Origin of the sequence: Pseudomonas sp. GL-R-19, from assembly GCF_019956375.1 — a bacterium.
Lineage (GTDB): Bacteria > Pseudomonadota > Gammaproteobacteria > Pseudomonadales > Pseudomonadaceae > Aquipseudomonas.
In genome coordinates this window covers 54,937-112,063 of record NZ_JAHBDJ010000009.1, presented here as the reverse complement: position 1 = coordinate 112,063, position 57,127 = coordinate 54,937, and the positions used below count along the sequence as shown (strand labels likewise).

The 57,127-nt window shown below is 59.4% G+C and carries 52 protein-coding genes and 1 pseudogene (2 of these 53 running past the window's edge); 12 read left to right on the top strand and 41 right to left on the bottom strand.

Features of this window, described 5'->3' with window-relative positions:
- A protein-coding gene (locus tag KGA83_RS05730; protein ID WP_108219063.1) for an ABC transporter substrate-binding protein crosses the window boundary here: on the top strand, positions 1-784 show its 3' portion. 959 nt of this gene lie to the left of the window's left edge; 784 of the gene's 1,743 nt are visible here — the last part of the coding sequence; the start codon falls outside the window, past its left edge; the stop codon is at positions 782-784.
- A gap of 389 nt (positions 785-1,173) precedes the next feature.
- On the opposite strand, the gene KGA83_RS05725 is transcribed toward KGA83_RS05730, so the two are convergent.
- The 4 genes from KGA83_RS05725 to KGA83_RS05710 form a co-directional block, all read right to left on the bottom strand.
- On the bottom strand, positions 1,174-2,376 hold the full coding sequence (locus KGA83_RS05725) for an RHS repeat-associated core domain-containing protein (RefSeq protein WP_223529010.1): 1,203 nt from the start codon (positions 2,374-2,376) through the stop codon (positions 1,174-1,176).
- 81 nt (positions 2,377-2,457) lie between these two features.
- Entirely contained in the window at positions 2,458-6,165 is a 3,708-nt protein-coding gene (locus tag KGA83_RS05720) for an RHS repeat domain-containing protein (protein WP_223528996.1), read from the bottom strand.
- A gap of 45 nt (positions 6,166-6,210) precedes the next feature.
- The gene (locus KGA83_RS05715) at positions 6,211-7,188 is read right to left on the bottom strand and encodes a hypothetical protein (protein ID WP_223528993.1); all 978 of its coding nucleotides are present in this window, start codon (positions 7,186-7,188) and stop codon (positions 6,211-6,213) included.
- A 51-nt stretch (positions 7,189-7,239) separates the two neighbouring features.
- Positions 7,240-8,439, bottom strand: coding sequence for a hypothetical protein (locus tag KGA83_RS05710; protein ID WP_223528991.1), 1,200 nt, complete (start codon positions 8,437-8,439; stop codon positions 7,240-7,242).
- Between the two features lie 338 nt (positions 8,440-8,777).
- On the opposite strand from KGA83_RS05710, the pseudogene KGA83_RS05705 reads away from it, so the two are divergent.
- Positions 8,778-9,172: pseudogene (locus KGA83_RS05705) on the top strand (group II intron maturase-specific domain-containing protein); the annotation flags it as partial.
- A 441-nt stretch (positions 9,173-9,613) separates the two neighbouring features.
- Here KGA83_RS05705 and nuoN read toward each other — a convergent pair.
- The 23 genes from nuoN to KGA83_RS05590 form a co-directional block, all read right to left on the bottom strand.
- The gene (nuoN, locus tag KGA83_RS05700; protein WP_108217843.1) at positions 9,614-11,077 is read right to left on the bottom strand and encodes an NADH-quinone oxidoreductase subunit NuoN; all 1,464 of its coding nucleotides are present in this window, start codon (positions 11,075-11,077) and stop codon (positions 9,614-9,616) included.
- Positions 11,078-11,084: 7 nt separating this feature from the next.
- Positions 11,085-12,617, bottom strand: coding sequence for an NADH-quinone oxidoreductase subunit M (gene nuoM / locus KGA83_RS05695; RefSeq protein WP_108217844.1), 1,533 nt, complete (start codon positions 12,615-12,617; stop codon positions 11,085-11,087).
- A 39-nt stretch (positions 12,618-12,656) separates the two neighbouring features.
- Entirely contained in the window at positions 12,657-14,510 is a 1,854-nt protein-coding gene (gene nuoL / locus KGA83_RS05690) for an NADH-quinone oxidoreductase subunit L (RefSeq protein ID WP_108217845.1), read from the bottom strand.
- The gene (gene nuoK, locus KGA83_RS05685; protein WP_007946416.1) at positions 14,507-14,815 is read right to left on the bottom strand and encodes an NADH-quinone oxidoreductase subunit NuoK; all 309 of its coding nucleotides are present in this window, start codon (positions 14,813-14,815) and stop codon (positions 14,507-14,509) included. The genes nuoL and nuoK overlap by 4 nt, the downstream gene beginning before the upstream one ends.
- A 2-nt stretch (positions 14,816-14,817) precedes the next feature.
- Positions 14,818-15,321: an NADH-quinone oxidoreductase subunit J gene (gene nuoJ, locus KGA83_RS05680; protein WP_108217846.1), complete on the bottom strand. Its 504-nt coding sequence runs from the start codon at positions 15,319-15,321 to the stop codon at positions 14,818-14,820.
- A gap of 9 nt (positions 15,322-15,330) precedes the next feature.
- Positions 15,331-15,876: an NADH-quinone oxidoreductase subunit NuoI gene (gene nuoI / locus KGA83_RS05675; RefSeq protein ID WP_015094374.1), complete on the bottom strand. Its 546-nt coding sequence runs from the start codon at positions 15,874-15,876 to the stop codon at positions 15,331-15,333.
- A gap of 10 nt (positions 15,877-15,886) precedes the next feature.
- Complete coding sequence (gene nuoH / locus KGA83_RS05670; RefSeq protein ID WP_046037838.1) at positions 15,887-16,894, bottom strand: NADH-quinone oxidoreductase subunit NuoH; 1,008 nt, start codon at positions 16,892-16,894, stop codon at positions 15,887-15,889.
- Positions 16,891-19,605, bottom strand: coding sequence for an NADH-quinone oxidoreductase subunit NuoG (gene nuoG, locus KGA83_RS05665; protein WP_108217847.1), 2,715 nt, complete (start codon positions 19,603-19,605; stop codon positions 16,891-16,893). Before nuoG ends, nuoH begins: the two co-directional genes overlap by 4 nt.
- Before the next feature lie 137 nt (positions 19,606-19,742).
- Positions 19,743-21,098 (bottom strand): NADH-quinone oxidoreductase subunit NuoF, encoded by a 1,356-nt coding sequence (gene nuoF, locus KGA83_RS05660; RefSeq protein WP_108217848.1) that lies wholly within the window; start codon positions 21,096-21,098, stop codon positions 19,743-19,745.
- Positions 21,095-21,592, bottom strand: a complete 498-nt coding sequence (gene nuoE, locus KGA83_RS05655; RefSeq protein ID WP_108217849.1) for an NADH-quinone oxidoreductase subunit NuoE — start codon at positions 21,590-21,592, stop codon at positions 21,095-21,097. Before nuoE ends, nuoF begins: the two co-directional genes overlap by 4 nt.
- A 2-nt stretch (positions 21,593-21,594) precedes the next feature.
- Complete coding sequence (gene nuoC, locus KGA83_RS05650; RefSeq protein ID WP_108217850.1) at positions 21,595-23,379, bottom strand: NADH-quinone oxidoreductase subunit C/D; 1,785 nt, start codon at positions 23,377-23,379, stop codon at positions 21,595-21,597.
- Positions 23,380-23,453: 74 nt separating this feature from the next.
- Complete coding sequence (locus KGA83_RS05645; protein ID WP_046037844.1) at positions 23,454-24,128, bottom strand: NuoB/complex I 20 kDa subunit family protein; 675 nt, start codon at positions 24,126-24,128, stop codon at positions 23,454-23,456.
- 10 nt (positions 24,129-24,138) lie between these two features.
- A complete protein-coding gene (locus tag KGA83_RS05640) occupies positions 24,139-24,552 on the bottom strand; it encodes an NADH-quinone oxidoreductase subunit A (protein ID WP_003223812.1) in 414 nt (137 codons plus the stop codon).
- 645 nt (positions 24,553-25,197) lie between these two features.
- Positions 25,198-26,523 (bottom strand): isocitrate lyase, encoded by a 1,326-nt coding sequence (gene aceA, locus KGA83_RS05635; RefSeq protein WP_007970439.1) that lies wholly within the window; start codon positions 26,521-26,523, stop codon positions 25,198-25,200.
- A gap of 473 nt (positions 26,524-26,996) precedes the next feature.
- Positions 26,997-27,758: a secretin N-terminal domain-containing protein gene (locus KGA83_RS05630; RefSeq protein WP_223528987.1), complete on the bottom strand. Its 762-nt coding sequence runs from the start codon at positions 27,756-27,758 to the stop codon at positions 26,997-26,999.
- A 355-nt stretch (positions 27,759-28,113) separates the two neighbouring features.
- The gene (locus tag KGA83_RS05625) at positions 28,114-28,539 is read right to left on the bottom strand and encodes a GNAT family N-acetyltransferase (protein WP_108217852.1); all 426 of its coding nucleotides are present in this window, start codon (positions 28,537-28,539) and stop codon (positions 28,114-28,116) included.
- Positions 28,532-29,701, bottom strand: a complete 1,170-nt coding sequence (locus KGA83_RS05620; RefSeq protein WP_108217853.1) for a cupin domain-containing protein — start codon at positions 29,699-29,701, stop codon at positions 28,532-28,534. Before KGA83_RS05620 ends, KGA83_RS05625 begins: the two co-directional genes overlap by 8 nt.
- Positions 29,702-29,787: 86 nt before the next feature.
- On the bottom strand, positions 29,788-31,158 hold the full coding sequence (purB, locus tag KGA83_RS05615; protein ID WP_223528984.1) for an adenylosuccinate lyase: 1,371 nt from the start codon (positions 31,156-31,158) through the stop codon (positions 29,788-29,790).
- A 125-nt stretch (positions 31,159-31,283) separates the two neighbouring features.
- Complete coding sequence (gene hflD, locus KGA83_RS05610) at positions 31,284-31,907, bottom strand: high frequency lysogenization protein HflD (protein ID WP_108217855.1); 624 nt, start codon at positions 31,905-31,907, stop codon at positions 31,284-31,286.
- Entirely contained in the window at positions 31,904-33,037 is a 1,134-nt protein-coding gene (gene mnmA / locus KGA83_RS05605; RefSeq protein ID WP_108217856.1) for a tRNA 2-thiouridine(34) synthase MnmA, read from the bottom strand. The genes hflD and mnmA overlap by 4 nt, the downstream gene beginning before the upstream one ends.
- Positions 33,038-33,096: 59 nt before the next feature.
- The gene (locus tag KGA83_RS05600; protein WP_108217857.1) at positions 33,097-33,543 is read right to left on the bottom strand and encodes an NUDIX hydrolase; all 447 of its coding nucleotides are present in this window, start codon (positions 33,541-33,543) and stop codon (positions 33,097-33,099) included.
- A 198-nt stretch (positions 33,544-33,741) separates the two neighbouring features.
- Positions 33,742-35,967, bottom strand: a complete 2,226-nt coding sequence (locus tag KGA83_RS05595; RefSeq protein ID WP_223528981.1) for an NADP-dependent isocitrate dehydrogenase — start codon at positions 35,965-35,967, stop codon at positions 33,742-33,744.
- 339 nt (positions 35,968-36,306) lie between these two features.
- Positions 36,307-36,474: a hypothetical protein gene (locus KGA83_RS05590; protein ID WP_177413231.1), complete on the bottom strand. Its 168-nt coding sequence runs from the start codon at positions 36,472-36,474 to the stop codon at positions 36,307-36,309.
- On the opposite strand from KGA83_RS05590, the gene icd reads away from it, so the two are divergent.
- The gene (gene icd, locus KGA83_RS05585; protein ID WP_057399856.1) at positions 36,473-37,729 is read left to right on the top strand and encodes an NADP-dependent isocitrate dehydrogenase; all 1,257 of its coding nucleotides are present in this window, start codon (positions 36,473-36,475) and stop codon (positions 37,727-37,729) included. The two genes, KGA83_RS05590 and icd, sit on opposite strands and share 2 nt — an antisense overlap.
- A gap of 80 nt (positions 37,730-37,809) precedes the next feature.
- Here icd and cspD read toward each other — a convergent pair whose 3' ends face one another.
- Positions 37,810-38,064, bottom strand: coding sequence for a cold shock domain-containing protein CspD (gene cspD, locus KGA83_RS05580; protein WP_108217859.1), 255 nt, complete (start codon positions 38,062-38,064; stop codon positions 37,810-37,812).
- 224 nt (positions 38,065-38,288) lie between these two features.
- Between cspD and clpS the strand changes: the two genes are divergently transcribed.
- Positions 38,289-38,651 (top strand): ATP-dependent Clp protease adapter ClpS, encoded by a 363-nt coding sequence (gene clpS / locus KGA83_RS05575; RefSeq protein WP_032829596.1) that lies wholly within the window; start codon positions 38,289-38,291, stop codon positions 38,649-38,651.
- A gap of 30 nt (positions 38,652-38,681) precedes the next feature.
- The gene (gene clpA, locus KGA83_RS05570) at positions 38,682-40,952 is read left to right on the top strand and encodes an ATP-dependent Clp protease ATP-binding subunit ClpA (RefSeq protein ID WP_108217860.1); all 2,271 of its coding nucleotides are present in this window, start codon (positions 38,682-38,684) and stop codon (positions 40,950-40,952) included.
- A 329-nt stretch (positions 40,953-41,281) separates the two neighbouring features.
- On the opposite strand, the gene infA is transcribed toward clpA, so the two are convergent.
- From infA to trxB, 4 genes are all read right to left on the bottom strand, one after another.
- A complete protein-coding gene (gene infA, locus KGA83_RS05565; RefSeq protein ID WP_002553999.1) occupies positions 41,282-41,500 on the bottom strand; it encodes a translation initiation factor IF-1 in 219 nt (72 codons plus the stop codon).
- A 111-nt stretch (positions 41,501-41,611) separates the two neighbouring features.
- Entirely contained in the window at positions 41,612-42,319 is a 708-nt protein-coding gene (locus KGA83_RS05560; protein ID WP_108217861.1) for an arginyltransferase, read from the bottom strand.
- A 57-nt stretch (positions 42,320-42,376) separates the two neighbouring features.
- On the bottom strand, positions 42,377-43,057 hold the full coding sequence (gene aat, locus KGA83_RS05555) for a leucyl/phenylalanyl-tRNA--protein transferase (protein WP_108217862.1): 681 nt from the start codon (positions 43,055-43,057) through the stop codon (positions 42,377-42,379).
- Positions 43,058-43,119: 62 nt separating this feature from the next.
- Entirely contained in the window at positions 43,120-44,079 is a 960-nt protein-coding gene (gene trxB, locus KGA83_RS05550) for a thioredoxin-disulfide reductase (RefSeq protein WP_108217863.1), read from the bottom strand.
- Between the two features lie 306 nt (positions 44,080-44,385).
- Here trxB and KGA83_RS05545 point away from each other — a divergent pair, with 306 nt between their 5' ends.
- From KGA83_RS05545 to cysG, 6 genes are all read left to right on the top strand, one after another.
- Positions 44,386-46,797 carry a DNA translocase FtsK gene (locus KGA83_RS05545; protein ID WP_108217864.1) on the top strand — a complete coding sequence of 804 codons (2,412 nt, stop codon included), beginning with the start codon at positions 44,386-44,388 and terminating at the stop codon, positions 46,795-46,797.
- Between the two features lie 67 nt (positions 46,798-46,864).
- On the top strand, positions 46,865-47,488 hold the full coding sequence (gene lolA, locus KGA83_RS05540; RefSeq protein WP_057399851.1) for an outer membrane lipoprotein chaperone LolA: 624 nt from the start codon (positions 46,865-46,867) through the stop codon (positions 47,486-47,488).
- 151 nt (positions 47,489-47,639) lie between these two features.
- Positions 47,640-48,962: a replication-associated recombination protein A gene (locus KGA83_RS05535; protein ID WP_095943730.1), complete on the top strand. Its 1,323-nt coding sequence runs from the start codon at positions 47,640-47,642 to the stop codon at positions 48,960-48,962.
- Complete coding sequence (crcB, locus tag KGA83_RS05530; RefSeq protein ID WP_108217866.1) at positions 48,962-49,336, top strand: fluoride efflux transporter CrcB; 375 nt, start codon at positions 48,962-48,964, stop codon at positions 49,334-49,336. Before KGA83_RS05535 ends, crcB begins: the two co-directional genes overlap by 1 nt.
- A gap of 16 nt (positions 49,337-49,352) precedes the next feature.
- The gene (gene serS / locus KGA83_RS05525; RefSeq protein WP_108217867.1) at positions 49,353-50,633 is read left to right on the top strand and encodes a serine--tRNA ligase; all 1,281 of its coding nucleotides are present in this window, start codon (positions 49,353-49,355) and stop codon (positions 50,631-50,633) included.
- Positions 50,634-52,028: a siroheme synthase CysG gene (gene cysG / locus KGA83_RS05520; RefSeq protein WP_108217868.1), complete on the top strand. Its 1,395-nt coding sequence runs from the start codon at positions 50,634-50,636 to the stop codon at positions 52,026-52,028.
- Positions 52,029-52,143: 115 nt separating this feature from the next.
- Here the strand turns inward: cysG and KGA83_RS05515 are convergent, their stop codons facing one another.
- From KGA83_RS05515 to KGA83_RS05480, 8 genes are all read right to left on the bottom strand, one after another.
- Entirely contained in the window at positions 52,144-53,145 is a 1,002-nt protein-coding gene (locus KGA83_RS05515; RefSeq protein WP_223528978.1) for a glutathione S-transferase family protein, read from the bottom strand.
- A 91-nt stretch (positions 53,146-53,236) separates the two neighbouring features.
- The gene (locus tag KGA83_RS05510; protein WP_223528975.1) at positions 53,237-54,238 is read right to left on the bottom strand and encodes a glycosyl transferase family protein; all 1,002 of its coding nucleotides are present in this window, start codon (positions 54,236-54,238) and stop codon (positions 53,237-53,239) included.
- A complete protein-coding gene (locus KGA83_RS05505) occupies positions 54,235-54,570 on the bottom strand; it encodes a TusE/DsrC/DsvC family sulfur relay protein (RefSeq protein WP_108217871.1) in 336 nt (111 codons plus the stop codon). The genes KGA83_RS05510 and KGA83_RS05505 overlap by 4 nt, the downstream gene beginning before the upstream one ends.
- Positions 54,567-54,860, bottom strand: a complete 294-nt coding sequence (gene tusB / locus KGA83_RS05500) for a sulfurtransferase complex subunit TusB (protein WP_108217872.1) — start codon at positions 54,858-54,860, stop codon at positions 54,567-54,569. The genes KGA83_RS05505 and tusB overlap by 4 nt, the downstream gene beginning before the upstream one ends.
- Positions 54,860-55,222, bottom strand: coding sequence for a sulfurtransferase complex subunit TusC (gene tusC, locus KGA83_RS05495; protein WP_108217873.1), 363 nt, complete (start codon positions 55,220-55,222; stop codon positions 54,860-54,862). The genes tusB and tusC overlap by 1 nt, the downstream gene beginning before the upstream one ends.
- Before the next feature lies 1 nt (position 55,223).
- A complete protein-coding gene (gene tusD / locus KGA83_RS05490; protein WP_108218114.1) occupies positions 55,224-55,616 on the bottom strand; it encodes a sulfurtransferase complex subunit TusD in 393 nt (130 codons plus the stop codon).
- Between the two features lie 227 nt (positions 55,617-55,843).
- Positions 55,844-56,173, bottom strand: a complete 330-nt coding sequence (locus tag KGA83_RS05485) for a DUF6388 family protein (protein ID WP_108217874.1) — start codon at positions 56,171-56,173, stop codon at positions 55,844-55,846.
- A gap of 20 nt (positions 56,174-56,193) precedes the next feature.
- Entirely contained in the window at positions 56,194-56,442 is a 249-nt protein-coding gene (locus KGA83_RS05480) for a hypothetical protein (protein WP_008049352.1), read from the bottom strand.
- 148 nt (positions 56,443-56,590) lie between these two features.
- On the opposite strand from KGA83_RS05480, the gene KGA83_RS05475 reads away from it, so the two are divergent.
- Complete coding sequence (locus KGA83_RS05475) at positions 56,591-56,941, top strand: hypothetical protein (protein WP_108217876.1); 351 nt, start codon at positions 56,591-56,593, stop codon at positions 56,939-56,941.
- A gap of 129 nt (positions 56,942-57,070) precedes the next feature.
- On the opposite strand, the gene KGA83_RS05470 is transcribed toward KGA83_RS05475, so the two are convergent.
- Positions 57,071-57,127, bottom strand: the end of a protein-coding gene (locus KGA83_RS05470; protein ID WP_108217877.1) for a GNAT family N-acetyltransferase. The gene runs 369 nt beyond the window's last position; only the last 57 of its 426 coding nucleotides appear in the window; the start codon falls outside the window, past its right edge; it ends in the stop codon at positions 57,071-57,073.

Here is a 57,127-nt window from a genome sequence, read left to right as displayed (position 1 = left end):
CGTGGACTGGATGAAGAAGTACGCGCCACCGGAAGCGGCGGGCATGACCTTCTCCGAATCAGGTCCCGTGCCCTCCCAGGGCAACATCGCCCAGCAGATCTTCTGGTACACCGCGTTCACTGCCGACATGACCAAACCGGGCCTGGCGGTGATGAATGCCGACGGCACGCCGAAATGGCGCATGGCGCCTTCGCCGAAAGGTCCGTATTGGGAGGAGGGCATGAAACTCGGTTATCAGGATGCCGGCTCCTGGACGTTCATGAAGTCCACACCTGAGAAGCAAAAACTCGCGGCCTGGCTCTACGCGCAGTTCGTGACCTCGAAAACCGTGTCGCTGAAGAAAACCATCGTCGGCCTGACGCCGATCCGCGAGTCGGACATCAACTCGCAAGCCATGACCGACCTGGCCCCGAAACTCGGTGGCCTGGTGGAGTTCTATCGCAGCCCGGCCCGTGTGCAATGGACCCCGACCGGGACCAACGTGCCGGACTATCCACGCCTGGCGCAATTGTGGTGGAGCCACATTGCTGAAGCCGCCAGCGGCGAGAAAACCCCGCAGCAGGCACTCGACGGCCTGGCCAAGGATCAGGACGCGATCATGACCCGTCTGGAGCGCTCGAAGGCCCAAGCCACCTGCGCCCCGAAAATGAACCCCGAGCGTGACGCGCAATACTGGTTCGACCAGCCGGGCGCCCCGAAGCCGAAACTGGCGAACGAGAAGCCTAAGGGCGAGACCGTGAGCTACAACGAACTGCTGAAATCGTGGGAGGCGGCGCGTAAGTAAGTTGGTTAGGTTGTGAAAGCGAACGGCACCGGAAGGTGCCGTTTTGTCGGGGGCTGTACCACCGTCATCGCGAGCAGGCTCGCCCACAGGTTTTGTGTCGTACACAAAATCTGAGGGTGTCCTCGGTCACTATGAAATGGCTATTCCGCTGCCCCCTTTGTTCGCCCACCAAGCTTTCACAGGGGGCCACTGGAGACCGTTGCCAAGATCAAATTAGCTATTGCCGCGTTTATTAAAGACTGCACGGCGACTGCCAATCGGATATGTCAAGCGAATGATGCGAAACCGTACGCACTCGTTCCGCTGTATTCAGGGATTCACCCCCCCCTAGTCGCTGATTAGGAAACGACTGGGGAAGGTTAGATAAGTGATCTGCGCCATGCCTTTAATCAGAAGCTGTAACGACGGCCTCTTGATTGTTGTCGTGCTGCACGCTCAAGCAAATACCAAGAGTTTCGTTCATTAAGCGCATTCAGGTAATCGCGATCACGACGAGAAGCCCGCATCCATTCAAAGCTGACGTAATCAGGCGTGCCGTCAGCCCGAAGAGGAGGAGGAACTGCCTCGACAACCGCTCTAGGATTGATGCCCTGCTGGCGAAGACTGGAGGGTAAAACCCCTACTTCGTCCCCAGCCCAGATTCGTCTTACTGCATTGACGTAATTCGGAGCACCTTCGGGGGCGACCGGTAACGCGTGTAGTGCGGGGCGAGAGTAAGTATTGGCGGCCTGGTTCATTTGTCGTGAAGTAACAGAAAAGTTGACCAGGTCCCTACCAGGCAAGTGCCTGCCGATGTTCCCCAGCACATGCTCCGGCATTCCGCTTAAGGTTGCACTCGGCCCGGTCCTGAGCGAGCCTGTCTGTCCCCCTAACCTGGGCACACCACCTGCCGACTGCAATTTTTTCTGCCAACGCCCCACAAACTGACCTAACTTCGAGACGGCCTTCGAGGCGGCAGGCGCCAATGCTGTGACTCCTGAAGCTAATCCTGTGGCAAGGGACACCATCCCCAGTATGGACGCCGCATCTGCATTACCCGTGGCCTCCAGAATAAACGAGGCAACCCCGGTGGTGGTCGCCACCACACCCAGTGCCACCGACGTCACTGCCAACGCACCGCTGGACGTCAGAGTGGCCAACCCACCAGCCATCATCCCGGCCACGGCGGGCGCTGCAGCGCCAAAAGAAAACGCCGTCGCGACTATGCCAACCGCCAACCCAATCCCAGCTACGAGCCATTTCCAGAAGCTGTGTCCGTCCGGGTCGATCCGATTGAGCGGATCACCCGCGCAATAAGCGTAACGGTTGAGCCCGCCAGCACCAAAGGGGCTTTCATTGTCGGGTGCGAGGAATAGCATGAGGTTAGGATCGTAGGGCCTATAGCTGCCCAGCAAATAGCCAGCCTCTACCAGGCCACGTGGCTCGCCGGCGTAACCCACCAGGCTTTTGCCGCTTCCATCATCCGCCCCGTGAGCGGTGTAGTTCACCCGACTAGTCTGCTGATCGTTTTCAACCCGGACCGTGCCTTGGCCATCGCAACCTGTCAGCATTACCTCGCGTACGGCCTGGGACACTTTGTTCTGAGCAAACATGGACGCCTCATGACGCAATAACGACAAGGTGTCGCCCAAGCCTGGGCCTCGGGTGCTTATCAGCCGATCACCATGATAGAATCAGAGCGTCTCGGCCCCGTTTTGCGTGGTCTGGGTGATTCGACCCATGGGGTCGTATTGATAATCGCGTTGACCGGTGTCGCCGGTGACTCGACTGAGCCGTCCCTCTTCGTCCCACTGCAGCGCGCGACCGAGGCCGTCGCGCAACAATCGCCCATCGGCGTCATACTCCAACATCAGTGTCTGGAGAGCCGGGTAGGTATGGGTGATGGTAATGGGACGGTCAGGGGCGATAGCATCGTAAGTGAAGTCCATCTGATCGCAATTGCCATCCATGTAGGTCGTGATGACTTGCTCGTAGCCGTCCAGAGCGTTGAGGGAAAAGGCTTGTTTGCTGATGGGTTGACCGGTGCGTGGGTCTTTGGGCCCTTCAGGGCCAGTCACCGTGACCTCGATCAGCCTGGCGCGAGCGTCATAGCGAAATACTTCTTCGCTGAGCAAGCGGTTTTCTTCTTCCCAGCGGCGGCTCGCCATTTGGTCGCGGCCAGTCCATGTCAGTGTCTGGGTCAGTTGTCGTTGGGAGGCGGGGGTACTGCTGACCCAGGTTCGTGAAACTTCCCGGTCAAACTCATCGTACTGGATGGTTTGCTTGAGGGAGTGTCCTTGATCCTGAGTGAAGTACTGGCTGATGCGGCCGAAAGTGTCATAGGTGGTTTGCAGTTCAATAGAACCCAGTGTCTGGCGTTCCGGACGGCCACAGGCGTCGTGAACCGTGCGGTGTTCAGTACCATTGCAATCAGTAAACGTCACCAGCCGGCCCTCCAGCGAGCGAACCCAGCCAACGCTGTGCTCCTCGTTGTCCAGGCTCAAGTGCTCGGAGAGTAAACGTCCATTGTTGGAGTACTGCCAAGTCAGCTTGCCTAATGGCCCCAGCGCTTGCGTCATCTGGCCCGACTTGAAGTCATACTGGTAGGTACTGCCCTGGCTGCCATCACCGGGCGACAGTTGAATCAACTGATTCTCAAGCAATGGCTCGTAGCTGTAGGCCATAGAGCGGCCACTGCTGCTGGTGCGAGAAGCTGGCAACTTCTGATCTTTGCGGTAGTTGAGACACTCTTGCCGGTCGCCGATTGTTCGGCGCACTGGACGACCGATACCGTCAAAGCTCTGCTCCCCCAGTGACAAGGGTGTACAACCGACAGGCGTCAACGTAACGCTTATCGGATGATCAGCATCGCTGTGCTGGGCATATTCCCAAATCACTTCGCTGTCGTCCTCCAACAGACGACTGATCACACGCCCGTACACGTCATACCGGGTTTGCGTATGCACGCAAGCCTCACCCGGTACGCTGACTTCATGGGATATGGGGCGATGCAACCCATCATGGGTCCAGGCCTCATTGCGCAGTATTTCATTGTCGGGAGCAAGCAGGGTCATATTGAGCACGTCGCCGGCAACGTTGCGTAAGATTCGAGTCTTGGCAGCGGCGACGCCATCACGGCTTTCTCGCCAGACGTCGCTTATAAGCGTGACAGGGCTGGCCTGGGTGTGTTCAAGCGTGCCATTGGGCCGTCTGATCTTGCTCACTTGGCCCCAACCGTCGAACTCATAGGTGGTGGTGAGGCTCAACGGCCGTTCCAGCCCGGGGAACCAGTCCTGGACGGTTTCCTGGAGCAGTTGTCCCTCGGGGTTGTAAAGGCCGCGCCAGGTTTCCCGAAACTTCTGGCCGGTGACCAAGTCGTCGCGCCGCTCCTCCCGCACCCTGCGCCCTGCGCCGTCGAGATAGATACGCCGCTGCTGGCCGGTCAGGTCGGTTTCTTCCGCCATGACGGCCCGCTGGCGATAACGGCCCGCCAGCACATAGCGACACGTGGCGCTGGCTTCATAATCGGTGCCGGGAGCAACCGTGCTGCGAACCACCCGCCCCAAGGCGTCATATTCATAAACGGTCTCCACGCTCTCTTCGCGATCGCTCAGCGTCAGCCCCGAGAGACTGTCCCGGGTGACGTAATCGGTCGACGCACTGGTACCGTCATGGCCGGTTATCCTGGTTTGGGTCGTCAGCGCCGTGGCGGTCAGGGTCCGGCTGTAATCGGTGGTGGTGATGAATTCTTTGTGTGTCGTCTGTGCTTGAGTCACTTGGGCAAAGAACGGACTGTCGATAGCTGTTTCATAACACTGGGTGGTGCGACCAATCGGGTTCGGGCCGTCGACGGTGATAGTAAACGCTTCTTCTGAAACGACGACCCACAGCAGACGATCATCGGGTCGGCGACGCGGCAGCGGTTCATAACAGTACTGCGTTTGCGTTATTGGCGCGCCGCCTGTGTCGCCAGACGCCATGGGCGTCGGCGTCAAGGTATGGCTTTGCAGCCAGCGGACAAACATCCCGGTATCCGCCATGCCGCTTACGCTGCCCAACGGATAATAAACCCAACGCTCGATTCGGCCATCGGCATGGCGCTGCTCAAGCGTGTTGCCGTAATCGTCGTAGGTAGTATGAGATATCTCTTCTCGAGCACCCTGCGCGTCCTCATAACGGGTCGTGACTTGAGTCGGTAGCTGGCACCATGCCGGTTGAGCCTCCCAGCCCAGGGCGGGATCATCGCCATAGTCCGTGGTGATCGTAACCGTCTTGCCGACACGCATCACACGCTCTTGAGTCAGCAGATGGAAACGGTTCCAGGTACGCTCAGTTTCCGACAGTACTTGGCCGGTATCGCTGTGCAATGTCTCCAGCCCGCTATAGGTATAAGATTCGGTGCGGTAGAGATTGTCCTCCCCATCACGCCAGCCTCCTGGCAGGTCGGCTCCATAGCCCAGGAAATTAGTGCTGCCCAACCAGGTATAGGTTCGCGAAACCGCTGGTTGGCCGGCCCCAGGCTCATGGCGGTGAGCCGTCACCCGGGGGAGGGACGCTAAAGGTGCGCCCGGCGGAAGTTGATGGCCTTCCGTGCCCGTGGCGTACCATACCTCATCCTCGCTGCCCAACGGTCCGGTCATTCTGACGGGAAACAACAACCCGTCGAACTCCTCATAGTTGAAAGTCCACCGGCTATCGTTGTCCGGCAGGATCATCGTGCTGAGCTGATCACCACTCAAGTAGAGCGTATAGACGCTTTTTCCGGCCTCATCCGGAAAGAGTTGAATCTGAGACTCGTCGACGACGTCCCGGACAACTCGCAGCACGGTGCGCTGTTCATCGCGAATTTCGGACAGGACATAACGTCCACTGCCATGGGGCAGCCAGTCCAGAAATACCTGACGCCCCTCGGCAGAGCGTATTTCTTGTGGCAAAGCCAAGCCACTGTTGTCCTGCATGACCAGCCATTGCGTCTCGCCATCCTTGTACTCGACGCGAAAACGGCGACCGTCCGGCCCTTCCTGCAGCACGCGAAAATTCAATAGCTTTTGGTCGGTGAATACCAACTGACCCTGGTCTGTGAAAGCAGAAGCCTGGCGGTCGAGGCTGAAGCTTTCCCCTGTCGCCAAATGCAAACGCCCGGCAGGCAGGTCCAGTTCAGACATCGCCAACATCCATCCACGTCCGAATCCATAATCTGTATGAGAAGACAACGGGCTGAACAGCAATCTGAACGACACTGAAGGGCCGGCCAGATGATTAGCCTGGATTTCCGGCAGGGCGATGTGCAGGGTCATTTGACCGGTACGGGCATCAATGCCGTTGCTGACGTGACTCAAGAAATTACCGGCTTGAGTGTAGAGACCACCGGTTGCCAAACGGGTTGAAGAAGCACTATCCATGTTCGAAACTCCTGATGATGAGACGCCGCCAATGGGTTATCTAAGTTAGAACAGCACCAACTCCAAGCGGCCGGCAGGCGTCAGATCTTTAAATGCGATGTTCAACACATGCTCATTGCCGTACATGTCGATGGCATGCATCCGACAGGGGCCTCCCTGGTTGATCGCACTTTGACTGTGGTAGGGGATATTGTTCCCCCCTTGCAGCACCACGATCACATGACCCGCTCTAGGACGGGCAACCTTGGCGGTGGGGGAGAACTCCTGGCCAAGTACAATCGCCGTGTTGTAATTGAAATCCGACTCTCCCGGTGCGGCGTAACCCACATGGGAAGCTCGCGTGACTCTGTCGTCGCGATCAACCCATTGAATCATTCCCGCCGGGTCCATACTCGAAACCGAGAGCAGTTCGACCACGGGCATCTGCACATTCTTTCCAGCCAGTTGATATTCCCAGGTAAACAAATCACCGTTTGGGTTGCCCGCGACCAAGTCCCGATTAAAACTATAGTTTTCGGGGATATTAAACCTGGGGATCTCAGCAGTCCTGATATCGACATAACTTTTAAAGGTAGGGTCGATTGCAGTATTGTAAGTGACAGGTCCGTCTGTTGTTTGTCGGGTAATTTGGGCATATAGCCGGACCGAAGTGCCCGCCGGAGCACGACTCATGACATAGAAGTCTTTTTGAAAGAAATCGATCTCACCCGACCTTTCCTGATCGGGCGGTGGATGAGAAGCGGTCGCTGGATAAGGGTGGTATAGATTCTTTCTCTCGTTATAGAACCACTCGCCGCCGTCATCACTGCCCGGTAACAATGGGAAAAGATCATTCTTGCGTGTCGTAATACGCAGACTCTCCAGCTCTTCTTCAGAAATGGTCTGCCCTGTCCTGGAGTCAACACTCAATGTCACCAGTAGTTGTTGGCGGGCATTGGGGTACAGTTGCGATGACGAAGAGGCCAAACCTATTTCGAATCTGCTTAGCCAAGAGTTGGAAGAGTTGATTGTTTGTTTAGACATTTAACTTGACCTTCGTAAGAAATTGCTCTGACTGAAACAGATAACGGCTCACTACCCAATAAAATATTGAGACTCAATCGCAGGATTCTCTTCGATTCGAAGTCCGTACTTCGTGCTGTCGTTTGCCGGGTCAAGCAGTCTTACACTTGTTTTAATTTTTTGGGAGTTGCCATATACGTCATAAGTGGTGATTAAAGAAGTTGAGCTGTCTGTGTACGTATTCGCTGTAGGTACCACTCCCGAAACCACGAGAACCAATCGGTCGGAGCTAGGCTTGATATATCCATTTTCTCTCAGCCACTGTATCGCTTGATCGTTCCAGTTGCCTGGATACCCGAAACTTAGGCCATTCGGATATTCCGGTGATCGAATCCCCACCAAAAGGGAATAATAAGCTTTCCCTGACCCGTGGCGAATATCGTATACACTCCAGCGATTCCACTCAGAAGCGAACTCTACATGCTTTATCGCAATAGACCTTGTCGTGCCTGGTAACTTAAATCCAATGTAATGGTTATAGGTGTACCAGAATTCGTTGTGGTAACGCACTTCTTCAATATCTTCTACTAGCCCGCCATTTCCATAAGTGTAATAAGGTTGCGCCACCGACCTCAGATAGACGGAGCTATAAAAACGCCCATTCTGCCCAGCACCACCATAAGGGATATCTTCATTGTTACTTGTGTAGTAAGCACTACTGCCAGGCAAGCGGACACGCACAGAGAAACGATCTTGAATCCCCCCTGGATTTCCATCATTGGTCAGGTATCGTTTAAATGTTTTTCGTTGGATCAGTGATGCCTCCGAAGATTGAATAGTGTGCAGCTCCGGTTTCGCCATAGGCAAAAATTCATTCGGAAAAACCTCCCTCGGAGAACAACGCAACGCTTGCGATTCTGCTGAATCAGTCTCACCAAAAGCAAAACTTTCATCAAAAGGTAAATAGCCCTTTTCATGAGGGCCGGTTGCTGCAGGCCAGCGCCCTTGAAGAGTGGAGAAAGGAACGATCTCAACCAGAGTTCCATCGGGAACGACGGTAACCTGTCCGTGCTCATCTCGGGCTTCAAGGGTGATCAGAAATTCTGATACCTGCCGTCGGTTGTTATAAAGCCGGGCAACGGCATTCTCCTTGCCTTGAAATTGTTGCTGTTCGAACAACAAGTAGCTAATGGTCTTGGCGGCCCCTGCTGTCGTAGGGTATGCACCACCAGGAATATCGGCTTGCATTACATTCGAGTTTGTACCATTCATGATTAAAATGTCCTGTCCGAATTAATTTAAAGTTTACGAGGGTCAGGGATCTCGTAGTCTGCTGCCCGACCCTTTATAACGACCCTAGTTAAAACTGCTACTACAACGTTCTAGGCCAATTGAATAGAAGAGGAAATACAACGTCTACCTGTCAATGTTGACAGTATCGAGGAGCGGTATAAGCGAGCAAACTTTCGGCAGATACCCGGGCAGAGCACTACCATAACGGCCCGGCTCATTGCTCACCTTGCTTGGCAGTACGATGCTTTTTCACAGGGGACCGGGATTGCGACAACTCTGAGGAAGTCCGCGTTCTGTGGTTTTAGCTGCTCGTAGAGGAGCGACGGGGTCATCGTTTTTCTGTTATGCCAACGATGCGAACATCTATGTGTGCAGCCCTCGTGCTGGCGAACGAGTGATAAGGAGTGTTGAGCGTTTCCTGAATCAGCGTCGGAAACTGACGCTGAACCGGGATAAGAGCTGAGTTGCCGGGTCTTGGGTATGTGATTACTTGGGTTACGGGATGAGCTGGCATCAGCAACCGAGACTGAGAGTGGCGACGATGGGCCTGGGTCGCTTGCGCGACCGACTCAGAGACCTGTTACGTAAAGCGCGGGGCCACAAGATGGCGAATATCATCGAGCGGATAAACCCCGTGCTGCGCGGTTGGGCGAGCTACTTCAAGCTGGGCCAAAGCAAACGGCCACTTGAGGAGCTGGACGGCTGGGTGAAATGAAGGCCTGCCTGACGGCAGGCCATTACCGGCTCGCACACAAAAAATCTGACACTCTCTTCTTTATCGGCGCTTAGGTGAAAGGAGGAGGGGCGAAATCTCCCACGGATCTGTACTGCGCTAACAGTCAGAATCGAGCCTTGTCCCTTCTCCTCCCCTCAAGTCCTAGCATACAAGCGAGCCTGCTCGCGAGGAGGTCATCCCGGGCAACAGACGTTTGAAATTCAACAACTCTCATCAGGACAACATTGTTGGCCAGAGAATCAAAAGAACGCAGCCTGCGGCAGCTGGTACCTGAGAGGTGTACACCGCAATTGATTGGGTGAACGCTACTTGTGTAGGAGCTGCCGCAGGCTGCGATCTTTTGATCTTGAAACTCCAAATGCAAAAACGGCACCCGAAGGTGCCGTTTCCATTTTCTACCGAGTGTCGCTCAAACGATCAACCTGCCAACCCCGACTGTTGAACCAGGTTCAACAGCGGTTGTGGGTACAGGCCGAGGAAGAAGGCCAATACCGCGATGGCCAGCAGCATCACGCCACCCGCACGTTGTTCCCAGTGCAGCTGGGCGTCGACGCGACGCAGGTTCGGTTCGATCAGGTACAGGGTGACCATCACACGCAGGTAGTAGAACACGCCAATGGCGCTACCCAGTACCAGGGAGCCGACCAGCCACCACTGATGGGACTCGACACCGGTGGCGATGATGTAGAACTTGCCGATGAAGCCCGCGGTCAGCGGGATACCGGCCAGGGACAGCATCATCACGGTCAGCACAGCGGTCAGGTACGGACGGCGCCAGAACAGGCCGCGGTATTCGTACAGGGCGTCTGCGTCACGACCTTTGTACGGCGAGGACATCAGGGTGATCACACCGAAAGCACCGAGGCTGGTGATCACGTAGGTGACCAGGTACACGCCGATGGCTTCCACCGCCAGACCCTTGCTCGCCACCAGGGCGATCAGCAGGTAGCCGAAGTGGGCGATGGACGAGTAACCCAGCAGACGCTTGAGGTTGCTCTGGGTCAAGGCCAGCAGGTTACCGAACAGGATCGACGCGATGGCGATGATGGTCAGCACGTTGCTCAGCACGCCGCTGCTCGCCGCTGGCGAGATCTGGAACAGACGCACCATCACCGCAAACACAGCCACTTTCGAAGCGGTGGCGAGGAACGCGGCTACCGGTGCCGGAGCACCTTCGTACACGTCTGGAGTCCAGAGGTGGAAGGGTACCAGCGACAGCTTGAACGCCAGGCCGATCAGCATCATGCCCAGGCCCAGTTGTGCCAGCGAGCTTGGCAGACCGGTGGCCGCCAGCGCCTGGCCGATACCGACAAAGCTCAGGGAGCCAGCGTCAGCGTAGAGCAAGGCCATACCGAACAACAGGAACGCGGAACCGGCTGCCGACAGCACCATGTACTTGATACCGGCTTCCAGCGAGCGCTTGTTGAAGAAGGCATAGGCCACCAGACCGTAGACCGGTACCGACAGCAGTTCCAGACCGACGAACAAGCCGGCCAGGTGCTGCGCGCTGACCAGCACCAGGCCACCGGCGGCGGCCATCAGGATCAGCAGGTACAGTTCTTCACGGTTGCCCGGATAACCCGTACCGCCATCGCCGAGGTAGGCGTGGGCGAGGGTCACACAAGCGAGGGTGGCGACCAGGATCAGCGCCATGTACAGGCAAGCGAAGCTGTCGATCTGCAGCAGTGGGGTCACGGCCAATGGCGCGACTTTCAAGGCAGGCAGGATCGAAAGCAGTGCCAGGTTCAGACCCGCCACGGACAGCAGGAAGGTCTGGGAGTGGTTGCGGCGCCAGGCGATCGCCAGCATCACCACGATGATCGTGGCGCTGGTGATCAACAACGGCGCAAGCGCGATAAAGTGTTGAGTCGTGAATTCCATAGCGCTCTTACCGGGCCGAAGCGAGTTGAGTGAAGGCGGTGCCGAGCCACTGCTGCACGCCATGCATCGTAGCGGCAGAGGTATCGAGGAACGGTTGTGGGTACACGCCGATGTAAATCAGCAGTGCGGCCAGACCGACCACCATGATCATTTCGCGACCGTCCATGCCATGCAACACCGCGTCCGATTTCGACGGGCCGAAGTAGGCACGGTGGATCATGATCAGCGAGTAGACCGAACCGAACACCAGGCCGGACGTCGCGATGATGGTGACCCATGGAGCGATCGGGAAGGTGCCGATCAGGATCAGGAACTCACCGACGAAGTTACCGGTCGCCGGCAAGCCCAGGGACGCGGCGGCGAAGAACAGGCTGAGGGCCGGCAGGTAGGCGATCTTCGACCACAGGCCGCCCATTTCACGCATGTCGCGGGTGTGGGTGCGCTCGTACAACTGGCCACTCAGGATAAAGAGTGCCGCCGCCGACAGGCCGTGGGCCAGCATCTGCATCACTGCACCCTGCAGCGCCAGTTGGCTGCCGGAGTAGATGCCGATCAGTACGAAGCCCATGTGGGAGACGGACGAGAAGGCAATCAGACGCTTGATGTCGGTTTGCGCGAACGCCAGGAACGCACCGTAGAAGATCCCGATCAGACCCAGGGTCATCGCAAACGGCGCGAACTCGGCCGAGGCATTCGGGAACAACGGCAGGGCGAAACGCAGCAGGCCGTAGGCCGCCGTTTTCAGCAAGATACCGGCGAGGTCGACGGAACCTGCGGTCGGTGCCTGGGCGTGAGCGTCAGGCAACCAGGAGTGGAACGGCACCACGGGCAGCTTGACCGCGAAGGCGATGAAGAAACCGAGCATCAGGATGTACTCGGTGGTCGTCGACATCCTGGTTTTCAACAGATCGGCGTAGTTGAAAGTAATCACGCCGGTGTCGTTGAAGTTGACCAGTACCAGACCCAGGATCGCCACCAGCATGATCAGGCCGGAAGCCTGAGTGAAGATGAAGAACTTGGTCGCCGCGTAGATCCGGGTTTTCTTGCCGTCCGAAGAACTGTGACCCCAGAGCGCGATGAGGAAGTACATCGGCACCAGCATCATTTCCCAGAAGAAGAAGAACATGAACAGGTCGAGGGCGAGGAACACGCCGACGACACCGCCCAGGATCCACATCAGGTTCAGGTGGAAGAAGCCCACGTGACGCTGGATCTCTTTCCACGAGCAGAGTACCGAGAGGACACCCAGCAGGCCGGTCAGCAGGATCATCAACAGCGACAGGCCGTCGAGGGCCAGGTGCACGTTGATGCCGAAGCGCTGGATCCAGACGTGTTTGTACTCAAGCGCCCAGGTCGGATCGGCGCCAGGCTTTGGTGCAAATGAATAGTCACCGTTGGCCCACAGCCAGAGGCCGAGGGAGAGCAGCAGGGACATGGTGATCAGCGCAATCCAGCGCGGGAGGGTGGCGCCGAAGCGCTCACCCATCCAGCACAGCAGGCCGCCGATGAAGGGGATCAGGATTAGCCAAGGCAGAATCATGACGGGTTCGTTTCCTTTCGCAAATTCGCAAGGTTCATATCAGACCGCTACCAGCACGACGGCGCCGATGACCAGCACGGCACCAGCAGCCATCGAGGCGGCATACCAACGCAGTTGACCGGTCTCGGTACGGCTCAGGGCGGTGTGACCGCCTTTGGCCATGCGCGGGATCAGACCGATGGTCTGGTCGAGCGGGTCTTTGCGCAGGATGTGGCTGATCGCCAGGTACGGCTTGACGAACAGTTTGTCGTAGATCCAGTCGAAGCCCCAGGCAGCGAACCACCAGGCCGAGAGGACACGGCCGATGCCGCTGTTGGCGACGGCGGTGACGAAGCGACGCTTGCCGAGGAACAGCAGCGCGGCCAGCAGGATACCGGACAGGGCGATGGCGCCCGAAGCGATTTCCAGGCTGTGCTTGGCTTCACCGCCGGCATGGCCGGCGCTTTCCGGCAGCACACCATGCAGCGGTGGAACGATCATCGCGCCGATGGCGGTGGACAATACGATCAGTACCGACAGTGGCAGCCAGTGGGCAATGCCGTGACCGGCGTGGGCTTCGGTCTTCACTTCACCGTGGAACGCGATGAAGATCAGGCGGAAGGTGTAGAGCGAAGTCATGAACGCGCCGACCAGACCTGCATAGAGCAGACCGTGGTTGCCGCTGGCGAACGCTTCCCAGAGGATTTCGTCCTTGGAGTAGAAGCCTGCGGTCACCAGAGGCAGGGCCGCCAGGGCCGCGCCGCCGACGATGAAGCTGGCGTAGGCCAGTGGCAGTTTCTTCCACAGACCGCCCATCTTGAAGATGTTCTGCTCGTGGTGGCAGGCAACGATCACCGAACCGGACGCAAGGAACAGCAGGGCCTTGAAGAAGGCGTGGGTCATCAGGTGGAAGATCGCGCCATCCCAGGCACCGACGCCCAGGGCCAGGAACATGTAGCCGATCTGGCTCATGGTCGAGTAGGCGAGGATACGCTTGATGTCGGTCTGAACCAGGGCTGCGAAACCTGCGAGAACCAGGGTCACACCACCGACGATTCCTACCAGATGCAGGATTTCCGGCGCCAGGGTGAACAGGCCGTGGGTACGGGCGATCAGGTAGACGCCAGCGGTCACCATGGTTGCGGCGTGGATCAGTGCCGAAACTGGAGTCGGGCCGGCCATCGCATCCGCCAGCCAGGTTTGCAGTGGCAGTTGCGCGGATTTACCGACAGCGCCGCCCAGCAGCATCAGGGTGGCCATGACCATCCAGAAATCGCCGGACTGGAATTTCTGCGGCGCCAGCACCAGCAGTTCCTGGATGTTCAGGGTGCCCAGTTGGGCAAACAGAATGAACAGGCCGATGGCCATGAACACGTCGCCGATACGGGTCACGATGAAGGCCTTGAGTGCGGCGTTACCGTTGTTGCGGTTGCTGTAGTAGAAACCGATCAACAGGTACGAGCACAGGCCCACGCCTTCCCAACCGAAGTACACGAACAGCAGGTTATCGGCCAGGACCAGGAACAGCATGCTGGCGATAAACAGGTTGGTGTAGGCGAAGAAACGCGAGTAGCCGTCTTCACCGCGCATGTACCAGGAGGCGAACAGGTGGATCAGGAAGCCGACGCCGACGACCACACCGAGCATGGTTACGGACAGGCCATCCAGGTGCAGGGCGAAGTTCGGCGTGAAGCCTTCCACCGCCATCCATTGCCACAGCACCTGGGTGTAGTGGCCGCCTTCCGGCGGGGCGACGTTGAATTGCCAGATCACGTAGGACGCGACGATCGCAGACAGGCCAATGGAGCCGACGCCGATCAGCGCCGAGAGGTTTTCCGAGAGGCGTCCCCGGGAGAACGCCAGCAGCACAAAACCGATCAGAGGGAACAGGAAAGTCAGATAGAGAAGGTTCATCCGCGCATCTCACTGGCAGCGTCGATATCGAGCGTGTGGAAGCGGCGATACAGTTGCAGCAGGATCGCCAGGCCAATACTGGCCTCGGCGGCTGCCAGGCTGATCACCAGGATGAACATGATCTGTCCATCCGGCTGCGCCCAGCGGCTACCGGCAACGATGAACGCCAAAGCGGAGGCATTCATCATGACCTCCAGGCTCATCAGCACGAAGAGGATGTTGCGGCGGACCATCAGGCCGACCAGACCGAGGCAGAACAGGATGCCGGCGACCGCCAGACCATGCTCCATAGGGATAGCAGGCATCGTCATTGCTCCTTGGCTTCGTTACGGCCCAGATGGAACGCCGTGACGGCTGCGGCGAGCAGCAGCATCGAGGCGAGTTCGACCACCAGCAGGTAAGGACCGAACAGGCTGATGCCCACGGCCTTGGCGTCTACGGTGGCGTGGCCGACGGCCTGGCCGCTTTGCTGGGAGAACAGCACATACAGCAGTTCCACCAGCAGCAGCGCGGCGAGGGCGACCGGGCCGCCCCAGATACCGGGCTTGAGCCAGGCGCGTTCTTGCTGAGCCGAGGCTGGCCCCAGGTTCAGCATCATCACCACGAACACGAACAGCACCATGATGGCGCCAGCGTAGGCGATCACTTCCAGGACACCGGCGAACGGTGCGCCGAGGGCGAAGAACGTCATCGCCACGGCGATCAGCGAAATGATCAGGTAGAGCAGGGCGTGCACAGGGTTGGTGTTGGTGATCACGCGAAGCGTGGACACCACAGCGATACCCGATGCGAAATAGAAAGCGAATTCCATCTTTCTTCCTTAAGGCAGCAAGCTCTTCACGTTGATCGGCTGGGCTTCATTCTGCGCGGAGCCTTTCGGCTTACCGGCAATCGCCATACCTGCAACACGATAGAAGTTGTAATCAGGGTTTTTGCCGGGGCCGGAGATCAAAAGATCTTCTTTCTCGTACACCAGGTCCTGACGTTTGAACTCGGCCATTTCGAAATCCGGCGTCAGCTGGATCGCGGTGGTCGGGCAGGCTTCCTCGCAGAGGCCGCAAAAGATGCAGCGCGAGAAGTTGATGCGGAAGAAGTCCGGGTACCAGCGACCGTCTTCGGTTTCAGCTTTCTGCAGCGAGATGCAACCGACCGGGCACGCCACGGCGCACAGGTTGCACGCTACGCAACGCTCTTCACCGTCGGGGTCGCGGGTCAGCACGATACGCCCACGGTAGCGCGGCGGCAGGTAGACCGGTTCTTCCGGGTACTGCAGCGTGTCGCGCTTGCGGAAGGCGTGGCCGAAAATCATCACCAGGCTGCGAAGCTGGGTGTAGAAGCCATGCACGATGTCAAAAATGTACTTCATGATTCTATCCTCACTGAGCCGCGACGGCGGGCGTGTTGAGCAACACGATCGCAGCGGTCACCAGCATGTTGACGAGGGTCAGCGGCAGGCAGAACTTCCAGCTGAAATCCATCACTTGGTCATACCGTGGGCGCGGAATCGAGGCGCGCAGCAGGATGAAGAACATGATGAAGAACGCGGTTTTCAACGCGAACCAGATGAACGGGATCTGCGGCAGAATGCCGAACGGACCGTGCCAGCCACCGAAGAACAAGGTCACCAGCAGCGCCGAAATCAACACGATGCCGATGTACTCGCCGACGAAGAACATGCCCCATTTCATGCCGGCGTATTCAATGTGGTAACCGTCGGCCAGTTCCTGTTCCGCTTCCGGCTGGTCGAACGGGTGACGGTGAGTCACGGCGACGCCAGCGATGAAGAAGGTCAGGAAACCGAAGATCTGCGGAATGACGAACCACAGATTCTGCGCCTGGTATTCGACGATGTCGCGCATGTTGAACGAGCCAACCTGGATCACGATGCCCATCAGCGACAGGCCCATGAACACTTCGTACGACACGGTTTGTGCCGAGGCCCGCAAGCTGCCCAGCAGGGCGAACTTGTTGTTGCTCGACCAGCCGGCGAACAGCACCGCGTAGACCGACAGGCCAGCCATGGCGAAGAAGAACAGGATGCCGATGTTGATGTCCGCGACACCCCAGGTCGGGGTGATCGGGATGATCGCGAAGGCAATCAGCAAGGCGCTCATGGCCACGACCGGCGCCAAAGTGAAGATCACTTTGTCGGCGAACGGCGGGGTCCAGTCTTCCTTGAAGAACATCTTGATCATGTCGGCGGCGATCTGGAACGCGCCGAACGGGCCGACGCGGTTCGGACCGTAACGGTCCTGCCAGAGGGCGAGCAGGCGACGCTCGACCCAGCTCAGCAGGGCGCCGCAAACCACCACGGCGAGCAGAATCACCACGGCCTTGAGGACCGCGATGATGATGTCGATCACTTCAGGAGTGAACAAGGTCATTGCGCTGCCTCCTGCAGACCGTCGACGGATTGGCCAAAGATGGCTGGCGGAATGCCGGCAATGCCCGCAGGCAATGCCACCAGACCGGCGCCCAGCTCTTCATTGATACGCAGTGGCAGACGCAGGGTCTGGCCGGCCACGTTCAGGCTCAGCATGGCGCCGTCATTGACACCCAGACGGTCGGCTTCGGACTTGGCCAGAGCAACATAAGCAGCCGGGATGCGTTCCTGCACTGGAGCGGCTTTCGAAGAGTTCTCTTCGCTGCCGAACAGGTGGAAGAACGGCACGACCTGCCAGGTGCCCTGGGCCGGGTTGAACGCGCGCGGAACGCTGGCGAACCAGTTCAGCGAGTCACCGCTGGTTTCGATCAGACGGGTGCCTGGGTCACCAGCGCGGATGTGACCACCGACTTCGTCCTGGAACTTGTTCCAGGCTTGCGGCGAGTTCCAGCCCGGAGACCAGGCGAACGGCACTTGCTGACGCGGTTCGGCCGAGCCCGAGTAACCTTCCATGGAGAAGGCGAACGCGGTGTCCTTGTCCTGCGGGGTGCGCGGTTCGTGCACGTTGATGTCGGCGCGCATGGCGGTACGACCGGAGTAACGCAGCGGTTCGCGGGCCAGTTTCATGCCCTTGATGCGGAACGCGGCGGACGGTGCGGCATCAACGATGCGGTTCAGGATCGAGGTGCTGGAAGCGACGGCGGCGGTGGCGTGGTCCAGTTGGGTCCAGTCGATCGGCTGGTTCAGCAGGGTCGCGCGCAGGGCATGCAGCCAGCGCCAGCCTTCATGAACCAGGATGCTCGCATCCATGTACTTCGGATCGAACACCTGGAAGAAGCGCTGGGCGCGGCCTTCCTGGCTGACCAGGGTACCGTCGCCTTCAGCGAAGCTGGCGGCTGGCAGAACCAGGTGCGCGCGATCGCTGGTGGCTGTCTTCTGATGGTCGGCGACGATCAGCACTTTGGCGGCGCTCAGGGCGGCATCGACCTTGGCCTTGTCGGTACGGGTGTACAGATCGTTTTCCAGCACGACGATGGCGTCGGCACGGCCAGAGATCACCGCTTGCAGCGCGGCATCAACCGATTCGCCACCGAGCATGGCCAGGCCGAGGCTGTTGGCCTCTGGCACGATCAGGCTGATGGAACCGTTCTTCTCGCGCAGCTTCAACGCTTTCGCAATGTTGGCAGCAGCTTCAATCAGCGCTTTGGAGCCCAGGGAAGTACCGGCGATGATCAGCGGGCGCTTGGCTGCGAGCAGAGCGTCGGCGATGCGCTTGGCCAGTTCAAGGGCTTCAGCGTCCAGGCCTTCAACGGCCGGTGCGCTGGCGTCGAGGGCGTGAGCCACGGCGAAACCGATGCGGGCCAGGTCGTCGGGAGCTGCGTGAACGCATTCTTCGGCGATGTCGTCGAGCTTGGTTTCAGCCAGGCTTGCGATGAACAGCGGGTTCAGCGCGTGCTGGCCGATGTTCTTCACGGCGGCGTCGAGCCAAGGCTGGACGCGCATGGCGTCGGCCATGTCTTCGGCCTTGCCCTTGACCGATTGACGCAGGGACAGGGCCATGCGCGCAGCAGTCTGGGTCAGGTCTTCACCGAGAACGAACACGGCGTCGTGGTCTTCGATGTCGCGCATGTTCGGCACCGGCAGCGGGCTGTCTTTCAGCACTTGCAGGACCAGGCGGATGCGCTCCAGCTCGGCAGCTTCGATACCCGAGTAGAAGTGCTCGGCGCCCACCAGTTCGCGCAACGCGTAGTTGCTTTCGAGGCTGGCGCGTGGCGAACCGATACCGACGATGTTGCGACCGCGCAGCAGGTCAGCGGCTTTGTCCAGCGCTTCGTCGAGGCTCAGCTTGGCGCCGTTGGCCAGCAGCGGCTGACGCGGGCGGTCTTCGCGGTTGACGTAGCCATAGCCGAAACGGCCACGGTCGCACAGGAAGTACTGGTTCACCGAACCGTTGTAGCGGTTTTCGATGCGACGCAGTTCGCCGTAACGCTCGCCCGGGGAGATGTTGCAACCACTGGAGCAGCCATGGCAGATGCTCGGCGAGAACTGCATGTCCCACTTGCGGTTGTAGCGCTCGGAGTGAGTCTTGTCGGTGAACACACCGGTCGGGCAGACCTCGGTGAGGTTGCCGGAGAACTCGCTTTCCAGGGTGCCGTCTTCAACGCGACCGAAGTACACATTGTCGTGGGCGCCGAATACACCGAGGTCGGTGCCGCCGGCGTAGTCTTTATAGAAGCGCACGCAGCGGTAGCAAGCGATGCAGCGGTTCATCTCGTGAGAAATGAACGGGCCCAGTTGCTGGTTCTGGTGGGTACGCTTGGTGAAGCGGTAACGGCGCTCGTTGTGGCCGGTCATTACCGTCATGTCTTGCAGGTGGCAGTGACCGCCTTCTTCACAGACCGGGCAGTCGTGAGGGTGGTTGGTCATCAGCCATTCGACAACACTGGCGCGGAAGGCCTTGGATTCTTCATCTTCGATGGAGATCCAGGTGCCGTCGGTGGCAGGGGTCATGCACGACATCACGATACGACCACGGGTGTCGTTCTCGTCGGTGTACTGCTTGACCGCGCACTGGCGGCAAGCGCCAACGCTGCCAAGGGCAGGGTGCCAGCAGAAATAAGGGATATCGAGGCCTAGCGACAGACATGCCTGTAACAGGTTGTCTGCCCCATCGACTTCGAGCTCTTTGCCGTCTACGTGGATAGTGGCCATGGTTCAAAGTTCTTCGTTGGCCCGGTGTCAGCGGGCGTGGCTAATGGAATCTTGTTATCCGCGTGAATCAACACAGCCGTTAAAGGCGTCATCACACGAAAAGCGAAGGGCACGGACCCTTCGCCTTTTTTAAGCGTTTACGCGCCGACCAGGATCGGCCTTGCCAGAGGCGGGACGGCGGCGCTGACAGGCGCGATACCGGCTTCGAACTCTGGACGGAAGTATTTGATTGCGCTGCCCAATGGCTCCACGGCACCCGGTGCGTGTGCACAGAAGGTCTTGCCAGGGCCGAGGAAACCGACCAGACCCAGCAGGGTCTCGATGTCGCCGGCTTGCCCTTCACCGTTCTCGATCGCGCGCAGCAGCTTGACGCTCCATGGCAGACCGTCACGGCACGGAGTGCAGAAGCCACAGGACTCGCGGGAGAAGAACTCTTCCATGTTGCGCAGCAAAGACACCATGTTGACGCTGTCGTCCACCGCCATGGCCAGGCCGGTACCCATACGGGTGCCGACTTTGGCGATGCCGCCGGCGTACATTTGTGCGTCCAGGTGTTCCGGCAACAGGAAGCCGGTACCGGCGCCGCCAGGCTGCCAGCACTTGAGCTTGTAACCGTCGCGCATGCCGCCGGCGTAGTCTTCGAACAGCTCGCGACCGGTGACGCCGAACGGCAGTTCCCACAGGCCCGGATTCTTGACCTTGCCGGAGAAGCCCATGAGCTTGGTGCCCATGTCTTCGCTGCCTTCGCGAGCCAACGACTTGTACCAGTCCACGCCGTCGGCAATGATCGCCGGCACGTTGCACAGGGTTTCGACGTTGTTCACGCAAGTCGGCTTGCCCCACACGCCAACGGCGGCCGGGAACGGCGGCTTGGAGCGCGGGTTGGCGCGGCGGCCTTCGAGGGAGTTGATCAGTGCGGTTTCTTCACCGCAGATGTAACGCCCGGCGCCGGTGTGGACGAACAGCTCGAAATCAAAACCCGAACCCAGGATGTTCTTGCCCAGCAGGCCAGCAGCCTTGGCTTCTTCCACGGCACGATTGAGGTGCCTGGCGGCGGTGGTGTACTCGCCACGCAGGAAGATGTAGCCGCGGTAGGTTTTCAGGGCGCGGGCACTGATCAGCATGCCTTCGATCAGCAGATGGGGCAATTGCTCCATCAGCATGCGGTCTTTCCAGGTGTTCGGCTCCATTTCATCCGCGTTGCACAGCAGGTAGCGGATGTTGATGGATTCGTCCTTGGGCATCAGGCCCCACTTAACGCCAGTGGGGAAGCCTGCACCGCCGCGACCCTTGAGGCCGGAGTCTTTCACGGTCTGGACGATGTCGTCCTGGGCCATGTCGGCGAAGGCCTTGCGCGCAGCGGCGTAACCGTTCTTGGCCTGGTACTCGTCGAGCCAGACGGCTTCGCCGTCGTCACGCAGACGCCAGGTAAGCGGGTGAGTCTCGGCCGAACGCTTGATGCGGTTGGCAGGACCGAAAGAAGTCAGGGTCATACGTAGCCCTCGAGCAATTTGGCAACGCCGGCTGGCTGCACATCACCGAAGGTGTCGTCGTCGATCATCAACGCCGGCGCCTTGTCGCAGTTGCCGAGGCAGCAGACCGGCAGCAGGGTGAAACGACCATCGGTGGTGGTCTGGCCCAGGCTGATGCCCAGCTTGCTCTGGATTTCGCTGACCACGGACTCGTGGCCGCCGATGTAGCAGACCATGCTGTCGCAGACGCGAATGATGTGACGGCCCACTGGCTGACGGAAGATCTGGCTATAGAAAGTGGCCACGCCTTCAACGTCGCTGGCCGGGATGCCGAGGATCTCGCCGATGGCGTACAAGGCGCCGTCCGGCACCCAGCCACGTTCCTTCTGGACGATCTTCAGGGCTTCGATCGACGCCGCGCGCGGGTCTTCGTAGTGATGCAGCTCGTGCTCGATGGCCGAGCGCTCGGTTTCACTCAAGGTGAAACGGTCTGTCTGGATAAGCGTGCTATTCATGCTTAGCGGTCCACGTCGGCCATAACGAAATCGATACTACCCAGGTACGCAATCAAGTCCGCGACCATGCTGCCTTTGATCACCGAAGGGATCTGCTGCAGGTGCGGGAAGCTTGGGGTACGAATCCGGGTGCGGTAGCTCATGGTGCCGCCATCGCTCGTCAGGTAATAACTGTTGATGCCCTTGGTCGCTTCGATCATCTGGAAGGATTCGTTGGCCGGCATGACCGGGCCCCACGAAACTTGCAGGAAGTGCGTGATCAAGGTTTCGATGTGCTGCAGGGTGCGCTCTTTCGGCGGCGGCGTGGTCAGCGGGTGATCCGCTTTGTACGGGCCTTCCGGCATGTTGCGCAGGCACTGGTCGATGATCCTGATGCTCTGGCGCATCTCCTCGACACGCACGATGCAGCGGTCGTAGGCATCGCCATTGGCGGCCAGCGGCACTTCGAACTCGAAGTTCTCGTAGCCCGAGTACGGACGCGCTTTACGCAGGTCGAAATCGCAACCGGTCGAACGCAGGCCGGCACCGGTGACACCCCATTCCAGGGCCTCTTTGGTGTTGTAGTCGGCGACGCCGATGGTCCGGCCACGCAGGATGCTGTTGTCCAGTGCGGCTTTCTGGTATTCGTCCAGACGCTTGGGCATCCACTCGACGAAATCCTTGACCAGTTTTTCCCAGCCGCGCGGCAGGTCGTGGGCGACGCCACCGATGCGGTACCAGGCCGGGTGCAGGCGGAAACCGGTAATGGCTTCGATCACCGTGTACGCGCGTTGACGGTCGGTGAAAGTGAAGAACACCGGGGTCATGGCGCCGACGTCCTGGATGTAGGTACCCAGGAACAGCAGGTGGCTGGTGATCCGGAAGAACTCGGCCATCATGATGCGGATGACGTCGACCTTCTCCGGCACCTTGATGCCGGCCAGCTTCTCGACAGAGAGCACGTACGGCAGGTTGTTCATCACGCCGCCGAGGTAGTCGATACGGTCGGTGTACGGGATGAAGCTGTGCCAGGACTGACGCTCGGCCATTTTCTCGGCACCACGGTGGTGGTAGCCGACGTCCGGTACGCAGTCGACGATCTCTTCGCCGTCCAGCTGCAGGATGATGCGGAACGCACCGTGCGCGGAAGGGTGGTTCGGGCCGAGGTTGAGGAACATGTAGTCCTCGTTCGGGCCGGAACGCTTCATGCCCCAGTCTTCCGGCTTGAAGCGCGCGGACTCTTCCTCGAGCTGCTGCTTGGCCAGGTTCAGGGTGAACGGGTCGAACTCGGTGGCGCGGGCCGGGAAGTCCTTGCGCAGCGGGTGACCTTCCCAGGTCGGTGGCATCATGATGCGCGACAGGTGAGGGTGGCCGGTGAAGTGGATGCCGTACATGTCCCAGACTTCACGTTCGTACCAGTTGGCGTTTGGCCAGATGCTGGTGATGGAAGGCAGGTTGAGGTCGCTCTCGGACAAGGCGACCTTGATCATCACGTCACTATTACGTTCGATCGACATCAAGTGATAGAACACGGAGAAGTCGACGCCGTTCGGCAGCCCTTGACGCTTGGTACGCAGACGCTCGTCCACGCCGTGCAGGTCATAGAGCATGACGTACGGCTTGGGCAGGTTACGCAGGAAGGTCAGGACTTCGACGAGTTTGGCGCGGGCAACCCAAAGCACCGGCATGCCGGTGCGGGTAGCCTGGGCGGTGAACGCCTCCGGGCCAAAACGGTTGTTCAGTTCGACGACCACATCCTGGTCGTCTGCCTTGTAAGGCGGGATGTACAGAGCACTGCCTGTAGTCATGGTTATTTTATCGCTTTCGGTCAACGTAAAGAATGAAGCCAGGTTCTCGTTCCATGGAAAGAGGCAGATCTGGATCAGACTTCGTCGGGGCTGCGCAGGTTGGTGACTGCGATTCGCTGTTCGCGGCGCTTTTCCTTCTCGGAAGGCATCTCGGCGCGGTATACGCCTTGATCGCCGACGACCCAGGAAAGCGGGCGACGCTCCTGTCCAATCGACTCTTGCAAAAGCATCAAGCCTTGCAGGAAAGCTTCAGGACGGGGCGGGCAGCCAGGCACGTAGACGTCCACGGGCAGGAACTTGTCCACCCCTTGAACGACGGAGTAGATGTCGTACATGCCACCGGAGTTGGCGCACGAACCCATGGAGATGACCCATTTAGGCTCGAGCATTTGCTCGTAGAGACGCTGAATGATCGGCGCCATCTTGATGAAGCAAGTACCGGCGATAACCATGAAATCCGCCTGACGCGGCGATGCCCGGATAACCTCGGCGCCAAAGCGCGCGATGTCGTGGGGCGCCGTGAAGGCGGTGGTCATTTCCACGTAGCAGCACGAAAGACCGAAGTTATACGGCCACAGGGAGTTCTTGCGCCCCCAGTTGATCGTGCCGTTAAGCACGTCTTCGAGCTTGCCCATGAAGATGTTTTTGTGGACTTGATCTTCTAACGGATCGGAAACGGTTTCCCGCTGGCCAATCGGATACTGCTCGTTAGGAGCATCGGGGTCGATCCTGGTGAGATTGTATTGCATTGCCAAAGCCTCATTGTTTCAGCTTCGCTTGCCGCTTGCGCCGAGCTTCCGGAGCCCAGTCAAGGGCGCCCACTCGGAATAGGTAGACAAGGCCTGCCAACAGAATTGCTATGAAAACGAGAGCTTCGACGAATCCGGTCCAGCCGCTTTCGCGGACGGACACAGACCAGGCAAAGAGAAAGAGGGCTTCGATATCGAAGATCACGAAGAGCATCGCGACCAGATAGAATTTGGCTGAGAGCCGCAAGCGGGCGCCACCTGTAGGTAGCATGCCGGACTCGAACGGTTCGTTTTTGCTGCGGCCCCAGGCTTTTGACCCAAGGAGGCTGGAGACGCCCAGCATGAAGGCACAGAGGCCGACGACGCCTAGAAGGAAAATGGCAAAGCCCCAGTTATGGGCCATGAGTCCTGTCGCTTCGGGCATGCTGGTAATCCTTAACAGAGAGCAAAGGTCTCTGAGCTTGAAAAGAAACAAAAGCAGTGACGATATGTCGCAGCAATCAATCCAGCTGATTTTATGGCTAAACACCCGGCAAGTAAAATTCCTGTAGCGAAATTTATTATAGGAATAAGGACATGGCGGGCCCTCAAGGCCCTGTAGCCCTTGACCTGTGGGCATTAGCCGGCATTTCGCCAATTATGTTTTGTAAGGAATGTAACGAACATAGTTGCAGCTAAATGATAATCAATACTGTTTGGCTTGGTTTTTAAACTGTTTGTTCGATGGCGAGTTGGGAAGTTGTCTTATATGGGCGTTACTGCATGTAGCGGCAGGGTGCGTTTTAGCGGATTTTCGGACGGTGGATGACGCGCTGGATCAATGATTTTCCGGATCACCACCATCCCCTGTAGGAGCGAGCCTGCTCGCGATGGTCGCGAACGATAACGCGAAAATCCTGATTCCCATCGGCGCTCTTGAGTTTTTCGCGAGCAAGCTCGCTCCTACAGAAGGGCGGGCATTGAATCGCAGGCAAAAAAAACGCCCCGAACCAGTCGGGGCGTCAGATGTGCAGCGCTGCGGTTAGCTTTCTATCAGGCCCGCAACGGCTGTTGACTCAAGCGAAGCAGATCAGTGGAACTGTTCTTCTTCAGTCGAACCGGTCAGTGCGGTTACCGAAGACGAGCCACCCTGGATCACGGTGGTCATGTCGTCGAAGTAGCCGGTGCCCACTTCCTGCTGGTGCGCCACGAAGGTGTAACCCTTGGCGGCGTCAGCGAATTCCTGCTCTTGCAGCTTCACGTAGGCAGTCATGTCGTTGCGGGCGTAGTCGTGCGCCAGGTTGAACATGCTGTGCCACATGTTGTGAATGCCGGCCAGGGTGATGAACTGGTGCTTGTAGCCCATGGCGGACAGTTCGCGCTGGAACTTGGCGATGGTCGCGTCGTCCAGGTTTTTCTTCCAGTTGAAGGAAGGCGAGCAGTTGTACGACAGCAGTTGGTCCGGGTATTCCTTCTTGATCGCTTCAGCGAAGCGACGAGCCTCGTCCAGGTCTGGCTTGGCGGTTTCGCACCAGATCAGGTCGGCGTACGGAGCGTAGGCCAGGCCACGGGCGATCGCTTGATCCAGGCCAGCGCGAACCTTGTAGAAACCTTCCTGAGTGCGCTCGCCAGTCACGAATGGCTGGTCGTACGGGTCGCAGTCCGAAGTCAGCAGGTCAGCGGCGTTAGCGTCGGTACGGGCCAGGATGATGGTCGGAGTACCGGCAACGTCAGCAGCCAGGCGAGCAGCGGTCAGCTTCTGTACGGCTTCCTGGGTAGGAACCAGTACCTTGCCGCCCATGTGGCCGCATTTTTTCACGGAAGCCAACTGGTCTTCGAAGTGAACGCCGGCGGCGCCTGCTTCGATCATGCTCTTCATCAGCTCGTAAGCGTTCAGTACGCCGCCGAAACCGGCTTCGGCGTCAGCCACGATTGGCGCGAAGTAGTCGATGTAGCCAGCGTCGCCCGGGTTCTTGCCGGCTTTCCACTGGATCTGGTCGGCACGACGGAACGAGTTGTTGATGCGCTTGACCACGGTTGGAACCGAGTCCACCGGGTACAGCGACTGGTCCGGGTACATCGATTCGGCGGAGTTGTTGTCCGCAGCCACTTGCCAGCCAGACAGGTAGATCGCCTGGATGCCGGCCTTGACTTGTTGAACAGCCTGGCCGCCGGTCAGGGCGCCCATGCAGTTGACGAAATCTTTCTCGGGACGGAAGGCTGGCTTGGCACCCTGGGTCACCAGGTTCCACAGCTTCTCGGCGCCCATTTTTGCAAAGGTGTGCTCAGGTTGAACCGAGCCACGCAGGCGGACGACGTCAGCAGCGGAGTAAGTGCGTGTCACGCCTTTCCAGCGCGGGTTTTCAGCCCAGTCTTTTTCGAGGGCTGCAATTTGCTGTTCGCGTGTCAGTGCCATGGGAGATAAACCTCGTCGCGTCTTTATGAAAAGTTGTTCTGCGGTGGAAAATTCCTGCGCTCGCTGACCAGAAGCTTAAGCGGTCAAGTCGGATTCGGCGGGGAGGGCGACGGGGTGAACGATCGGCTCGAGGGGAAGTGAGCAGGTAAAGGCGAACTGCGGGCGCATTCGGGCGTCGTGGGCCTTGGTGCGAACATCAGTGTGGTGCCGGGTTACCTATTACGCTTCCGTCCCTCGGGACAACTTCGTTCCAGTCGACAACCTCGTCAAACACACCTTGTGGGCGGTACAGACACGAAGCGGTTCGCGGGGTAGGTGCGAACATCGCTTCGAAGGCCCTTGCCAGGGCCTCTGATTAGCGGGAGCGAGGCCATCATGCCTTCGCTTTTTTGGCTCGTCAAACGTTTTGTAGTGCTTTTTTTCAGGCACTACATCTTTAGTCTAATACGACTCGTCAGTCAGTTTTTGGTGCTTTAGTCCAGGGTGTCGACTTTCACCCGCAAGGTCATGTCGTTGCGGCTCTGGGTCGAGTAACTGCGGGCCTGGCCCTGTTTGTCGGCCTGGGTCTGGCCGTTGATCCCGGCCAGCAGGATCCACTCACCGAGGTGGCCGGTGACGGTTGTGTCGGTGCTTTGTACGTTCACTACATCGGGACGTTCCTGGCTCATGCGGTCACGGTTGGTGCTGATCGACAGGTGAACGATGTCGCCGGTGACGTTTGCGGTGACGTAGAAACCCTGAGTGACGTTGCGGTATTCGGTCTGGCTGCGCAGATCGCCGTAGGAATCGGTCTGCGAGCTGGTCAGCGGCACGCTCTGGCCGACCTGGATCAGTGCCGGTGCGCCTTCGCTGGCCTGCACTTGCTGAATGCCGCCGTCGCGACTGTCGGTGCTGTAGTTGAGGATGCGTGTCTGGTTTGGCTTAGCGCCGTTCGCCGAATAACCCTGGTCACCCTGGAAGTTGTTGTCGCTAGTATCGACGGTGATCAGCAGGCGCTTGGGAGCTGTGTCGAGTTGCGAAAGAAGGGCTTTAAGTTCGTCGATCTTGCGCTGATCGGCGTTGACGATCAGCTGATTGCCGTAGGCGCTGACCTGGCCGTCCTTGCCGACGAAATCCTGCGCCACGGGTAGCATATCTGCGCTGGTGCGGTAGTTCAGTGGCACGATTTCAGTGGCTGCCAAGACCGAAAAACTGCAGGTCACCAGCAGCGTGGTGAGCAGGGTGCGTAGGGACATGTCCGTTATCTCCGGCATTGTGATTTGTGTAGGAGCGAGCTTGCTCGCGATGGTCGTCAACGATAATGCGTGACGTCTGACGCCCCGCGGCGCTCTCAAGTCCATCGCGAGCAAGCTCGCTCCTACAAGTGTTGATATTGTCAGTTTGTCGGCCCGGGATGGGGCAAGTTGAATGGTAGACAGCAAAACGCCCCGGCATCCGGAGATGGCGGGGCGTTTTGTGGTGTAGTCGAGTGCATTTGTGGCGAGGGAGCTTGTCGGATCGCCGCACCGTCCCGCTGGGTCGCGAAGCGGCCCTAAATTATTGGGGCTGCTGCGCAGCCCAGCGGGAGCAAGCTCCCTCGCCACGAAGGTATCAGGCCGAATGCCGCACCATGTCCACATGCGGAATCCCGGCTTCCAGGAACTCCTCACTGACCATGTGAAAGCCCAGGCGCTCATAGAACGCCGTGGCTTGCACTTGAGCGCTGAGCATCTGCTGCTTCAAACCGCGCTCTTCGGCTTCACCAATCACCGCTTGCATCAGCGCGTCGCCGACTTTCAGGCCGCGCCAGTCCTTGAGTACCGACACCCGGCCGACGTGCCCATCGGGCAGCAAGCGGGCGGTGCCAATCGGAAAGTCGCCTTCGAACGCGAGGAAATGCACTGCATCGATGTCATCGGCATCCCATTCCAATTCTGGCGGAACGGATTGCTCTGCGACGAACACCGCTTCACGAATGCGCCGGATCTCGGCGTTGTCCTTTTGCCAGTCTGCGACACGTACGTGAATTTTATTCATCGGCAAACCCCAGGCTTCCTTGCTTGAGCAGTTCGCACAGCAGGCCGCGGCCGTCTTCGTCGCTCAGCCATTCGCCAAGGTTATCGGCGTGCAGCGAGTCGGCGGCGCAGATCATCTTCAGCAGTTCGCGCAGCTTGCCTGGCAGGTAACGGCTCTGACCACTGGCGAACAGCAGCAGGTCGTCATCGACTTCAGACCACGCCAGGCGTGCGCTCGGGTTGCGAATCAGGATCGCGCCTTGCTCCAGGGCAGACATGAAGTCGTCTTCTTCGACGTCTTCCGGGCCCACCACCAGTTCCGGGTAGCGTGGCTCGGTCATGAACTGGCCGAACCAGGTCAGCAGCAGGCGCTCGTCGCTCATGTGCTCGGCCAGCAGGCCTTTCAGGCGGTCGAGTGCGTCGCGCTGGATCTGGTGAGGGTCGGCAGTCGGCACGGCGTCGGCGTCGGTGTAGCGTTCCTCGTCCGACAGGAACTGGCTGAGGAAGTCGGTGAAGTGGGTCAGCACTTCAGCGGCGCTTGGTGCGCGGAAACCGACGGAGTAGGTCATGCACTCATCAACGGCGACGCCGCAATGGGCCAGGCGCGGTGGCAGGTAGAGCATGTCGCCCGGTTCCAGCACCCATTCATCGGTGGCTTCGAATTCGGAGAGGATGCGCAGGTCGGCGTGGGCCAGCATCGGGCTCTCGGTGTTGCACATCTGGCCGATCTTCCAGTTGCGCTTGCCGTGGCCTTGCAGCAGGAACACGTCGTAGTTGTCGAAGTGCGGCCCAACGCTGCCGCCCGGCGCGGCGTAGCTGATCATCACGTCGTCGATGCGCCAGCTCGGCAGAAAGCGGAAGTTTTCCAGCAGTTCGCTGACTTCCGGGACGAACTGATCCACGGCTTGCACCAGCAGGGTCCAGTCACGTTCAGGCAGCTTGCTGAATTCATCTTCGGCGAACGGGCCGCGACGCAGTTCCCACGGACGCTCGCCATTCTCGATGATCAGTCGCGATTCGACTTCTTCTTCCAGCGCCAGGCCGGCCAGTTCGTCGGCGTCGATCGGGCTTTCGAAATCAGGAATTGCCTGACGGATCAACAGCGGCTTTTTCTGCCAGTAGTCGCGCAGGAATTCCCGTGCCGTGATGCCGCCCAGAAGTTGAAGAGGAATATCAGGATTCATGTGTAACCTATTGAAAAAATGCACTTTTCAGACGGGAATAAAAACGCCCGGCGCGGCCGGGCGTCTTAAAAGGGTCTAGCGGTCGATCAGATGCGTCTGGCTTGTTCTGCAGCGTTGCCGATGTAGTTGGCCGGGGTGAGCAATTTCAGCTCGGCCTTGGCGGCGGCTGGCATGTCCAGGCCGTCGATGAAAGTCTGCAGCGCTTCTGGGCTGATGCCCTTGCCGCGGGTCAGTTCTTTCAGCTTTTCGTACGGGTTTTCGATGTTGTAGCGACGCATCACGGTCTGGATCGGCTCGGCCAATACTTCCCAGCAGGCGTTCAGGTCAGCGGCAATCTTCTGCTCGTTGAGCTCCAGTTTGCTGATGCCTTTCAGGCTGGCTTCGTACGCGATCACGCTGTGGGCGAAGCCGACACCGAGGTTGCGCAGTACGGTGGAGTCGGTCAGGTCGCGCTGCCAGCGAGAGATCGGCAGCTTGCTCGCCAGGTGCTGGAACAGTGCGTTGGCGATACCCAGGTTGCCTTCGGAGTTTTCGAAGTCGATCGGGTTGACCTTGTGCGGCATGGTCGACGAACCGATTTCGCCAGCAATGGTGCGCTGTTTGAAATAACCCAGGGAGATATAGCCCCAGATGTCGCGGTCGAAGTCGATCAGGATGGTGTTGAAGCGCGCGATCGCGTCGAACAGCTCGGCAATGTAGTCGTGCGGTTCGATCTGCGTGGTGTAGGGGTTGAAGCCCAGGCCCAGCTCGTCTTCGATGAAGGCGCGGGCGTTGGCTTCCCAGTCGATCTCCGGGTAGGCCGACAGGTGGGCGTTGTAGTTGCCGACAGCGCCGTTGATCTTGCCCAGCAGCGGAACGGCAGCGACTTGAGCGATCTGGCGCTCAAGGCGGTAAACCACGTTCGCCAGTTCTTTGCCCAGGGTGGTCGGCGAGGCCGGTTGACCGTGGGTGCGCGACAGCATCGGTACGTCGGCGAAGCGGATCGCCAGTTCGCGGATGGCGTTGGCGGTCTGGCGCATCAGCGGCAGCATCACGTCATCACGGCCTTCGCGCAGCATCAGGGCGTGGGACAGGTTGTTGATGTCTTCGCTGGTGCAGGCAAAGTGGATGAACTCGCTGACCTTGGCCAGTTCCGGCAGCTTGGCCGCTTGCTCTTTGAGCAGGTATTCAATGGCCTTGACGTCGTGGTTGGTGGTGCGCTCGATCTCTTTGACGCGCTCGGCGTGCTCCAGAGAGAAATTTTCCGCCAGGGTGTTGAGTACAGCGTTGGCTTCGGCGGAGAACGCCGGCACTTCGCTGATGGCAGGGTGAGCGGCCAGGCGCTGGAGCCAGCGCACTTCAACCAGAACGCGGGCACGGATCAGGCCGTACTCGCTGAAAATCGGGCGCAGGGCCTGGGTTTTGCCGGCGTAGCGGCCGTCAACAGGGGAAACCGCAGTGAGCGAAGAGAGCTGCATGGGGTGTTCTCGGACAGTCGGGCAACGAAATGGGGCGCGTATCATACATGAAAAAATCCGCCGGTCCGTCGCCAACTGACCGGCGTATTACGCGTATTGCTATGTTCGGTATCTGTCGATACGGGTTATTCGTTACGCATCAACGGGTAAAGCTCTTTGAGCAATTTGCGGCGGCTGATCACCAGTTGCCAGCGATGACCGCCCAATTGCCGCCACAGGCGGGCCGAACGGATGCCGGCCAGCAGCAGGGCACGAATTTTCGAGGCATTGCTCGGTTGTTGCAGGTTGCGCATGTCGCCGTGCACCTGGATGCGTTGGCGCAGGGTGCTCAGGGTGTCCTGATACAGCGCGCCGCAGGCGGCGATCACGTTTTCGTGGGCCGGGCCGAAGTGTTCGACCTGGGACTGGATCTGCGGCAGACGCTTGCCGATCACGTCGAGCATGTCGTTGCGCTTTGCCAGCTGACGCTCAAGGCCGAGCATGGCCAGGGCATAACGCAGCGGTTCGCGCTGCAGGGCGCTTGGGTCGCGTTCGAGGGCGCCGATCAGCGCGCGGTAGCCTTCACGCAGGTTGATGTCGTCGCCGCCGTAGACTTCCAGAGTGTCCTTGGGGTCGCGGATCAGCAGGCTACCGAGCATGCAGGTCAGTCCGGCTTCGTTGGTCTGGCCGGACTTGGCAATCCTGTCCACCAGCACGGCGGCGAGAAACACGCCGCCCAGTGCTGTCAGTTGCTCCTGAATCGGGTTCATAGGGCCTGGCCCTTGCTCGTCCACGGCTGCGCTACTTCAATCACGCCGCCGCCGAGGCAGATTTCACCGTCGTAGAACACCACGGACTGGCCCGGAGTGACCGCGCGTTGCGGATCATCGAAGGTTGCGCGATAACCCGTGGCGGTTTTTTCAAGGGTGCACGGCTGGTCGCTCTGGCGATAACGAACCTTGGCGGTCAGCTTGCGTGGCTGGCTCAGATCGATCGGGTTGACCCAGTAGATATCGGAAGCGAGCAGGGCGCGGGAGAACAGCCACGGGTGATCGTTGCCCTGGCCAACGATCAGTTCGTTGTGTTCCAGGTCCTTGACCAGCACGTACCACGGTTCATCGCTGGCATCTTTCAGCCCGCCAATGCCCAGGCCCTGGCGCTGGCCGATGGTGTGGTACATCAGGCCGTGGTGACGGCCGATGACTTCACCTTCGGTGGTCTTGATCTCGCCCGGTTGCGCTGGCAGGTACTGCTTGAGGAAGTCGCTGAAGCGGCGCTCGCCGATAAAGCAGATCCCGGTGGAATCCTTTTTCTTCGCGGTCGCCAGCTCGTATTTCTCGGCAATGGCGCGCACTTGCGGTTTTTCCAGCTCGCCAACCGGGAACAGGGTCTTGGCGATCTGTTCACCGCCGACGGCGTGCAGGAAGTAGCTCTGGTCCTTGTTCGGGTCCAGGCCCTTGAGCAGTTCGGTGCGACCGTCGATGTCGCGGCGACGCACGTAGTGGCCGGTGGCGATCAGGTCGGCACCGAGCATCATGGCGTAGTCGAGGAACGCCTTGAACTTGATTTCACGGTTGCACAGGATGTCCGGGTTTGGCGTGCGTCCGGCCTTGTATTCGGCCAGGAAATGCTCGAACACGTTGTCCCAGTACTCGGCGGCGAAGTTGGCGGTGTGCAGCTTGATGCCAATCTTGTCACACACGGCCTGAGCATCCGCCAGGTCATCCATGGCGGTGCAGTATTCGGTTCCATCGTCTTCTTCCCAGTTCTTCATGAACAGGCCTTCCACCTCATAGCCCTGCTCGATCAGCAGGAGGGCGGAAACGGAAGAGTCCACGCCGCCGGACATACCGACAATGACGCGCTTCTTTTGTGTGTCAGAAGGGGCTGGGTCACGCATAGGGATTCAATGAGTGTCTTGAAAAAGGACGCGATTCTATCAGGCTGGAGCCTGCATGGCTAAAGAGAAGGACGGATCAATTCGAGGCCGAAGTTCTGGCCTGCCAGATAGTCGTCGATGCAGCGGATGATCAGCTCGCTGCGCCAGTTGTCGCGCTGCTCGATTAATTCCTCGCGGGTCAACCACTTGGCGCCGACGATGCCGTCGTCCAGTTGATAATCCGCGTGGTGTTTCAGTGGTTTGGCGATAAAGCAGACCCGCTGGTAGGTCACGCCGTTGCTCGGGGCGGTGTAGAGGTAAATGCCCAGTACGCCGGTCGGTTGGACGTCCCAGCCGGTTTCCTCGAGGGTTTCGCGAATGGCGGCTTCGGTCAGGGTTTCGTTCGGGTCCAGGTGGCCGGCGGGCTGGTTGAGCACCACACGCCCGTGCTTGAGTTCTTCGACCATCAGGAAGCGACCGTTGTCTTCGACGATGGTGGCGACGGTGATGTGGGGTTTCCAGTCCATGAGATGTCCTCAAATTCCAAAGTTGAAACACAGTCCAATGTAGGAGTGAGCCTGCTCGCGATGGCGGTATGTCAGTGACATCAATATTGGCTGACATGACGCTATCGCGAGCAGGCTCACTCCTACAATGGGTTTGTGTGAATTCTGAAAACACAAACCCCGGCACGGGGCCGGGGTTTGTGGTGCTTCCTTACAACCTTACGCCAGCGCAGCTACCGCCGCGTTGAAGGTTGCGCTTGGGCGCATGGCCTTGCTGATCAGCTCGGCGTCGGCGTGGTAGTAACCGCCGATGTCCACTGGCTTGCCCTGAACGGCGTTGAGTTCGGCAACGATGGTCGCCTCGTTCTCGGTCAGGGTCTTGGCCAGGGTCGCGAACTGCGCTTGCAGTGCAGCGTCTTCGGTCTGGGCAGCCAGGGCTTGAGCCCAGTACAGCGCCAGGTAGAAGTGGCTGCCGCGGTTGTCGATGTTGCCGACTTTGCGCGATGGCGACTTGTTGTTGTCCAGGAACTGGCCGGTGGCCTGGTCCAGGGTCTTGGCCAGCACCAGCGCCTTAGGGTTGTTGTAGGTCACGCCCAGGTGTTCCAGGGACGCGGCCAGGGCCAGGAATTCACCCAGCGAATCCCAACGCAGGAAGTTTTCTTCCAGCAGCTGCTGAACGTGCTTCGGAGCCGAACCGCCGGCGCCGGTTTCGAACAGGCCACCGCCGTTCATCAACGGCACGATCGACAGCATCTTGGCGCTGGTGCCCAGTTCCATGATCGGGAACAGGTCGGTCAGGTAGTCGCGCAGTACGTTGCCGGTCACCGAAATAGTGTCCTTGCCTTCGCGGGTGCGCTGCAGGGTGTACTTCATCGCATCGACCGGCGCCATGATCTGGATGTCCAGGCCGGCAGTGTCGTGATCCTTCAGGTAAGCCTGAACTTTCTCGATCACTACGCCGTCGTGGGCGCGCATCGGGTCCAGCCAGAAAATCGCCGGGGTCGCACTTGCGCGAGCACGGTTGACGGCCAGTTTGACCCAGTCCTGGATCGGAGCGTCTTTGGTCTGGCACATGCGGAAGATGTCACCGGCCTCGACAGCCTGTTCCATCAGCAGGGTGCCCTTGCTGTCGGTGACGCGAACAACGCCGTCAGCCTTGATCTGGAAAGTCTTGTCGTGGGAGCCGTATTCTTCGGCTTTCTTCGCCATCAGGCCAACGTTCGGCACGCTGCCCATGGTGGTCGGATCGAACGCGCCGTTGGCCTTGCAGTCTTCGATCACAGCCTGGTAGATGGTCGCGTAGCAGCGATCCGGGATCACGGCCTTGGTGTCGTGCAGCAGGCCGTCGGTGCCCCACATCTTGCCGGAGTCACGGATCATCGCCGGCATCGAGGCGTCGACGATCACGTCGCTCGGCACGTGCAGGTTGGTGATGCCTTTGTCGGAGTTGACCATCGCCAGGGAAGGGCGAGCGGCGTAGACCGCCTGGATGTCAGCTTCGATGGCCGCTTGCTGTTCTGCAGGCAGGGCCTTGATGCGAGCGTACAGGTCGCCGATGCCGTTGTTCAGGTTGAAGCCGATCTGTGCCAGTACGTCAGCGTGCTTGGTCAGTGCGTCTTTATAGAACTCGGCAACGATCTGGCCGAACATGATCGGGTCGGAGACCTTCATCATGGTGGCTTTCAAGTGAACCGACAGCAGCACGCCTTGTGCCTTGGCGTCTTCGATTTCGGCCGCGATGAAGCTGCGCAGGGCGTTTTTGCTCAATACCGCGCAATCGAGGATCTCACCGGCTTGTACGCTGGTCTTTTCTTTCAGGACGGTGGCGGTGCCGTCTTGAGCGATCAGTTCGATTTTCACGGCGTCAGCGGCGTCGATCAGGGCGGCTTTTTCGCTGCCGTAGAAATCGCCGGTGTTCATGTGCGCGATGTGGGACTTGGAGTCCTTGGCCCACGCGCCCATTTTGTGCGGGTGCTTGCGTGCGTAGTTCTTGACCGACAGCGGCGCGCGACGGTCGGAGTTGCCTTCACGCAGAACCGGGTTCACGGCGCTGCCCTTGATCTTGTCGTAACGCGCCTTGGCTTCTTTGTCGGCGTCGCTGGTGACGGTCTCAGGGTAGTCCGGCAGTGCGAAGCCCTGGGCTTGCAGCTCTTTGATCGCGGCTTGCAATTGCGGAACCGAGGCGCTGATGTTCGGCAATTTGATGATGTTGGCTTCAGGCGTAACGGCCAGGGCGCCCAGTTCGGCGAGGTGGTCGGCTACGGCTTTGTCGCCCAGTTGCTCGGGGAAGCTGGCCAGGATGCGCCCTGCAAGAGAGATATCGCGGGTTTCAACGGCGATATCAGCCGAGGCGGTGAACGCCTCTACGATAGGCAACAGTGAATAGGTGGCGAGGGCAGGAGCTTCGTCGGTGAAGGTATAGATGATCTTCGAGCGGGTGGGCATATTCGGATTAACTCTCTCTTCTTTGCTAAAGCGTGCGCAGAAACTCGAGGGCGCCGGGTAAGCGCGTTCGTTCAAAGTCATCCATGAGCCGAATATCGAGGTTTCGTTGCTGTGATGTTGGGTGCATCAGTAGGGCGTCAAGTGGCCGGACTGCGATAACAGACCGGCTTTGGGCGCAAACGCTCGTCGCTTTTCATCAAGCGGCAGGCTGTTTTACCCGTCGTGACCCTTTGGTCAGCGGCGGCATTATACATAGGTAGCTGGCAATCTGCCGATGGTTCATACGCAACGAATGTCGTCCATTGGTCTAAAGGTCGCAGGGGCAAGTCGGGCGTAGAGTCATTCGTCGTGCTTGGTTTTGGCGCTTTTCCCTTTGCTTTCAGGCTTGTAGCTCGCCAGATGCAAGGCTTTGCCGCCGATGGGCGGAACATAGGGTTTGCGCGCCGATTCAACTGGGTTACGCTCGAACCAAGCCAGATGTTCAATCCAATCAATGGAGTTCAGCATGGGTTACAAGAAGATTCAGGTTCCAGCCGTCGGCGACAAAATCACCGTCAATGCAGACCATTCTCTCAATGTTCCTAATAACCCGATCATCCCCTTCATCGAAGGCGACGGCATTGGCGTCGACATCAGCCCGGTCATGATCAAGGTTGTCGATGCTGCTGTTAAGAAGGCTTACGGTGGCGAGCGCAAGATTTCCTGGATGGAGGTGTACGCCGGGGAGAAAGCGACTCAGGTTTACGATCAGGACACCTGGCTGCCTCAGGAAACCCTGGATGCGGTCAAGGACTACGTGGTTTCCATCAAGGGCCCGCTGACCACCCCGGTCGGTGGCGGCATCCGTTCCCTGAACGTGGCCCTGCGTCAGCAACTCGACCTGTACGTCTGCCTGCGCCCGGTGCGCTGGTTCGAAGGCGTGCCTAGCCCGGTCAAGAAGCCGGGCGATGTCGACATGACCATCTTCCGCGAGAACTCCGAAGACATCTACGCCGGCATCGAGTGGAAGGCCGGTACGCCGGAAGCCACCAAAGTCATCAAGTTCCTCAAAGAAGAAATGGGCGTGACCAAGATCCGTTTCGACGAGAACTGCGGCATCGGCGTCAAGCCGGTATCCCTGCAAGGCACCAAGCGTCTGGCGCGCAAGGCCCTGCAATATGTGGTCGACAACGACCGCGACTCGCTGACCATCGTGCACAAAGGCAACATCATGAAGTTCACCGAAGGTGCCTTCAAGGAGTGGGCCTACGAAGTGGCGGCTGAAGAGTTCGGCGCGACCCTGCTCGACGGCGGTCCGTGGATGCAGTTCAAGAACCCGAAAACCGGCAAGAACGTTGTCGTCAAGGATGCCATTGCCGACGCCATGCTCCAGCAAATCCTGCTGCGTCCGGCCGAGTACGATGTGATCGCGACCCTGAACCTGAACGGCGACTACCTCTCCGACGCCCTGGCGGCGGAAGTGGGTGGTATCGGTATCGCGCCGGGTGCCAACCTGTCCGACACCGTGGCCATGTTCGAAGCCACCCACGGTACGGCACCGAAGTACGCCGGCAAGGACCAGGTCAACCCGGGCTCGCTGATTCTCTCCGCTGAGATGATGCTGCGCCACATGGGCTGGACCGAAGCGGCCGACCTGATCATCAAGGGCACCAACGGCGCGATTTCCGCCAAGACCGTGACCTATGACTTCGAACGTCTGATGGAAGGTGCGAAGCTGGTGTCGTCTTCCGGTTTTGGTGATGCGCTGATCTCGCACATGTAAGAAAACGCAGGCACACAAAAACCGCCTGATTCAAGTATTTGAGTCAGGCGGTTTTTTTATGGCTGGTTGACGGTGCGGCGTTAAACCGTAACGGTCTGTTCAATGATGGGGGTGGTGGCCTTCGAAGCATCCACCGGGTTGCCGATGTTGACCGCGTGCAGGCCTTTGGGGCCCTGGATGATGTCGAATACGACAGCTTGCCCGGCTTTCAGGGTTTTATAGCCATCCATTTTAATGGCTGAGTAGTGGGCAAACAGGTCTTCTGTCTTGCCTTCCTCGTTGATGAATCCGTAACCCTTGGCGTTGTTGAACCACTTCACCTTGCCGACAGCCATACCCAACTCCCTCTGCAACAGACTCCATCACTGGAGTATCATCCAGTACATCCGCAGTCGAATCTGTAAATAAGATTGACTCCGCGGACCTTTTTTACCCACTGTGGGCTCTATTGTTTGTAACACCGTTTTGCCGATAGTCAAGCTGACCGGGCAGTCGGAGTTGAAAACGCTGATAGCCGCCCCCACCACTGTATTTGAACAACTGACGAACCTTTCTTTCCATGCATGCAATCAGCCAGATTCGACTAACATTCAATCAGGATCGCCCTGATTTACACGACGACGATTCCACGGGCATTGCTGTTCAGGAGGCAAAGCCTGCACTACAGGCGCCGCCGATGTACAAGGTGGTTTTGTTCAACGATGACTACACACCGATGGATTTCGTCGTCGAAGTGCTCGAGGTGTTTTTTAACCTGAATCGCGAGCTGGCGACCAAGGTCATGCTGGCCGTCCACACAGAAGGACGGGCAGTATGTGGAGTGTTTACCCGCGACATCGCCGAGACCAAGGCCATGCAGGTCAACCAGTACGCCAGGGAAAGCCAGCATCCGCTACTCTGTGAAATCGAGAAGGACGGTTAATCGCCGACCACTTGGGTATGAGGTGAAGCTATGTTAAACCGCGAGCTCGAAGTCACCCTCAATCTTGCCTTCAAGGAAGCCCGTTCGAAGCGTCATGAGTTCATGACCGTCGAACACCTCTTGCTGGCCCTATTGGACAATGAGGCTGCCGCCACCGTTTTGCGTGCGTGCGGCGCAAACCTCGACAAACTCAAGCATGACCTGCAGGAGTTCATCGACTCCACCACGCCATTGATCCCCGTGCATGACGAGGATCGCGAAACCCAGCCAACCCTGGGCTTTCAGCGTGTCCTGCAGCGTGCTGTGTTTCACGTACAGAGCTCGGGCAAACGCGAAGTGACTGGTGCCAACGTGCTGGTCGCGATCTTCAGTGAGCAAGAGAGTCAGGCGGTGTTCCTGCTGAAACAGCAGAGCGTCGCCCGTATAGATGTCGTCAACTACATTGCCCACGGCATTTCCAAGGTGCCGGGGCATGGCGATCACTCTGAAGGTGAGCAAGATATGCAGGACGACGAGGGCGGTGAATCTTCTTCCTCGGGTAATCCCCTGGATGCTTATGCCAGCAACCTCAATGAGTTGGCGCGCCAGGGTCGTATCGATCCGTTGGTGGGGCGTGAGCTGGAAGTCGAGCGTGTCGCGCAGATCCTCGCGCGTCGGCGTAAAAACAATCCGCTGCTGGTGGGCGAGGCGGGCGTGGGTAAAACCGCGATTGCCGAAGGCCTGGCCAAGCGCATTGTCGACAACCAGGTGCCGGACCTGCTGGCCAACAGCGTGGTTTACTCCCTTGACCTGGGTGCCTTGCTGGCCGGTACCAAGTACCGTGGCGATTTCGAGAAGCGCTTCAAGGCGTTGCTCAATGAGCTGAAAAAACGTCCACAGGCGATCCTGTTCATCGACGAAATCCACACCATCATTGGTGCGGGTGCCGCGTCCGGTGGTGTCATGGATGCCTCGAACCTGCTCAAGCCGCTGCTGTCATCCGGTGATATCCGTTGCATCGGTTCGACCACCTTCCAGGAGTTCCGCGGCATCTTCGAGAAGGACCGTGCCTTGGCCCGGCGCTTCCAGAAGGTCGATGTGTCGGAGCCTTCCGTGGAAGACACCATTGGCATTCTGCGTGGCCTGAAGGGGCGTTTCGAGCTTCATCACAATATCGAATACAGTGATGAAGCCCTGCGCGCGGCTGCCGAACTGGCTTCGCGTTACATCAATGATCGTCACATGCCGGACAAGGCCATTGATGTCATTGATGAGGCGGGTGCCTATCAGCGTCTGCAGCCGGTGGAAATGCGCGTTAAACGCATCGAAGTGCCTCAGGTCGAGGACATCGTTGCGAAGATTGCGCGGATTCCACCAAAACACGTCACCAGCTCCGATAAAGAGCTGCTGCGTAACCTCGAGCGTGACCTGAAATTGACCGTGTTCGGTCAGGATGCCGCGATCGATTCGCTGGCAACCGCGATCAAGCTGTCCCGTGCCGGCCTCAAATCCCCTGACAAGCCTGTCGGTTCGTTCCTGTTCGCAGGGCCGACCGGTGTCGGTAAAACCGAAGCGGCACGTCAGTTGGCCAAGGCGTTGGGTGTCGAGCTGATTCGCTTCGACATGTCCGAATACATGGAGCGCCACACCGTATCGCGTCTGATCGGTGCGCCTCCAGGGTATGTCGGGTTCGATCAGGGTGGTCTGCTGACCGAAGCCATCACCAAGCAGCCACACTGCGTGCTGTTGCTCGATGAGATCGAGAAGGCGCATCCGGAAGTCTTCAACCTGCTGTTGCAGGTCATGGATCACGGTACATTGACCGATAACAATGGGCGCAAGGCGGATTTCCGTAACGTGATCGTCATCATGACGACCAACGCCGGTGCCGAGACTGCAGCTCGCGCTTCAATCGGTTTCACCTATCAGGATCACTCTTCCGATGCGATGGAAGTGATCAAGAAGAGCTTCACGCCGGAATTCCGCAACCGTCTGGACACCATCATCCAGTTTGGTCGCCTCAGCCATGAGGTCATCAAGAGTGTGGTGGACAAGTTCCTTACCGAGCTTCAGGCACAGTTGGAAGACAAGCGTGTGTTGCTGGAAGTCACCGATGCAGCCCGCAGCTGGCTGGCCGAAAGTGGTTACGACGCGGCGATGGGTGCTCGCCCAATGGCTCGCCTGATCCAGGACAAGATCAAGCGTCCGCTGGCGGAGGAGATTCTCTTTGGCGAACTGGCCGAACATGGCGGCGTGGTGCACATCGACATCAAGGACGGCGAGCTGACCTTCGAGTTCGAGACCACGGCCGAGATGGCCTGACGTTCAGAAGCAAAACAAAAAGGCGCCGAGAGGCGCCTTTTTGCTGCCTACACGCGAATCCCCTGTAGGAGCTGCCGCAGGCTGCGATCTTTTGATTTTGTTTTTTAAGATCAAAAGATCGCAGCCTGCGGCAGCTCCTACAGGGATGTTCTTCAAATCCCAGGCAAACAAAAACGCCCGGCATGAGCCGGGCGTTTTGTGTTGACTTGATTAGCGAGGGCTCTATCTCTGTAGGAGCGAGCTTGCTCGCGATGGTCGTCAACGATGTTGCGGGGAATCTGACTTGGCGCGGTGCTCTCAGGTTTTTCGCGAGCAAGCTCGCTCCTACCTTAGCGAGCGCGGTAAGTGATGCGCCCTTTGCTCAAGTCATAGGGCGTCAGCTCGACGCGCACTTTGTCGCCGGTAAGAATGCGGATGTAGTTCTTGCGCATCTTGCCGGAGATGTGCGCGGTTACGACGTGCCCATTTTCCAACTCCACACGAAACATGGTGTTGGGCAGGGTGTCGACGACAGTGCCTTCCATTTCGAAGCTGTCTTCTTTCGACATGCAGTAAAGCCCTCGGTGTCCAATGAATGGCCCGGTGCAACTGCGCCAGGCAAAAGCGGCGTGCATTGTGCCCGAAAAGTGGGGTTTAAGCCAAGGGGTTTAGGGCTGGCTCTAGTTTAGAACCACCCAGCGCTGATTAATCAGCAACTCAATGGGGCGATATTGAGTCTTGTAGTTCATCTTTTTGCAGTTTTTGATCCAGTAGCCCAGGTAGACCGCCTCCAGCCCCAGCCGGCCGGCCTCGGCGATTTGCCAGAGGATTGCGTAGCGCCCAAGGCTGCGACGCTCTTCGGCGGGCTCGTAGAAGGTGTAGACCGCCGAAAGACCGTTCGGCAGTAAATCGGTGACGGCGACGGCCAGCAGCCGGCCGTTCAGGCGAAATTCATAAAAGCGTGAAAACGGCAGGTCCCGCACCAGGAATGTCGAAAACTGGTCGCGACTTGGCGGGTACATGTCGCCATCGGCGTGACGCTGTTCGATATAGCGCTGGTAAAGGTCGAAGTACTCTTCGTTGAAGCGGGGCTTGGCGGGGCGCACCTGCAAATCCGCGTTGCGCTTGAAGATGCGTTTCTGTTGCCGGTTGGGCGTGAACTGTCCCACGGGAATACGCGCCGGAACGCATGCATTGCAATTCTGGCAATGCGGTCGGTAGAGATGGTCGCCACTGCGACGAAACCCCATCTCCGACAGGTCTGCATAGACATGCACATCCATGGGCTGACTAGGGTCGAGGAACAGGGTTGTGGCCTGTTCCCCGGGCAGATAACTGCAAGAGTGCGGCTGAGTGGCATAGAACTTCAAACGCGCCAACTCGGTCATGATCAACCCTCGGGATAATGCTTTTGAATAAGTGTAAGCCACACGGGCAAAAGTCGCTCAGCAAACCCAGGTGGCATGGTTGGGTTGGTCAAGGTGCCTGGCCAGATAATCGGCAAACTCGCGGCGCGCAATCGCCCGGGCGCCCAGGCTGTGCAAATGATCGGTGGGCATCTGGCAATCGATCAGTACGAAGCCTGAGTCTTTCAGATGCCTGACCAGTGTGGCAAAACCGAATTTCGAGGCGTTGTCAGCGAGGCTGAACATGGACTCGCCGAAAAACAGCTGGCCCATTGCCAGGCCATACAACCCGCCGACCAGTTCATCCCCGTCCCACACTTCCACCGAGTGCGCGTGTCCACGCCTGTGCAGCTCGATGTAGGCGTCCTGCATGGCTTCGGTGATCCAGGTGCCGTCGGCGTAATCCCGGGGGGCTGCACAGGCGCGGATGACGGCGGCGAAGTCCTGGTCAAAGGTCACTTGATAGCGTTGCTGGCGCAGCAGTTTGTTCAGGCTGCGCGAGACGTGCAATTCGTCGGGAAACAGAACCGTGCGCGGATCCGGCGACCACCAGAGAATCGGCTGGCCTTCAGAAAACCAGGGGAAGCAGCCGTGGCGATAAGCCGAGATCAGCCGATCGGCGGACAGATCGCCACCGGCAGCCAGAAGCCCGTTGGGGTCGCGCATGGCCTTTTCCAGCGGTGGGAAATGCAGGGTATTGCGTTGTAACCAAGTCAGCATGGCATCCGGGCTTGCAGAAGGGGAGGGCAGTGGCGGGTGTTGACCCGCCGTAAAGTTTGCCTTCAAACGGCAGGAATGTCGTCGAGGTATTTTTCGGCGTCCAGCGCCGCCATGCAACCAGCCCCGGCAGACGTAACGGCCTGGCGATAAACGTGGTCGGCTACGTCGCCGGCGGCAAACACGCCTGCAATCGCCGTAGCGGTGGCATCGCCTTCGCTGCCACCCTTGACCAGCAGATACCCGTTGCGCATCTCCAGTTGGCCCGTGAACAGGTCGGTGTTGGGTTTATGGCCGATGGCGATAAACACCCCGGCCAGCGGCAGTTCTCTGGTTTCGCCGGTGTGGCTGTCCCGCAGGCGGGCACCGGTCACGCCGCTGGCATCGCCGAGCACTTCATCCAGATTCTGGTTCCAGTGCAGGCGGATATTGCCGTTGGCGGCCTTTTCGGAGAGTTTGTCCTGGAGGATCTTCTCCGAGCGCAGCTTGTCGCGCCGATGGATCAGGTGCACTTCCTTGGCGATGTTCGACAGGTACAAAGCTTCCTCGACCGCAGTATTACCGCCACCGACCACCGCAACCACCTGATTGCGATAGAAAAATCCATCACAGGTCGCGCATGCCGAAACCCCTTTGCCAGCAAATTTTTCTTCCGACGGCAGACCCAGGTATTGCGCAGAAGCGCCGGTGGCAATGATCAGTGCGTCGCAGGTGTAAGTCGCGCCATCGCCGATCAGTTCGAACGGCCGTTGTTGCAACTTGGCGGTGTGGATGTGGTCGTAAACGATCTCGGTGGCAAAGCGCTCGGCGTGTTTTTGCATGCGGTCCATCAGGACCGGTCCGGTCAGGCCTTCGACGTCGCCTGGCCAGTTATCCACCTCGACGGTGGTGGTGAGCTGGCCACCTGCCTGTATGCCGGTAATGACAACGGGATTGAGGTTGGCGCGGGCGGCATAAACGGCTGCGCTGTAACCGGCAGGACCGGAGCCCAGGATAATCAGGCGTGAATGCTTCGCTTCGCTCATAAAAACACCTCATAAGCCTTTGTCACAAAAGAGAATGCATGCTCAAATTGAACGGCATGTCATGTGCTGTTGACTATGCTACACCCAAGGGGCTCAAGCATGGCGTCGTGCGTACAAACCCGTACAATGCCCTGCGTGTTACCTATATTCAGTGCGCGCCGTGTTTATAAAAACCTGAGCGTAGTGTTAAAAGTAGTCCCGGTAACACGTGTTAACTTTTTTACCTGCCTGGATTGGGCAGTTTTTTGGCAGTTTTTATAGTCTTTCAACAGATGGACGCGCCCATGGCGCAGGAAAAGAAGCGTTTTGAAGAAATCCACCGCAGCACCTAAACCAGCCGTCGTTCCGCTCTGGCGCCAGCACTTGCACTACCGACTCAAGGAAGGTGCGCTGATCGCCATCGGTGCCTTGTGCCTGTTCCTGATGATGGCCTTGTTGACCTATGGCAAGGATGATCCGGGCTGGAGTCATAACAGCAAGATCGACGACGTGCAGAACTTCGGCGGTCCAGCGGGCTCCTACAGCGCCGATATCCTGTTCATGGTGCTGGGTTACTTCGCCTACATCTTCCCGTTGCTGCTGGCCATCAAGGCGTACCAGATCTTCCGCCAACGTCACGAACCGTGGCAGTGGAGCGGCTGGCTGTTCTCCTGGCGCCTGATCGGCCTGGTGTTCCTGGTGCTGTCGGGTGCCGCTCTGGCCCATATCCATTTCCATGCCGCGACCGGTTTGCCGGCCGGTGCGGGCGGTGCGCTGGGTGAAAGCCTCGGCGACCTGGCCAGGAACGCCCTGAATATCCAGGGCAGCACGCTGTTGTTCATCGCGCTGTTCCTGTTCGGCCTGACCGTGTTTACCGACCTGTCGTGGTTCAAGGTCATGGACATCACGGGCAAGATCACCCTTGATCTGTTCGAGCTGTTCCAGGGCGCGGCCAATCGCTGGTGGGCGGCCCGTACCGAGCGCAAGCAACTGGTCGCCCAATTGCGTGAAGTCGACGACCGCATGGATGAGGTGGTTGCGCCGACCGTCACTGACAAACGCGAGCAGGCCAAGGTCAAGGAACGCCTGATCGAACGTGAGCAAGCCCTGAGCAAGCACATGTCCGAGCGCGAGAAACAGGTGCCGCCGGTGATTGCGCCCGCGCCGCCAAAGCCCGTCGCACCGAGCAAACGCGTCGAGAAAGAGAAACAGGCGCCGCTGTTCGTCGACAGCGCCGTGGAAGGCACCTTGCCGCCAATCTCGATTCTCGATCCCGCGGAAAAGAAACAACTCAATTACTCGCCTGAATCCCTGGCGGCGGTTGGCCACCTGCTGGAAATCAAGCTCAAGGAATTCGGCGTTGAAGTTACGGTGGATTCGATTCACCCGGGTCCGGTGATTACCCGTTACGAAATCCAGCCGGCGGCTGGCGTCAAGGTCAGCCGCATCTCCAACCTGGCCAAAGACCTGGCCCGTTCCCTGGCCGTGACCAGCGTGCGCGTGGTGGAAGTGATTCCGGGCAAGACCACGGTCGGTATCGAGATTCCCAACGAAGACCGGCAGATCGTGCGTTTCTCCGAGGTGTTGTCGACCCCCGAGTACGACAACTTCAAATCCCCGGTCACCCTGGCCCTGGGTCACGACATCGGCGGCAAGCCGGTCATCACCGACCTTGCGAAAATGCCGCACTTGCTGGTGGCCGGTACCACCGGTTCCGGTAAGTCGGTGGGTGTGAACGCCATGATCCTGTCGATCCTGTTCAAGTCAGGCCCGGAAGACGCCAAACTGATCATGATCGACCCGAAAATGTTGGAACTGTCGATCTACGAAGGCATTCCGCACCTGCTGTGCCCAGTGGTCACCGACATGAAGGACGCCGCCAACGCCCTGCGCTGGAGCGTCGCCGAAATGGAGCGACGCTACAAGCTGATGGCCAAGATGGGCGTGCGAAACCTGTCGGGCTTCAACGCCAAGGTCAAGGAAGCCCAGGACGCCGGCGAGCCGTTGAGCGATCCGCTGTACAAGCGCGAAAGCATCCACGACGAAGCGCCGCTCCTGCAAAAACTGCCGACCATCGTGGTGGTGGTCGACGAATTCGCCGACATGATGATGATCGTCGGCAAGAAGGTTGAAGAACTGATCGCCCGTATCGCGCAAAAGGCTCGTGCGGCCGGTATCCACCTGATCCTCGCGACCCAGCGTCCGTCGGTGGACGTGATCACCGGTCTGATCAAGGCCAACATCCCGACTCGTATGGCGTTCCAGGTATCGAGCAAGATCGACTCGCGGACCATCATCGACCAGGGCGGTGCCGAACAGCTGCTGGGCCACGGTGACATGTTGTACATGCCGCCGGGCACCAGCCTGCCGATTCGTGTTCACGGTGCATTCGTGTCCGACGATGAGGTTCACCGCGTGGTGGAAGCCTGGAAGCTGCGGGGCGCGCCGGAATACAACGACGACATCCTCAATGGTGTCGAGGAGGCGGGCAGCGGCTTCGAAGGCAGCAGCGGTGGCGGCGACGGTGACGATCCCGAGGCCGACGCGCTGTACGATGAAGCCGTGCAGTTCGTGCTGGAAAGCCGTCGCGCTTCCATTTCCGCGGTTCAGCGCAAGCTGAAGATCGGCTACAACCGCGCCGCGCGCATGATCGAAGCCATGGAAATGGCCGGGGTCGTGACGTCCATGAACACCAACGGTTCGCGTGAAGTCCTGGCTCCGGGCCCGGTGCGCGACTGACCCGAGCATGAAAGGGGGGGCGCCCATTGGCGTCGCCCGCACTCCCACGAATGTTATGAGGACTCCCATGCGTCTGATCCGCATGCTGTTGCTGCCGGTACTGGCTTTGACCACGCTCCAGGCTAACGCCGATGACAAGGACGTGGCGCGCTTGACCCAACTGCTGGAAAAATCCCAGACCCTGACTGCACGTTTCTCGCAACTGACCCTCGATGGCACCGGCACCCAGTTGCAGGAAACCGCCGGCGACATGTCCCTGCAGCGTCCAGGCCTGTTCTACTGGCACACCGACGCGCCGGCCGAGCAGACCATGATCTCCGATGGCAAGAAGGTCACCCTGTGGGACCCGGACCTGGAACAGGCCACCATCAAGAAGCTCGACCAGCGCCTGACCCAGACCCCAGCGTTGCTGCTGTCCGGTGACGTGTCCAAGATCAGCCAGAGCTTCGACATCAGCGCCAAGGAAGCCGGCGGCGTGATCGACTTCACCCTGAAGCCGAAAACCAAGGACACCCTGTTCGACAGCCTGCGCCTGTCGTTCCGCAATGGCCTGGTCAACGACATGCAGTTGATCGACAGCGTTGGTCAGCGCACCAATATCCTGTTCACCGGGGTGAAGGCCAACGAGCCGATCCCGGCCTCCAGGTTCAAGTTCGATATCCCTAAAGGGGCGGACGTAATTCAGGAATAAGTCACATAACCTTTGTAGGAGCGAGCTTGCTCGCGATAAACCCGAGCACGCCGCGGGGTGTCAGGTTTACAGCGTTATCGTTGGCGACCATCGCGAGCGAGCTCGCTCCTACAGGATCGGCATCGGACCCAGTGAGGTTTCAGAGGTAGTGATGGACCTGTTTCGCAGCACCCCCATCGCCCAGCCCTTGGCCGCCCGCCTGCGCGCGGCCAACCTGGACGAGTACGTCGGTCAGGAACACGTGCTCGCTCGCGGCAAGCCCTTGCGCGAAGCGCTGGAGCAGGGTGCCCTGCATTCGATGATTTTCTGGGGCCCGCCGGGCGTGGGCAAAACCACCCTGGCGCGATTGCTCGCGGAAGTCTCGGATGCGCACTTCGAAACGGTCTCGGCGGTACTGGCCGGGGTCAAGGAGATCCGCCAGTCGGTGGAAATCGCCAAGCAGCAGGCCGCGCAATACGGCCGCCGCACCATCCTGTTCGTCGACGAAGTGCATCGCTTCAACAAGTCCCAGCAGGATGCGTTCCTGCCGTACGTTGAAGACGGCACGCTGATTTTCATCGGCGCGACCACGGAAAACCCCTCGTTCGAACTCAACAACGCCTTGCTCTCCAGGGCACGCGTCTATGTGCTGAAAAGCCTCGACGAAGCAGCCCTGCGCAAACTGGTGCACCGCGCGCTGACCGAAGAGCGTGGCCTGGGCAAACGGAACCTGACCCTCAGCGACGAAGGCTTCCAGATGCTGCTGTCGGCCGCCGATGGCGATGGTCGGCGCCTGCTCAACCTCCTGGAAAACGCTTCGGACCTGGCGGAAGACAACAGCGAAATCGGCACCGAGCTCCTGCAAAGCCTGCTCGGCGATACCCGCCGGCGGTTCGACAAGGGCGGCGAAGCGTTCTATGACCAGATCTCCGCGCTGCATAAATCGGTGCGCGGCTCCAACCCCGATGGCGCGCTGTACTGGTTCGCGCGAATGATCGACGGCGGTTGCGACCCCTTGTACTTGGCCCGGCGCGTGGTGCGCATGGCCAGCGAAGACATCGGCAATGCCGACCCGCGCGCCCTGAGCCTGTGTCTGGCGGCGTGGGAGGTGCAGGAACGCCTTGGCAGCCCCGAAGGCGAACTTGCGGTGGCCCAGGCCATCACCTATCTGGCCTGCGCGCCGAAAAGCAACGCGGTGTACATGGGCTTCAAGACCGCACTGCGCGCCGCCGCCGAGCACGGTTCGCTGGAAGTGCCGCTGCACCTGCGCAACGCGCCGACCAAGCTTATGAAGCAGCTGGGCTACGGCGATGAATACCGCTATGCCCACGATGAGCCGGACGCCTATGCCGCTGGCGAAGACTATTTTCCGGAAGAACTCGACCCGATCCCGTTCTATCAACCGGTGCCCCGTGGCCTGGAGCTGAAAATCGGCGAGAAGCTCAATCACCTGGCAAAACTCGACCGTTTAAGCCCAAGGCAGCGGAGAAAATAGTGCTTCCACTGATTGTTGCGGTTTCCGTCGGCGGGATGGCCGGTACGTTATTGCGCTTTGCCACGGGCAACTGGATCAACGCGAATTGGCCGCGGCACTTCTATACCGCGACGCTGGCCGTTAATATCGTGGGCTGTTTGCTGATCGGCGTTCTATACGGTCTGTTTTTGATACGCCCGGAGGTGCCCATCGAGGTGCGTGCCGGGTTGGTCGTCGGCTTTCTCGGAGGGCTGACGACTTTTTCATCCTTTTCACTGGATACGGTGCGCCTGCTGGAAAGCGGGCAAGTGCCGCTGGCCTTGGGCTATGCGGCGCTCAGCGTATTCGGCGGGCTGCTTGCCACCTGGGCCGGCCTGTCCTTGACCAAACTTTGATAAACGAGAAACCGACATGCTCGATTCCAAACTGTTACGTAGCAACCTTCAGGACGTAGCGGACCGCCTGGCATCCCGTGGCTATGCCCTGGATGTTGCGCGCATCGAAGCGCTGGAAGAACAGCGCAAGACCGTCCAGACCCGCACCGAAGCACTGCAGGCTGAACGTAATGCGCGTTCCAAATCCATCGGTCAGGCCAAGCAGCGCGGTGAAGACATCGCGCCGCTGATGGCGGACGTCGAGCGCATGGCGGGCGAATTGAGCGCCGGTAAAGTCGAACTGGACGCGATCCAGACCGACCTGGACTCGATCCTGCTGGGTATCCCCAACCTGCCGCACGAATCCGTGCCGGTCGGCGAAGACGAAGACGGCAACGTCGAAGTGCGCCGCTGGGGCACGCCGACGGCCTTCGATTTCCCGGTTCAGGACCACGTGGCCCTGGGCGAGAAGTTCGGCTGGCTGGACTTTGAAACCGCCGCCAAACTGTCCGGCGCCCGTTTCGCCCTGCTGCGCGGCCCGATCGCCCGTCTGCACCGCGCCCTGGCGCAGTTCATGATCAACCTGCACGTCACCGAGCACGGCTACGAAGAGGCCTATACGCCTTATCTGGTCCAGGCACCGGCGCTGCAAGGCACCGGTCAACTGCCGAAGTTCGAAGAAGACCTGTTCAAGATCGCGCGCGAAGGCGAAGCCGACCTGTATCTGATCCCGACCGCTGAAGTGTCGCTGACCAACATCGTCGCCGGCGAAATCGTCGATTCGAAACTGCTGCCGATCAAATTCGTTGCCCACACCCCGTGCTTTCGCAGCGAAGCCGGCGCGTCGGGTCGCGATACCCGCGGCATGATCCGCCAGCACCAGTTCGACAAGGTCGAGATGGTGCAGATTGTCGAGCCATCGAAATCCATGGAAGCGCTGGAAGGCCTGACCGCCAACGCCGAGAAAGTCCTGCAACTGCTGGAACTGCCTTACCGCACCCTGGCCCTGTGCACCGGCGATATGGGCTTCAGCGCGGTCAAGACCTACGACCTGGAAGTGTGGATCCCGAGCCAGGACAAGTACCGTGAAATCTCGTCGTGCTCCAACTGTGGCGACTTCCAGGCCCGTCGCATGCAAGCGCGTTTCCGCAACCCGGAAACCGGCAAGCCGGAACTGGTGCACACCCTGAACGGCTCCGGCCTGGCAGTGGGTCGTACCCTGGTCGCGGTGCTGGAAAACTACCAGCAGGCTGACGGTTCGATCCGCGTACCCGACGTGCTGAAGCCGTACATGGGCGGCCTTGAGGTCATTGGCTAAATGAACTATCTGCCGCTGTTTCACAACCTGCGCGGCAGTCGTGTGTTGGTCGTCGGTGGGGGGGAAATTGCCTTGCGCAAATCCCGCCTGTTGGCCGATGCCGGTGCGCTGCTGCGGGTGGTTGCACCTGAAATCGAAGCACAACTGCGCGAACTGGTTGCCGGCAGCGGTGGCGAGTGCCTGTTGCGTGGTTACGCCGAAACGGACCTGGAAGGTTGCGGGCTGATCATTGCCGCCACCGACGACGAGGCGCTGAACGCACAAGTCTCCGCCGATGCCCATCGGCGTTGCGTGCCGGTCAACGTGGTGGACGCGCCGGCCCTGTGCAGCGTGATCTTCCCGGCCATCGTCGACCGTTCTCCGTTGATCATTGCAGTGTCCAGCGGCGGCGATGCGCCGGTGCTGGCACGCTTGATCCGTGCCAGGATCGAAACCTGGATTCCTTCCACCTACGGTCACCTGGCTGGTTTGGCGGCGCGTTTCCGTCATCAGGTCAAAGGCCTGTTTCCCGATGTGCAGCAGCGTCGGGCGTTCTGGGAAGATGTTTTCCAGGGCCCGATTGCCGACCGGCAACTGGCTGGGCAGGGCGCTGAAGCCGAGCGGTTGCTCCAGGCGAAAATCGATGGCGAAGCGCCAGTGGCGACCGGTGAGGTCTATCTGGTGGGCGCAGGCCCGGGCGATCCCGACCTGCTGACCTTCCGCGCCTTGCGTTTGATGCAGCAAGCCGACGTAGTGCTATACGACCGCCTGGTGGCGCCGGCGATCATCGAGTTGTGCCGCCGCGACGCCGAGCGGGTTTACGTCGGCAAGCGCCGTGCCGATCACGCGGTGCCACAGGATCAGATCAACCAGCAATTGGTGGATCTGGCCAGGCAAGGCAAGCGCGTGGTGCGATTGAAGGGCGGTGATCCGTTCATCTTCGGTCGTGGTGGTGAAGAGATCGAAGAACTGGCGGCCCAGGGCATCCCGTTCCAGGTCGTGCCGGGGATCACGGCGGCCAGCGGTTGCGCGGCCTACGCCGGGATTCCGCTGACTCACCGCGATTATGCGCAGTCGGTACGCTTTGTCACGGGGCACCTGAAGGACGGTTCCACCGATTTGCCCTGGGCCGATCTGGTGGCCCCGGCGCAAACCCTGGTGTTCTACATGGGGCTGGTGGGCTTGCCGATCATCTGCGAACAGTTGATCAAGCATGGTCGCGGTGCCGATACCCCGGCAGCGTTGATCCAGCAGGGCACCACGGTCAACCAGCGGGTGTTTACCGGCACCCTGGCAGACCTGCCACGCCTGGTAGCGGAGCATGAAGTGCATGCGCCGACATTGGTGATCGTGGGTGAAGTGGTGCAACTGCGCGAGAAACTGGCGTGGTTCGAAGGGGCTCAGGGGCAGGTCTGAAGATCGAGTTGCCCCCATCGCGAGCAAGCTCGCTCCCACAGGGATTTGTGTGCGACACAGATCCAATGTGGGAGCGAGCCTGCTCGCGATGGGGCCTTCAATGACACCGAAGTGCTCAGGCCTTGCGCCAAACCCCTTTCCCGCTCAACCGCTCCCGATCATGGGCCGCGGTGAAGTCCTGGGTCGGCCCTTTGGGCACCACACCCGTCGGGTTGATGGTGCGGTGGCTGGCGTAGTAGTGGTTCTTGATGTGGGTGAAGTCCACCGTCTCGGCCACCCCCGGCCACTGATAGATCTCGCGCAGCCAGTTCGACAGATTCGGATAATCGGCAATCCGCCGCAGATTGCACTTGAAGTGCCCGTAGTACACCGCATCGAAGCGAATCAGCGTGGTGAACAGGCGGATGTCTGCTTCGGTCAGGTACTCACCCGCCAGGTAACGGTTGGCACCCAGCAGCAGCTCCAGTCGGTCCAGCTCGGCAAACACATCATCGAACGCTTCTTCATAAGCCTGCTGTGACGTGGCAAACCCGGCGCGGTACACGCCATTGTTCACCGCCGGATAAATCCGCTCGTTCAACGCATCGATCTCACCGCGTAGCGGCGCCGGGTAGAAGTCCAGGTCGTTAGCGGTCAAATCGTCGAAGGCACTATTGAACATGCGGATGATTTCCGATGATTCATTGCTGACGATGCGCTTTTGCTGTTTGTCCCACAGTACCGGTACGGTGACGCGGCCGGTGTAGTCGGCGGTGTCGGCGGTGTAGCGCTGGTGCATGAAGTCGAAGTGATCGAGCTTGTCGCCGGTCGAACCCAGGTGCTGGTCGAAGGTCCAGCCGTTTTCCAGCATCAACCAACTGACCACCGAAACGTCGATCAGCTTTTCGAGGCCTTTGAGTTTGCGCAGGATCAGTGTGCGATGAGCCCACGGACAGGCCAGGGAAACGTACAGGTGATAGCGCCCGGGTTCGGCCGCAAAACCGCCGACGCCGGTCGGTCCCGGCTTGCCGTCAGCGGTCAACCAGTTGCGACGCTGCGCCTGTTCACGCTGGAACGCGCCGTCCTTGCTGCTTTCGTACCACTTGTCCTGCCAGCGGCCATCCACTAACAATCCCATGTTCAAGACTCCCGAAACCCATAATCGTTGGGGTTGAGTCTATTCCGATGAGTTCGAACAAAAAGCGCAAAGATCGGGCGTAAATGATCGATTAAATCGATTTGTCCCGCGCAGCCCAGTATTTTTCAGCGGTTTCGAAGGCCTGTTCGCGGGTCTGTCCGAGGCCACGCAGGGCCAGGGCCATGGTCGAGATCAAGGCCATTTGTGGGTAGCTGTCGACCTCATCGCCACGCCAGACCGCTTTCAAGTGCTCGGGATCGAGCGATACAGGTTTGACGTGACGCTGCGCCGACAACCGGGGCCATTCCTCATCCCAGCTCTCGCCGCCGGTGGTGCCGTACAGATGGCTGTCTGCGTCCGGGTTGACCTCGATTTCGCCGCCATCGCCCTTGATCACGATGGTGGTATCGCCGAGCAGTCCGCTGGCATCGCGATGCACGGCCTGATAACCCGGGTGGAAAATGCTCTGCAGGCCGCAACGCGCGCCCAGCGGATTGAGAATCCGCGCCAGCGAGTGGATCGGCGAGCGCAGGCCCAGGGTGTTGCGCAGGTCGATCATCCGTTGCAACTGTGGCGCCCAGTCCATCAAAGGCATGAACGCCAGGCCGCCGTTATCCAGTGCCGAGCCGACCTGTTGCCAGTTGCGGCACAGGGGGATGTTCAATTCGCCCAGCAGTTGCTCGCTGTACAAGCGGCCGGCCGTGTGGGCACCGCCGCCGTGCATGAAAATCCGCACGCCGTTTTGTGCCAGGCACTTGGCCGCCAACAGATACCACGGCAAGTGCCGCTTCTTGCCGGCGTAGGTCGGCCAATCCAGATCCACCGCCAGCGCCGGAGGATTCAGGCGTTCGCGCAATGCCTCGGTGAAGCCCGCCATCTCTTCCGCGCTTTCTTCCTTGTGCCGCAACAGCATCAGGAATGCGCCGAGTTGGGTTTGCTCGATCTTTTCATCGAGCACCATACCCATGGCCTCGCGGGCCTCGACCCGGGTCAGGTCACGGGCGCCGCGTTTGCCTTTGCCAAGGATCCGCACGAATTGGGCGAACGGATGTTCGGCAGGCGTTTCGAGGGTCAATGCTGGGTAATTGGTCATAAGCAATTCGTCGGTTTGGGCAGGCCCGCCAGTTTCGCGGCGAGTTTGGCGGGAGTGCCTTTGAACAGTCGGTTCAGGTGCAGGCTGTTGCCTTTTTCCGGGCCGAGTTTCAGGGCGGTGTACTTGATCAGCGGACGGGTGGCCGGCGACAGCTGGAATTCGGCGTAGAAACTGCGCAGCAGTTCGAGGACTTCCCAGTGATCGGGCGTCAACTCGATGTCTTCGGCAGCCGCCAGGGCACTGGCCACATCGGCGGACCAGTCACTCAGTTCGACCAGGAAACCGTCCTTGTCCAGCTCGATGGCGCGGGCGCCGACCGTCAATGCATTCATAGCCAACTGTTGACCTTGTCGTAGTGAATCGACAGTTCGACGAAGGCCGGGTAATCGATGGCGCGGGCCCAGTCTGGAACCGCAAGCGCACGGGCCTGGGCGTCTTCAGCCAGGACGAACAGCTTCAGGCCGCGTGCGCTGAGCGCCGTGAACGGTGCGGTGCCTGGCTGCAACGCATAGGCGGCATCTCCGGACAGCAGCAATCCGTCGTTGGCCCCGATCACGCGCAGGCAACTGGTCAGGCGTCCGTCGCCGAACGGGGATTGAGACAACACATGCAAAGTCGACATCAGAGGGTGATCACCTGGTCGTAACGGTCAATGAGGGCGGTGATTTCAGGGGCGGCCAACACCTGGGCTTCTTCCAGCGACAGGCCGCTGGGGTCCAGGCCGCGCTGGGTGATGCTGTCGCCGCAGGCGAACAGTTCCTCGACACCGAACATCGGCAGGGCTTGCAGATTGGCGCTCAGGTCTTTCTGTTGCAAGGCCTTGGCGTCCTGACCGGCGGCCAGCTGGAATACGCCGTCATCGAGAAACAACAGGCCAATCGGCAGATCGAAGGCACCCCCGGCCAGCACGATATCCAGTGCTTCCCGCGCGCCCGGGCCGGACCAGGGCGACTGGCGGCTGATGATCAACAAGGATTTGGCCATGTCATGCGCCTCCGAAACAGATCAGGCGGTCGGCATCCTGCGTCGCATCATGCAATTGGCCCAGGCCGGACAATTCCCACGGTGCACCGACGGCAACCGCCTCGCGCTGATAGCGCCTGGCTTCTTCCTCGTTCAACACGCCACGACGCAGCGCGGCGGCGATGCACACCACGCCATCGAGTCGATGGTCGCTGACAAAGGTGCGCCATTGCCTGGGCAAGTCCAGTTCATCCTGGGGCGTGACCACGCTGCCGGACGCGTTGTAGACGCCGTCCTGGTAGAAAAACAGCCGGACAATCTCATGCCCGCCGGCCAGCGCCGCTTGGGCGAACAGCAAGGCGCGGCGCGAGGAGGGCGCATGGGCGGCGGAAAACACGGCGATGGCGAACTTCATGACGGACTCGATCAGCGAAACTGCGGCCATGATAATGCTTTATCGACGGGGCGGCTAAAGTGATGTTGTCTGGGCGGCCGCCTTCGCGAGCAGGTTCGCTCCCACAAGGGGTTTGCGAGGTGCCAACGATTAGCGTTTCACCACAAAACCTGTGGGAGCGAGCCTGCTCGCGATGGCGGCCGAATAGTCGGTACAAAAATCTAAAGCGGATTGCCCAGAAACGAGGGTTACGGCTCTATTCCATACAAATCACAGTATTCCAGCCAATCCATACCGGCCATCTCCGCCACTTCCCGGTGCACTTCCCGGCGCTGCGTTTCGTAGTCTTCGGCCGTGGCAGCCGTCAGTTGCAGCGTCAGCTCCCAGGCGAACAATCCTAGCCGTTCTGCCTCGGCTTCGAAGGCCTCATGCAAGCGTTCGTCACGGTACTGCGCCGGGGTTTCGCCCTTGACCTGGGCCAGCAACGGGTTGAGATGATCGAGGTCGTGGCGCAACTCGGGGCGTTCGTCGAGAAACCGCTTCAGTGCCTGTTCATATTGTTGCTCGGTTGCCGCCATGGTCACTCCTTGAGTGGGGATTACGAAGACTGCTTCTTGCCGGCCTTGGCCGCTGCTGCCAGGCATTCGAGGGCAAACTGTTCGGTGTAGGTCATCTGGATCGGCGTGGTTTCGCCTTTGACGGTTCTTTCGCCGTCGAGGATGTAGCGAATCCGCTTGTCGGTGACACCGATTCGCTTGGCTATCCAGGAAGGCGTCTGACCGATCTGGCTGATCAGCTTGTCGGCATATTCAGTGCTCGGTTTGTAGAACTCGGCATTAGGTGTCATCAGATTTCCAGTCAGGGGTGCGATGGGGCGTTATTGGCGCGACAGGGTGCGCGAATCGTTGCGTGCTGTCGCGGTATAAATGCAGTAAAGCAGAACGATAGGGGCTGCCCGGGTGATAAAGTCCGCTTTTTCCTGATGAGTGAATGCAATGCGAATACTGATGGTGGCGCTGGCCGTGACGTTGCTGGCGGGATGCGCCGGCTCGGCGATGAACGATGCCCGCACCAAGGCCCCGTACAAGACCCTGAACTCGGAAAAACCGGCCAAAGACGTCGCCCAGTGCGTGCAGTTTTCCTGGCAGGACGAGGCCGTGTTCGGTGTCGATGCCGCTGCGTATCTGGAGCCTGGCGAGAAGGGTGGCACGACCGTTTATACCCGTTCGGCGGAGTCGTTCGTTGACGTGACCACTGATGCCTCGGGCACGACGTTGAGCTACTACGTCCAGAAGGATGATTTCGTGGCCAAACGCCGGTTGGCGGCGTTGGCGACTTGCCTGTGATTTGAAGGTTTATTGCATACCCTGTAGGAACGAGCCTGCTCGCGATAGCGGTAAGTCAGTCGACATCAATGTTGAATGACAGTCCGCCATCGCGAGCAGGCTCGCTCCTACAGTGGTTTTGTGTGCTGATCAGTAATTCAGGCGCTTCTGGAAGAAGAAGTGCTTGTGCCCCGGCGGGTAGTCGGC

Bases quoted from the DNA above. Each gene is read 5' to 3' on its own strand.
- clpA (WP_108217860.1), top strand. From the start codon at position 38,682: ATGTTAAACCGCGAGCTCGAAGTCACCCTCAATCTTGCCTTCAAGGAA.
- KGA83_RS05710 (WP_223528991.1), bottom strand. From the start codon at position 8,439: ATGAATGGTACAAACTCGAATGTAATGCAAGCCGATATTCCTGGTGGT.
- hflD (WP_108217855.1), bottom strand. From the start codon at position 31,907: ATGAACCCGATTCAGGAGCAACTGACAGCACTGGGCGGCGTGTTTCTC.
- nuoI (WP_015094374.1), bottom strand. From the start codon at position 15,876: ATGAAGTACATTTTTGACATCGTGCATGGCTTCTACACCCAGCTTCGC.
- KGA83_RS05725 (WP_223529010.1), bottom strand. From the start codon at position 2,376: ATGTTTGCTCAGAACAAAGTGTCCCAGGCCGTACGCGAGGTAATGCTG.
- trxB (WP_108217863.1), bottom strand. From the start codon at position 44,079: ATGAGCGAAGCGAAGCATTCACGCCTGATTATCCTGGGCTCCGGTCCT.
- nuoF (WP_108217848.1), bottom strand. From the start codon at position 21,098: ATGACCCTGACTTCTTTCGGTCCTGCCAACCGCATCAAGCGTTCGGCC.
- KGA83_RS05645 (WP_046037844.1), bottom strand. From the start codon at position 24,128: ATGCAATACAATCTCACCAGGATCGACCCCGATGCTCCTAACGAGCAG.
- nuoM (WP_108217844.1), bottom strand. From the start codon at position 12,617: ATGATTCTGCCTTGGCTAATCCTGATCCCCTTCATCGGCGGCCTGCTG.
- KGA83_RS05480 (WP_008049352.1), bottom strand. From the start codon at position 56,442: ATGACACCTAATGCCGAGTTCTACAAACCGAGCACTGAATATGCCGAC.
- serS (WP_108217867.1), top strand. From the start codon at position 49,353: ATGCTCGATTCCAAACTGTTACGTAGCAACCTTCAGGACGTAGCGGAC.
- tusB (WP_108217872.1), bottom strand. From the start codon at position 54,860: ATGTCGACTTTGCATGTGTTGTCTCAATCCCCGTTCGGCGACGGACGC.
- KGA83_RS05640 (WP_003223812.1), bottom strand. From the start codon at position 24,552: ATGCCCGAAGCGACAGGACTCATGGCCCATAACTGGGGCTTTGCCATT.
- KGA83_RS05590 (WP_177413231.1), bottom strand. From the start codon at position 36,474: ATGCTGAACTCCATTGATTGGATTGAACATCTGGCTTGGTTCGAGCGT.
- KGA83_RS05485 (WP_108217874.1), bottom strand. From the start codon at position 56,173: ATGGCGGCAACCGAGCAACAATATGAACAGGCACTGAAGCGGTTTCTC.
- KGA83_RS05630 (WP_223528987.1), bottom strand. From the start codon at position 27,758: ATGTCCCTACGCACCCTGCTCACCACGCTGCTGGTGACCTGCAGTTTT.
- KGA83_RS05515 (WP_223528978.1), bottom strand. From the start codon at position 53,145: ATGGGATTGTTAGTGGATGGCCGCTGGCAGGACAAGTGGTACGAAAGC.
- nuoC (WP_108217850.1), bottom strand. From the start codon at position 23,379: ATGACTACAGGCAGTGCTCTGTACATCCCGCCTTACAAGGCAGACGAC.
- KGA83_RS05535 (WP_095943730.1), top strand. From the start codon at position 47,640: ATGGACCTGTTTCGCAGCACCCCCATCGCCCAGCCCTTGGCCGCCCGC.
- purB (WP_223528984.1), bottom strand. From the start codon at position 31,158: ATGCAGCTCTCTTCGCTCACTGCGGTTTCCCCTGTTGACGGCCGCTAC.
- tusD (WP_108218114.1), bottom strand. From the start codon at position 55,616: ATGAAGTTCGCCATCGCCGTGTTTTCCGCCGCCCATGCGCCCTCCTCG.
- aat (WP_108217862.1), bottom strand. From the start codon at position 43,057: ATGCTGACTTGGTTACAACGCAATACCCTGCATTTCCCACCGCTGGAA.
- lolA (WP_057399851.1), top strand. From the start codon at position 46,865: ATGCGTCTGATCCGCATGCTGTTGCTGCCGGTACTGGCTTTGACCACG.
- nuoG (WP_108217847.1), bottom strand. From the start codon at position 19,605: ATGGCCACTATCCACGTAGACGGCAAAGAGCTCGAAGTCGATGGGGCA.
- KGA83_RS05720 (WP_223528996.1), bottom strand. From the start codon at position 6,165: ATGGATAGTGCTTCTTCAACCCGTTTGGCAACCGGTGGTCTCTACACT.
- icd (WP_057399856.1), top strand. From the start codon at position 36,473: ATGGGTTACAAGAAGATTCAGGTTCCAGCCGTCGGCGACAAAATCACC.
- nuoE (WP_108217849.1), bottom strand. From the start codon at position 21,592: ATGAATAGCACGCTTATCCAGACAGACCGTTTCACCTTGAGTGAAACC.
- KGA83_RS05600 (WP_108217857.1), bottom strand. From the start codon at position 33,543: ATGGACTGGAAACCCCACATCACCGTCGCCACCATCGTCGAAGACAAC.
- KGA83_RS05510 (WP_223528975.1), bottom strand. From the start codon at position 54,238: ATGACCAATTACCCAGCATTGACCCTCGAAACGCCTGCCGAACATCCG.
- clpS (WP_032829596.1), top strand. From the start codon at position 38,289: ATGCATGCAATCAGCCAGATTCGACTAACATTCAATCAGGATCGCCCT.
- nuoL (WP_108217845.1), bottom strand. From the start codon at position 14,510: ATGAACCTTCTCTATCTGACTTTCCTGTTCCCTCTGATCGGTTTTGTG.
- KGA83_RS05595 (WP_223528981.1), bottom strand. From the start codon at position 35,967: ATGCCCACCCGCTCGAAGATCATCTATACCTTCACCGACGAAGCTCCT.
- KGA83_RS05505 (WP_108217871.1), bottom strand. From the start codon at position 54,570: ATGAATGCATTGACGGTCGGCGCCCGCGCCATCGAGCTGGACAAGGAC.
- KGA83_RS05625 (WP_108217852.1), bottom strand. From the start codon at position 28,539: ATGAATAAAATTCACGTACGTGTCGCAGACTGGCAAAAGGACAACGCC.
- cysG (WP_108217868.1), top strand. From the start codon at position 50,634: ATGAACTATCTGCCGCTGTTTCACAACCTGCGCGGCAGTCGTGTGTTG.
- KGA83_RS05560 (WP_108217861.1), bottom strand. From the start codon at position 42,319: ATGACCGAGTTGGCGCGTTTGAAGTTCTATGCCACTCAGCCGCACTCT.
- KGA83_RS05715 (WP_223528993.1), bottom strand. From the start codon at position 7,188: ATGTCTAAACAAACAATCAACTCTTCCAACTCTTGGCTAAGCAGATTC.
- cspD (WP_108217859.1), bottom strand. From the start codon at position 38,064: ATGGCTGTCGGCAAGGTGAAGTGGTTCAACAACGCCAAGGGTTACGGA.
- nuoH (WP_046037838.1), bottom strand. From the start codon at position 16,894: ATGACCTTGTTCACTCCTGAAGTGATCGACATCATCATCGCGGTCCTC.
- aceA (WP_007970439.1), bottom strand. From the start codon at position 26,523: ATGGCACTGACACGCGAACAGCAAATTGCAGCCCTCGAAAAAGACTGG.
- nuoN (WP_108217843.1), bottom strand. From the start codon at position 11,077: ATGGAATTCACGACTCAACACTTTATCGCGCTTGCGCCGTTGTTGATC.
- nuoJ (WP_108217846.1), bottom strand. From the start codon at position 15,321: ATGGAATTCGCTTTCTATTTCGCATCGGGTATCGCTGTGGTGTCCACG.
- tusC (WP_108217873.1), bottom strand. From the start codon at position 55,222: ATGGCCAAATCCTTGTTGATCATCAGCCGCCAGTCGCCCTGGTCCGGC.
- infA (WP_002553999.1), bottom strand. From the start codon at position 41,500: ATGTCGAAAGAAGACAGCTTCGAAATGGAAGGCACTGTCGTCGACACC.
- KGA83_RS05475 (WP_108217876.1), top strand. From the start codon at position 56,591: ATGCGAATACTGATGGTGGCGCTGGCCGTGACGTTGCTGGCGGGATGC.
- mnmA (WP_108217856.1), bottom strand. From the start codon at position 33,037: ATGCGTGACCCAGCCCCTTCTGACACACAAAAGAAGCGCGTCATTGTC.
- KGA83_RS05620 (WP_108217853.1), bottom strand. From the start codon at position 29,701: ATGAATCCTGATATTCCTCTTCAACTTCTGGGCGGCATCACGGCACGG.
- nuoK (WP_007946416.1), bottom strand. From the start codon at position 14,815: ATGCCTGCTATCCCTATGGAGCATGGTCTGGCGGTCGCCGGCATCCTG.